The sequence below is a fragment of the Janthinobacterium sp. genome (genome assembly GCF_031995485.1).
Taxonomy (GTDB): domain Bacteria; phylum Pseudomonadota; class Gammaproteobacteria; order Burkholderiales; family Burkholderiaceae_D; genus Janthinobacterium.
Map to the genome: position 1 here is coordinate 1 of NZ_DAMAGB010000049.1, position 51,342 is coordinate 51,342.

Here is a 51,342-nt window from a genome sequence, read left to right on the forward strand (position 1 = left end):
CCCGCTTGCGGCACCCGCTTGCGGCGCCCGCTTGCGGCACCCGCTTGCGGCGCCGCCGGCACGGGCAATCAGCGGTTCTTCAATTCCTGTTGTACATAATCGAGCGACAGCAGCAGCTGCTTGACGCCCTCCACGTCGAGACGATGCGTATTGTGCGAGGTGTAATCCTGGGTCTGGTTGACTTCGACCTGGCCATCGAGAATGAATTTATCGTAATTCAGGTCGCGATTATCGGCCGGCACGCGGTAGTAATCGCCCATGTCTTCCGCCTTGGCGATTTCTTCGCGCGACACCAGCGATTCATATAATTTCTCACCATGGCGCGTACCGATGACCTTGATCGGCACATTGCTCGAGAAAATTTCCTGGATCGCTTGCGCCAGCACCTCGAGGGTGCTGGCCGGCGCCTTCTGCACGAAGATATCGCCCTGCTGTCCATGCTCAAAGGCATGGATCACCAGGTCGACCGAATCTTCCAGCGACATCAGGAAACGCGTCATCTCGGGATCGGTTACCGTCAGCGGCAGGTTCGCCTTGAGCTTTTCGATAAACAGCGGAATGACCGAACCACGCGACGCCATCACATTGCCATAGCGGGTGGCGCACATCACCGGGCCACCGGCGCGTACCATGCGCGATTTGGCGACCAGTACCTTTTCAGCCATCGCCTTGGAAATACCCATGGCGTTGATCGGATAGACTGCCTTGTCGGTACTGAGCAGAATGACTTTCTTGACCTGGTTGGCGATTGCCGCGTTGAGGACATTTTCGGTTCCCAGCACGTTCGTCCGCACCGCTTCCATCGGATAGAATTCGCACGAGGGTACTTGCTTCAGGGCCGCCGCATGGAACACATAATCGACGCCGGCCATGGCCTGGGCGATGCTTTGATAATCGCGCGTATCACCGATATGGAATTTCACCTTATCGTTATTGAGCGCAATGCGCATGTCTTCCTGCTTCTTTTCGTCGCGGCTGAAAACAATGATTTCTTTGACATTAGTGTTTAAGAACCTGTTCAGCACGGTGTTGCCAAAAGATCCGGTGCCGCCAGTAATCATTAAAACTTTATTATCAAACATGTTAGTCCAAATAAGGGTAAGGGTAAAATTAGCTCGTCTGCAGCGCGATAGCGGCAGCCTCGTGCAGCGCGCTTTCCACTGCGCCGATCAGGCGGCCGATATCCTGTGTGGACAGCCACCAGCCACATGGCAGGGCGATCACACTGCGTTGTAATACATCGGTATGCGGCAACTCGCGCACGCATGCCTGGAATCCGGTATAGATGTCGTTGCGTTGATGCAATATCGACGCCGCCACGCCGCGTGCCTTCAGGCCGGCAAGCACGGTATCGCGCTGCTCAACGGCGATCAATACCGCCCAATAGGAAGGCTCCGCGCCGGCCGCGCCCTCCAGCAGGGTCACGCCCGGCAGGCCGGCCAGCGCCTGCCGGATATGCTGCGCGTGGACGCGCGTCTGGCGCAGGCGTTCGGTCACACCGGACAATTGTGCCGCGCCCAGGGCCGCGCATAAATTGTTCATGGCCATCGACCAGCCGACCACGGGAATATCGGACTGCGGATTGATTTCGCCGCGCCCATCGCGAAAACTGCTGGCGTCGATACCGAAACGGCGCAACTTGCGCGCCGCGGCGGCGTCCCGCGGATCGCGACAGGCCAGCGCGCCGCCTTCGGTGGCATTGATCTGCCGGTTCGGGTAGAACGAAAAAACGGCAAAATCGCCAAAGGTGCCAACCTGGCCGCCATCGACCTGGGCCAGCAGCGCGTTATCGCAGTCTTCGATCAGTGCAATGCCGCGCTGGCGGCAGATAGCGGCAATCTCGCGTGCCGGCGCCGGATAGCCGGCCGCATGATACAGGATCACGGCGCGCGTGGCGGGCGTGATGGCACGTTCAAAATCGGCCACGTCCATGCAGGCCGTACCGGGCGCCACATCCACCCACACCGGTCGTGCCGCAGACACGGCGATGGCCGAATTGGTCGACATGCAGGCAAAGGCGGTGGTCAGGACGTCATCGCCGGCGCGCACGCCGGCCAGGTACAGGGCCAGTTGCATGGCATTGCTCATGTCGACCGTGGTTACCACATGCGCCTGGTCGAGCAAGGCAGCCAGGCCGCTTTCGAACGCGGCCACGTGCGGCCCGGAGGCGATGCGGCCGGAACGCAGCACTTCCAGCACCGCAGCTTCCATTTCGGGCGTATTGACCACGCCAAACAACGACAGCACGGACATCGCTCAGCCCTTTTTCAGTGCATCGACAATGCGTTCGCGGTCTTCCGCGCCCAGCCACCAGCCGCAGGGAATATGCACCATGCGGCGATAATAGGTATCAAGTTGCGGCAAAGGACCGGCAAACCCCTTGAAAATGGTGTGCAGGTGATTCGGACGATGCAGCTTGGACGCCATCACGCCGATGGCGGCCAGGCGCCGCTCGACATCGTCGGAGTCGTCGGACAGGACCGTGTACAGCCAGTAGCTCGGCTCGGCCAACTCGTCGAATGCGGCAACGGACAGGCCGCCAATGGCGCCGATTTCGCGGTCAAAATAGCGGCCATTTTCCTTGTGCGGATTCAGCACGCGGGCGTCGATGTCCTGCAGCTGCGCCAGGCCGATGGTGGCCGTCACATTGTTCATGTTGTACTTGTAGCCGATCGAGGTGATATCGACTTCGGTACGGGCCACGCCTTTCTCCAGGCCAAACCAGCGGAATTTCCGGGCCTCGCGTATCAGCGATGCATCGCGCATGGTCAGCATGCCGCCGTCGACCGACGTCATGTGCTTGATGGCCTGCAGTGAAAAAATCGCAAAGTCGCCGATGGTGCCAATTGCCGCGCCATCGTAACGCGCCCCCATGGCATGCGCGCAGTCCTCAATCAGCGCAATGCCGTGGCGCCGCGCGATCGCGGCAATTTCAGCCAGACGCACCGGCATGCCAGCATAATGCACGATCAGGATGGCCTTGGTCCTGGGGGTGATGCTCGCCTCGATGGCTGCGGGATCGAGATTGCCCGACGCGGCATCCACATCGGCAAACACGGGCACCGCGCCCATTTGCAGGATGACGACATTGGTAGGCTCGGCCGTCATGCTGGTAGAAATCACTTCATCGCCGGGCGCCACGCGCGCCAGGTGCAAGGCGGCATGCAGTGCCGCCGTGCCACTGCTCATGCCCAAAGCAAACGGCAGCCCGAAATGTTCGGCAAAGCGTCGTTCGAACTCGTAGACCGCCTCTCCTTCGCCCACCTGGCCACTGTAAAGAACCTGTTCGAGCGCAGGCATCAATACCTGCTTGTCGGGAAAACCAACTTTAACTAAAGGAATCATCTTCAACTTTCAATTGCCATAGGCATAAAAAATACAAGGTGTTGAACCCAAACAGGCTCATCACCTTGTTTCGCGGCCGCCTCGGGACGCCGCCACCTATGCTGAACAAAAAGCAGCCGCGATTGGCAGGCAATGCCAAGCTTTCCAGCGCCATCAGCCTTGCATGCACGTTCCACGCCATGCGCACATCATATAAATTGCATAATAAGGGAAACGCTGTTTTACTACCAAACTTTATTTGCCGCCCATATCACCACCGCCTTCAATCTCGCAGTGGCCATATCCGTGCTGACAGCGGGCATGATACGTGAGGTCGGCATTCACTCAATTAATCCTGAACAAATTTCTGACGATTTTGCTGCGCGCAGACGTGCAAGGCGCGAGTCGCTATCAGCACAGGGCAAACCGTTGAAAAATTAAAACATTGACAATCATTTACTCGCGCCAGGAGTTTTCCAGATGTTGATTCATGCATCATATATGGGCGGCGCGGGACAGGCAGCATATTTCAAACGATGTGCGACGGTTTTACACCTTGTCACAATTACGCCGAAATAAAAAAGAGGCTTTGAATTATAATTGAAAAACTATTGCATTATTATAATTGAAAACCATTTTTATTGCGCCGACGCCGCCCCTCTGTTTGCCGGGAGCCGTCGGCTTTTTATCGCGCATGGATTGCGCCGTCACTGCGAGATTAAAATGCTGCGGTGATTGACTTGCGGATCTGGCCGGCGCTGGTCGGCTGACAGCATAAAGCGTTGCCTGCCGCACGCCGGAGCATCACATGCACCCCGGCGCCAGCGGGACAAGCGGCATCGCATGGACGAGCGGGCATGGCCGCCCGCAAGCCGTCAAGCCTTGGGGCTGCCGCCGAGCAGCACGGCGATCTTCTGCTTTGACTTCACTGGCGGGACATTGGCAGCATTGACGACCGGTGCCGCCTTGCTGGGTTCATACGGCTTCAGAAACCATGGATCGACTTTCTCGCGGCGTGCGCCAGGACCGAAGGCAGGACGACCGCCACGTTCTGGCGGACGGCTCGACGAACGTATGTCGCTCTCGGGCGCATGACGCGGCGCACGCACTTCGCCTTCGGCGCGGCGCGGCGGACGGCGCTCGCTGTCGGCCGAACGTGCCGGCGCCGGCGAGAAGCCGCCCAGGTCGCCGCGCTTGACGGTCTGCTTGATCAGTTTTTCGATATCGGCCAGCAGGCGCTCGTCCTTGTCGGAATAGATCGAAATCGCATCGCCCGAAGCGCCGGCGCGGCCGGTACGGCCAATGCGGTGCACATAATCTTCGGCGTTGTACGGCAGGTCGAAATTGATCACGCAAGGCAGGTCGGAAATATCGAGTCCGCGCGCGGCCACGTCGGTGGCCACCAGCACATCGATCTCGCCCTTCTTGAACGATTCCAGTGCCGCCATGCGTTCCTGCTGGCTCTTGTCGCCGTGAATCGCGGTGGCGCTCATACCCTCCTGCTCCAGCACGCGCGCCAGGCGCGAGGCACCGATCTTGGTGTTCGAGAACACGATTACCTGCTTCAGGTCGCGCTGGCGCAGCAGATGCGCCACCAGGGCGTGCTTCTGGTCTTCCGGCACCTTGTAGACTACCTGCGTGACCTTGTCGGCCGTCTGGTTGCTGCGCGCCACTTCGATCGTCAGCGGATCGTTGAGGAAGGTGGCAGCGAGCTTCTTGATTTCCGGCGAGAACGTGGCCGAGAACATCAGGTTCTGCCGCTGTTTCGGCAGCAGATTGATAATGCGCTGCAAGTCCGGCAAAAAGCCCATGTCCAGCATGCGGTCGGCTTCATCCATGACCAGCATCTGTACCTGGCCCAGGCTGATGTTCTTCTGTTCGATATGGTCGAGCAGGCGGCCCGGCGTGGCGATGACGATTTCCACCCCGCCGCGCAGGATCACGGTCTGCGGTTTCATGTCCATGCCGCCAAACACGACGGTCGAGCGCAGCGGCGTATGCTTGGCATAGGCCTTGACATTTTCAGCCACCTGCACCGCCAGCTCGCGCGTTGGCGTCAGGATCAGCGCACGCACCGGATGGCGCGCCGGCGACATGCTGCTGCTGGCGTGGGCCAGCAGCAACTGGATGATCGGCAGCGAGAAGCCAGCCGTCTTGCCGGTACCGGTCTGCGCGGCACCCATCACATCGCGTCCTTGCAGCACCACCGGAATGGCTTGCTCCTGGATCGGGGTCGGATGGGTATAGCCCTGTTCGGTCAGCGCGCGCAGGATATCGGGTGCCAGGCCGAAATCGGCAAAGCTGACGGCAGGCGGCGGGACAGCGGGAGCGGCAGGGGCAGGAGTAGCAGTGGCGGGAACAGGTACAGCAGTAGCAGGAACAGCAGCGGCGACAGGCGCCGCGTCAGGGGCAATCGCCGGGTCGGGCGTAGGAGTCGTTTCGGTTTCGGACATAAATTTTGGTGTGCCTCCGCACTGCGGAAGCCATGCTTTCTCAATAAACAACATTTCAGGGCGCAGCAGCTACGTCTTGCAAGCCGGATGATTGTTCTTGCTGCACCTCTGTGCTCCGAGGCAGGCTGTGCGGCGAGTGCGGGAGCGTCGGGGAAGTGTGCTGCGATGGCGGCGGAGATCGCGCCGGCGGAACATCGCGCGCAGAAGATACAATATCAGTGCTGTAAACGATACCCTAATTCAGCGCAACTGTACACGGAAACCGTGATTTCCGGGCAAAACCAGCGCCCCGGCGGCCCCGCGCCATGCAGTATCATGTCAGCCATCGCCTTATTTTCCACCATCATGAGCAGCACCTCCCTCCCCCACGATCCAGCGCCGCAGCCGCCTGTCCGGCCAGGCGATAACGAGTGCTGCAACAGCGGCTGTACCTGGTGCATTCTCGATATGTATCAGGAAGAGCTGGCCGCCTACGCAGAGAAACTGCGCGCCTGGCAACAGCGCCAGCTTGCCCCCGCCACACCTGCCTTGCCCCCTGCCAAAAAATCGCGCATGCCGCGCGCCTGAATCGCCACCACTGACGCCTCCGTGTGACATCGCCGCTTTCCCTGACTATATACAAGGGAAAGCGGCCCTTGCCATGCTTGCAATTTGCTGACGTAGGAATGGGATGACACGGGGCAATGTTCCTAGCCTACATAAGCGCGTCGGCTCATCCGATGCCGCTGGCCGCGCCGACGTCCTATAGTGGAGTCATTGCAAAGCACGACGCAGCACCGAATACAAAACAGCAGTCATACGCCAATCAACAAGATCACAAGACGAGGTCACATCATGTACAAAGCTTACAGCAACCTGTCCCCAGCCGTTACCAGCACCCCAGCCGCACGCGACTGGAGCGCGGCCCCGGCCAAGGCATCAAGCTCGCCCATGATCAGCATCACCGGTGCCCAGCAGAACGAATTGCTGCGGGCCTTGTCGCGTACCGATCTGGAACGTCTGTTCTGCCAGCTGGAACTGGTTGCCTTGCCTGCTGGCAAGCACCTGTTCGACTTTGGCGACAAGATCGAATACACCTACTTCCCGACCAACGCCATCGTCTCTCTGCTGTACGTGATGGAAGACGGCGCCACCACCGAGATCGCCGTGGTTGGCCGTGAAGGCGTCGCTGGCGTGACGCTGTACGAAGCCGAACGCGCCACCTGCACCGCTGTCGTGCAAAGCGCCGGCTATGGCTACCGCCTGAAAACGGCCTTCCTGCGTGAAGTCTTCAATGAAGGCGGCGCCCTGGCCCAATTGCTGATGCGCTACACCAGCGCCATGTTTGCCCAGATGGCGCAGAACGTGGTCGGTGGCCGTCATTGCAGCATCGAACAGAAACTGTGCCGCTGGTTGCTCGACCGCCTGGATCGCTCGCTGTCGAACGAATTGAAAGTCACGCAGGACACCATGGCCAACATGCTTGGCGTGCGCCGCGAAAGCATTACCGTCACCGCCCGCAAGTTGCAGGACGAAGGCCTGATCCAGTACCGCCGCGGCACCGTCGAAGTACTGGACCGCGCCGGCCTGGAAGTGGCTGCCGGCAACTGCTACAAGGCTGCCCGCGCCGGTTTCGAACAATTCCGCAGCAGCATCACCGCGTATAACTGATTTGCGTACCCCACTCTCCTTTGAAAGCACGCTGCGGCGTGCTTTTTTTTCGCCTGTACAATCCATGCCTTATTTACGAAAGGCACCATGGACGACTTTGACTGCGAGGGCTTGCCCCATATCCGCGTACTGGCGGGCGAAAACGAAAACGGCCCCGTGTACGAATCGCTGCCGGCACGCCAGATCGACGACGATGTCTACGAACTGCTGGCCTCGCCCGGCCTGACGCTGAACCTGGCGCGCGGCGACATCGTCAGCATCAAGGACCCTTGCGCACCGGCCGAAGTGCTGACACGCGGCGGCAACTTCTGCATCCAGATCTATGCCGACCAGGTGCCCGACGAGGCGGTGGAAAAGCTCGAACGCGAGGTACAGGAACAGTTGGGCGGCACGCTCGACGGCCAGTACCAGGGCAACCTGACCTTCAGCGTGCCGGGCCGCCACGGCATCTACCATGTCAACGGACCGTTCGATGCATTTCGCGAGGCCACTGGCGTGGAATGGTATTTCGCCAATATCTATGCCAATCTCGATGACGACGATGACGAAACCCTGCTCGGCTGGTGGGTGACGGCCTGATCAGAAAAGCGGCGCATGCTAGGATGCAACATTGTTTTTTGAATGCACCGATATGAAGCACACACTTTTCCTGTTCGACCTCGACGACACCCTGCTCGACTTCAAGGCCTCCGAAAACCTCTCGTTTGTGCGCACCATGCAGCAACTGGGCGCGGGCGGCAGCACCGCATCCCTGTTCAGCCATTACCAGCCGATCAACGTGGCGCTGTGGCGCGCCTTCGAACATGGCACGGTGACCAAGGATTTCCTGAAGGTCGAGCGTTTCCGTCAGACCTTCCTGGCCGCCGGCCTGGTACTCGACCCGGAACTGGCCAGCCGGCTGTACCTGGAGTCGCTGTCCGACACGGTGGTGCTGATCGACGGCGCCATCGAGCTGTGCGCCACGCTGGCCGCGGTCGGCGAAGTGGGCATCATCACCAACGGCGTGGACGCGATCCAGAACCGCCGCATTGCCAGCTCCGGCTTGCAGCAGCATGTTTCGTTTGTCGCCACCTCGGAAGCGTGCGGTTACGCCAAGCCCGATGTGCGCTTTTTCGAATACGCCATGAACATGGCCGCTCGCCCGGCAAGCAAGGACCAGGCCATCATTATCGGCGACCGGCTCGACGCCGATATCCTCGGCGCGAACCGGTATGGCATCGACAGCTGCTGGTACAACCCGGAACAGCTGGCCAACACCTCGGCAGCAGTGCCCACGTTCGAGTTGACCAGCCTGCGCGAGATTGCTGCTGCATTGAAAAATATGGCCGTGGTGTGAATCCGGCAGGGAAACGGCAATGGACATGGCGTCCGGCTTGCTATAATGGCTACCATAGATTGCCTGCCTTTCAAACGCTCCACCGCCCAGTAGCCGCTGTGAGCGGGACCGCCACAGCCGGTCCGAAGTCCATGATGAGATTGACATGACCACCAGAAACAATTCGGTACCCCGCATCCCCCTGTTGCATACCGGCGTGGCCGGCATGGATCATATTCTGGGCGGCGGTTTCCCGGCACACAGCCTGTACCTGATCCAGGGCCTGGCCGGCAGCGGCAAGACCACGCTTGCCTGCCAGATCGGTTTCCATCATGCACACCAGGGCAAGAAGGTCCTGATCCTGACCCTGATCGCGGAAACCCACGACAAGATGCTCAATCACCTGAGCAGCTTTTCCTTCTTCGACGAAACCCTGGTGGGCGACCGCATCCTGTTTATCGGCGCCTACCCGGACCTGCTCAAGGGCGGCCTGCGCGAGCTGCTCAAGTCAATCGCCGCCACGCTAGCCGAACAGCGGCCCGACATCATGATCATCGATGGTTTCCGCACCGTGCGCGACGCCAGGCCGTCCGACCTGGCGCTGTCCGAATTCATGCTCTCGCTCAATTCGCTGGTCTCGACCATGCAGTGCACGACCTTTTTGCTGTCGCCCACCGAAGGCAATGTGGCCGACTCGGAAAACACGCTGGTCGACGGCCTGATCGAACTGAGCCAGTTCGAGCACGGACTGCAGCTGATCCGCGAAATCAAGGTCTTCAAGCTGCGCGGCAGCAAGCATTTGCTGGGCCGCCATGTCGTCGAAGTGGGCGAAGACGGGCTGGTCATGTATCCGCGCCTGGAAGCGATCAGTTCGACCTCGGGCGCCGCGCCCGGCATTTCGCGCCAGCGCCTGGGCTTCGGCATCCAGGGCATCGATGACCTGACGCAGGGCGGGATTGCGAAGGGCTCGACCACCGCGCTGCTGGGCAACCCCGGCGTGGGCAAGACACTGATGGGCCTGCACTTTATCCACGAAGGCCTGCAGCGCGGCGAAAACTGTCTGATCGCCGGCTTCTACGAATCGCCGTCGCGCCTGATGGAAAAGGCCGCCAGTATCGGCATCGAACTGCAGCCGTACCACGACAGCGGCGCACTGCAGATCATCTGGCATCCGCCGCTGGAAATACTGATCGACCGCCTGGCCCAGCAGGTACTGCGCAACATCAAGGAGCGCAAGGTCTCGCGCCTGATGGTCGACGGCATCGACGGCCTGCGCGACATCATCGTGCACGACGGCCGCTCGCGCTCGTTCCTGGCGGCCTTTGTCAACGAACTGCGCTGCAGCAACGTCACCACCTTTTTCACGCAGGAACTGCCCTACTTCGGCCAGGACCAGCTGCATGGCGACATGTCGGCCTCAATGCTGTTTGAGAACATCATCCTGCTGCGCTTTGTCGACGTGCACGGCATCAACCGGCGCCAGATCGGCGTGCTCAAGCTGCGCGAAAACAGCTACGACGCGGCCAATCATATCCTCGTCATCAATGACAGCGGCATGTCGGTCAAGGCTGCCGTCGCCGGTGCGGTCGTGCCGGACATCGCGCTATAGCGAGCGGCCATGAGCGACCATATTGCGCAACCGGACGCCAAGCCCGACGGCAAGCTTGTCCTGCTCGTCGACGACGAGTTCGATATCCTGTCGACCTATACCATGCTGTTCGAATACAGCGGCTATCGCGTGGCGACCGCCGCCAACGGCGGCCAGGCGCTGGCCGCCGCCGCGCTCGAACAGCCGGCAATTGTCGTTTCCGATTTCATGATGCCGGTGATGGACGGCGCCGACCTGTGCCGAGCCTGGCGCGCCGACGCCGGGCTGCGCCCCATCCCCTTTATCCTGTGCAGCGCCGGCATCGTGCGCGACCACGCCGAGATTGCGTATGACAGCTTTTTCCGCAAACCGGTGCCGATCGACAAGCTGCTCAAGGAAGTGCAGCGACTGCTGCTCAAAGGCCGCAGGGAAGAATGAAGAAGTGGTGCGTCGAGGATCAATCGCGCGTCAGCACTTCCAGCAATTCAATCTCGAATGTCAAACTGGAGTTGGGCGGTATCACCCCTACCTGCCGCTCGCCATACGCCAGATGCGCCGGCACCCACAGCTTGCGCCTGCCGCCCACCTGCATGCCGGTCAAACCGAGGATCCAGCCCTGTATCACCTTGTTATTGCTCAGCACACAGCGGAACGGCTCGCCGCGCTGGTGCGAGGAATCGAACTCGGTGCCGTCTTCCAGCCAGCCGCGATAGTGGGCCGTGACCAGTGCGCCACGGGCGGCGGCCTTGCCGGTGCCAACTACAATGTCTTCGGTTTTCAGTTCAATTGTCATGTTTGTTTTCATTGCGATTGGTATTTGTCCGACGTCCGGCCGGCGCTTGGAATATCAGGCATGTCGGCCATTGAAGCCCCTGCGGCAGCCAGTCGCCTGGCCCGTTGCCTCCGCATAAAAATCTTGAGCGCTTCGTGGAAGAGATCGGCCTTGTCCATTGCCGGATCGGCCAGTTCGAGTGCCTGTGGTAAAGATCGTCATCGATCGTCACGGTCGCGCTCGTGATCGCCCGTTTGAATTGTCTATTGAGGAGTGTCCACCAAATTCAGCATCAGCACAAACGATGTCACTGCGAAAAATTAACGATGTTGACTGTAGAAATGAGAAAGGGCTAGCCCGAGGCTAACCCTTTGTTTTTACAGCAAATTCTGGTGGGCCTCCCGTGAGTCGAACACGGCACCAACGGATTATGAGTCCGCTGCTCTAACCAAGCATGAGCTAGAGGCCCGGGGTGGTGCTGGCGTGGCAGGCGGTGCAGCCTGCCTCGCGTGGCCGTTGTGAAACGGACACGCGAGCATAGGGGGAACCGCCGCCTACGTCAAGCCCTGCGGGGGCTTTAATTACCTTCCAGGAAGCTTTTCAGCTTGTCGGAGCGCGATGGGTGGCGCAGCTTGCGCAGCGCCTTCGCTTCGATCTGGCGGATGCGCTCGCGCGTGACGTCGAACTGCTTGCCGACTTCTTCCAGCGTGTGGTCGGTGGACATTTCGATGCCGAAACGCATGCGCAGCACTTTCGCTTCGCGCGGCGTCAGCGAGTCCAGCACGTCCTTGACCACGCCGCGCATCGATGCGTGCAACGCTGCATCGGCAGGCGCCAGGGTGTTGTTGTCCTCGATGAAGTCGCCCAGGTGGGAATCGTCGTCGTCGCCGATCGGCGTTTCCATCGAGATCGGTTCCTTGGCGATTTTCATGATCTTGCGGATCTTGTCCTCCGGCATTTCCATCTTGATCGCCAGGGTGGCCGGATCGGGTTCGGCGCCGGTTTCCTGCAGGATCTGACGCGAGATGCGGTTCATCTTGTTGATCGTCTCGATCATATGCACGGGAATACGGATGGTGCGCGCCTGGTCGGCGATCGAGCGGGTGATCGCCTGGCGGATCCACCAGGTGGCATAGGTCGAGAACTTGTAGCCGCGGCGGTATTCGAACTTGTCGACCGCCTTCATCAGGCCGATGTTGCCTTCCTGGATCAGGTCGAGGAATTGCAGGCCGCGGTTCGTGTATTTCTTGGCGATCGAGATCACCAGGCGCAAGTTGGCCTCGGTCATTTCGCGCTTGGCCTTGCGCGCCTTCATTTCACCGGCCGCCATCTGGCGGTTGATGTTGCGCAGGTCCGGCAGCGGCAGCACCACGCGCGCCTGCAGGTCGATCAGGCGCTGCTGCAGTTCCTTGACGGTCGGAATGTTGCGGCCCAGGATGGCGCTGTAGGCGTGTCCTGCGTTGACCTCGCCATCGACCCAGTCGAGATTGGTTTCATTGCCAGGGAAGACCTTGATGAAGTGGGCGCGCGGCATGCCGCAGCGGTTGACGGCCACGTCGAGGATCTGTTTCTCGATATGGCGCACTTCGTCGACCTGGCCACGCAGGGTGTCGCACAGCTTTTCCACCACCTTGGCGGTAAAGCGGATGCCCAGCAGCTCCTGCGAGATCGCTTCCTGCGCCTTGGCGTACGGTTTCGAGTTGTAGCCTTCTTTTTCAAAGGCGCGGCGCATCTTGTCGAACTGCTGGGAAATCACGGCGAATTTTTCCAGCGCCGTGCGTTTCAGCGTTTCCAGCTGTTCGGCCGAGAAACCGGCGGCGCCAGACGCGCTCGCTTCTTCCTCTTCCCCTTCTTCCTCTTCTTCGGCTTCGCCGTCGTCCTCGTCTTCCTCGACCGGCGCGGTCACGACCGGCGCGACAACGGGCTCGTTGTCATCGACCAGGCCGTCGACGATTTCATCGATCTTGGTCTCGTCGTTGGCAATGCGGTCGGCGGCGGCGATGATCTCGGCGATCGTCACGGGGCAGGCGGAAATGGCCTGTATCATGTCTTTCAGGCCGTCTTCGATGCGCTTGGCAATCTCGATCTCGCCTTCGCGCGTCAGCAGTTCGACCGAACCCATTTCGCGCATGTACATGCGCACCGGGTCGGTGGTGCGGCCGAAGTCGGAGTCGACCGTCGACAGCGCCGCTTCGGCCGCCGCTTCCGCTTCGTCATCGCTGGTGACTACGGCAACGTTGTCGGACAGCAGCAACGTTTCCGCGTCCGGCGCGTGTTCGTAGACGGCGATGCCCATGTCGTTGAAGGTGCCGATAATGCCTTCGATGGCTTCCGGATCGACAATATTTTCGGGCAGGTGATCGTTGATCTCGGCGTAGGTCAGGAAACCGCGCTCCTTGCCGAACTTGATCAGGGTCTTGAGTTTCTGGCGCCGGCGCTCGAGTTCTTCCTCGCTCGCTTCCGTATCGGACGAAAACGCGTCTTTCAGCAGCGCGCGCTCTTTCGCCTTGCGGTCCTTGGCCTTGGCCTTGTCGACGGCTTTCAGTTCGGCCCGCTCTACGGCGTTCAGCGCGGCAACTTCGTCATTTTCTGGCTGGAATTCTTTTGGCTTGCGGCCGCGGCGGCCTGGCACTTTTACCGACGGCAAGACATAGCCTGACGTATCGATCGCCGCCAGGGTGGCGGCATCGGTCGTCTGGCTGACCACGGGCGCGCTGATCACGCGCGTTTCGGGCCGGTCCAGCGCCTTTTCGGCTTTCGTGGTAACTTTAGTGGGCTTCACAGCCGCTTTGGATTCGGGTTTCTTGATTGGCACAGGCGCTTTCGATTACACAACGACTTGCTTTACGGTGGATTAGGATAAAGTTTGCTGCCAGCCCCCGCGTCTCTCCACGGAAGCCACCATCTTCGAACCTGCCGACTATGCAGGTCCGACACTGTTACGTTACTTACACCTCATCGGCCACGATCCGCATCAAGCGCAGCACTTCCTGTCCGGCGGCTGTCGCCAGCCGTTTTCGGCAGAAAATACTGCATCCGACCGCATGGGGAGCGAGAGCCTGGCGCGTTATTACCGCCGGTTGGCCCTGGCTGCCGACGCGATCCCTGCGCCGATCAAGAGCCTAACTTACTGAAAACAAATACTATTTACGAACAGAACTAGCTTGCCAAAGCACACAATACTTAGCATTTAATTATAGCACGCGAAAAATGTTTTTCCAGTCCGTACAATATCCTACAGGCAACGTTACCGATTTACCAATTCCGCATCACGCTGGCGCTCCAGTTCGCCCTGCTCCTGCATGATTTCGCGGTAGCGTACACCAATTTTCTCCGATGGCAAACCCGACGCAAACAATTGCTGCAATTCCGCTTTCAGGGCGTTCAGTTTGATCTCGCGGATGGTACTCACCAGCCACGATAGTTCGCTGTCGTAATCGGACTCGGTGCCGGCCGCGATCTCGCCGATGATCTCGTCGTATTCGCTGCCCAGCTCCTTCAATTGCTGCGCCAGCGCGGCAAAACTGCCGTGCTCGCCCAGCGCCTGCCCCACGGCCACCAGTTGCCCCAGGCTGTGCGCCGCATCGGGCCCCAGGTGCTGGAAGGCAACCAGCGCCGCTTCGTCGATCTGCAGCGTCAAAGGTGGATGCGCCACCAGCATGCGCATGATCTTCAGTTCCAGCCCGACCGGCACCGGACGGCCCGACTTCGGCGGCGCGCGGCGCGCCACGGCGACCGGCTTGGCCAGCTCGAACAGCGCCTCGATCTCGGCCGGGGTCGACTGTGTCAGCTGCGCCAGGCCGCGCACGATCTGCAGGCGCAGCGACGACGGCGCCATCAATTGCAGCAGCGGCTTGGCATCGAACTGCACCCGCGCCCGCCCTTCCGGTTCCGACAGGTCGTGCTCGCCCGACACTTCCTTGAGCAGGAATTGCGACAGCGGCATCGCTTCATGCACCTGCCGCTCGAAGCCTTCGGCGCCGAATTCACGGATATAGCTGTCCGGATCGTGCTCGGACGGCAGGAACAGGAACTTGATGGTCTTATTGTCCGACACGTGCGGCAAACTGGCTTCGAGCGCGCGGCGCGCGGCGCGGCGGCCGGCCTTGTCGCCGTCGAAACTGAAAATCACGTTGTCGGTCTGGCGCAGCAGTTTTTGCACGTGGGTCGGCGTACACGCCGTGCCCAGGGTAGCCACCGCTTGCGGAAAGCCCATCTGCGCCAGTGCCACCACGTCCATATAGCCTTCCGTCACCAGCACATAGCCGGCGTCGCGGATCGCCTGGCGCGCCTCGAACAGCCCATATAGTTCGAATCCCTTGGAAAACAAGGGGGTCTCCGGCGAATTCAGGTATTTCGGTTCGCCATGGTCGAGCACGCGGCCGCCGAACGCGATTACCTGACCCTTGGTATTACGGATCGGGAACATGATGCGTTCGCGGAAACGGTCATAACGCTTGCGGTTATTGCCTTCTTCATCGACCTTGTCGATCACCAGCCCCGCTTCCACCAGCGCCAGCACTTCGTAATCGGCAAACACGGAGCGCAGATTGTCCCAGCCGCCCGGTGCGTAGCCCATGCCGAAGCGGGCCGCCACTTCGCCGGTCAGGCCGCGGTTTTTCAGGTAGGCGATGGCGTCGGGCGCGTGGCGCAGCTGGCCACGATAATAATCGCAGGCCTGCGTCATGGCGTCGGACAGCGCCAGGCTTTGCGCCTGGATCTGCGCGCGCTGGGCCGGCGGAATCTTGTCGTCCGCTTCGGGCACCACCATGCCGACGTTCTGCGCCAGGTCCTTGACGGCATCGACAAAGCCCATGCCCGAATACTCGATCAGGAAGCCGATCGAGGTGCCATGCGCGCCGCAGCCGAAGCAGTGATAGAACTGCTTGGTGGGACTGACGGTAAAGCTGGGCGACTTTTCACTGTGGAACGGGCACAAGCCCATGAAATTGGCGCCGCCTTTTTTCAGCTGCACATAGCGCCCGACGACATCGACGATGTCGACGCGGTTGAGCAAATCGGAAATGAAAGATTGTGGTATCACTGGCGAGGGCGGTCTTGTTATAGGTCAGACTATACTACCGCACGCGGCCGGATGTTGATCCAGGTCAACGTGTGGCGCTGCGGCTGCCGGCGGGTCCACCGGCAGCCGTTATGGCTTGCAGATCAGGCTCAGGCAGCTGGGGCCAGGGCTTTTTTCACCAAGGCCGACACCACGGTCATGTCGGCGCGGCCAGCCAGCTTCGGCTTGACGATGGCCATCACTTTGCCCATGTCCTGCGGACCGGCGGCGCCCGAGGCAGCCACGGCGGCAGCCACTTCCGCCGCCACTTCGTCGTCCGACAGGCCGGCAGGCATGTAGCCGGTCAGGTGCACCAGCTCGGCTTTTTCGATGTCAGCCAGGTCGGCGCGGCCGCCGGCTTCGAACTGCGTGATCGAATCCTTGCGCTGCTTGATCATTTTTTCAACGATGGCCGTCACGTGCGCGTCCGTCAGCTCGATGCGCTCGTCGACTTCCTTGCGCTTGATTTCGGCGAGCAGCAGGCGAACCGTGCCCAGCTTGCCGGTGTCCTTGGCGCGCATGGCATTTTTCATGTCTTCGGTAATTTGGTCTTTCAGGCTCATGGCTATCCTCGTTATTGGTGTTATTGGCGACTCGTACGTGCAGGCCACAAAAGCGAAAACCCGCTGCGGCGAACCGGAGCGGGTATGCGACTCATCTGAAGCAGTACCTCAGGCGAATCAAAACAAAACCCGTGGCGAACAATGCGCCGTGCTACCCGGGTTGGTTCTGACTGAACAGTCTTAGAATAATTTTTTCGGCAGTTGTTGGCTGCGGATGCGTTTGTAATGACGCTTGACAGCAGCTGCCAGCTTGCGCTTGCGCTCAGCTGTTGGCTTTTCGTAGAATTCGCGTGCGCGCAATTCGGTCAGCAGACCCGTTTTTTCGATGGTGCGTTTGAAGCGACGCATTGCGACTTCGAACGGCTCGTTTTCTTTAAGGCGAATAGTGGTCATGTAAAATTCAAACCGTTGAGGTGGTGTATAGGAAGAGGTAGATAGTAGCAGCTTTTATCAGGAAAGGGAAGCCCTTCCCTGCTTGCGCCTGGTTTACAGCCCGGGAGGGCCGTGCGGCTGTGGCGTAAACCACGCAAATAAATGGACGCGCTGTGGCGTCCCCTTATTCTACCGCAACATCGTTATTGCAGTGCCACCCCGGCTGCCGCGCCCGAGGCCCAGGCCCACTGGAAGTTATAGCCGCCCAGCCAGCCCGTCACGTCGACCGACTCGCCGATAAAGTACAGGCCCGGCACCTTGTTGGCCATCATGGTCTGCTGCGACAGCTCGCGCGTATCGATGCCGCCGCGCGTCACTTCCGCCTTGCGGTAGCCTTCCGAGCCGTTCGGCACGATGGACCAGGCATTGATGGCCTGCCCCAGCTTGCGCAGCTGCGCGTCCGGCATGTCGGCGATGCGGGCGTCGGCCGCCAGGCCATTGACGGCCAGCAGGCAATCGGCCAGGCGCTCCGGCAGCCACTGCGAGACGATATTGCCCAGCTGCTTTTTCAGGCTGCCTTTGCCTTCGATCAGCACTTGCGCCACGTCCACTTCCGGCAGCAGGTTGATGACGATGGGCGTGCCGGGCTGCCAGAAACTGGAAATTTGCAAAATCGCCGGACCGGACAGGCCGCGATGGGTAAACAGCAAGTCTTCGCGGAAGCGCGCACCGGTGGGCTTGCGCCCTTTCAGGCTGCCCGTCTCCACATCGACTTCCAGTGCGATGCCGGACAGTTCGGCAAACGGCGCCCAGCTGGCAGGGTCGAACGTCAGCGGCACCAGCGCCGGACGCGGCTCGACCATCTTCAGGTCAAATTGTTTGGCGATGCGGTAGGCAAAGTCGGTCGCGCCGATCTTCGGAATCGACAGCCCGCCGGTGGCGATCACGACACTGGCCGCCTCGATCTCGCCGCTGTCGGTGTGCAGCAGAAAGCCGCCGTCATCCTGCTGCGCCACGCTGTCGATCTTGCACGGCATGCGCCAGTGCACGCCGCCGCCGGCGCACTCGTCCTTGAGCATCTCGATGATCTGCTCGGCCGATTCGTTGCAGAACTGCTGGCCCTTGTGCTTCTCGTGGTAGCCGATGCGGTGTTTTTTCACCAGCGCCAGGAAATCCTGCGGCGTGTAGCGCGACAGCGCACTCTTGCAGAAGTGCGGGTTCTCCGACAGGAAGTGCTGCGGACCGGCGTGGATATTCGTGAAATTGCAGCGCCCGCCGCCCGAGATGCGGATCTTTTCGGCCAGCTTGGCGGCATGATCGATGATCACCACGCGCTTGCCCTGCTGGGCGGCCACTGCCGCACACATCATGCCGGCCGCGCCCGCGCCGATCACTGCCACATCAAATTGTTTTGCCATATAAATTATTCCGGTCGCTGCTGATTACAAAGACGGCATTGTAAACGGTGGCGGGGTGGTTGTCGGATTACGGCCTGCGCCCTGATCCGACCTACGCGACGCGCGATGCTGCGATCCTGCCTGATGCCATCAGACATTGTTCGACCTGCTCGGCGATCGAGGGCGGCACGGGAACCTCGCCGGCCAGCACCTGTCTGATCCAGGCGGCGGTGGTGGCGGCGTCGCGCTCCAGCGGCAGGTCGGGCAATTGCTCGACCTGCAACTGCTTTTCCACCAGCACCGTGCGCTCGGTATCATGGAACCAGTCGATCTGCTGCGCCTTGTTGGCGTTGGCGACCGTCTCGCCTTCCGTGCCGCGCATCAGGAAGGCGTCACCGCGCCCGGCGGGAGCGGCCGTGATGAAATATTCACCGAGCATTTCCAGGTATTCCGGATGCGTGTACGACACCAGGCGCAGCGCCGGGCCGGCGAACGGCTGCATGATTTTGACCAGGGTATGGGTGGAATTGCGCACACCCAGCACTTTTCGCAGCGACAGCATGTAGGCCAGCTTGGGTGCCAGCGCGGCGATCGGCATGAAGGAAACCTCGCCGCGCGCCATGGCCGCCTGCGCTTCGGCGTGCGTGGCGCAGGCGGGCACGCCCAGCGCGGCCAGTACCTCGGCGGTGGTGACGCGGCCCGGATCGAGCGTTACGCCATGCACCAGCACCGGGGCGCCGGCGCGCGCCAGCAGCAGCGCCAGCAGGGCGGTCAAATTGGCCATCTTGCGCGCGCCGTTATAACTGGGAATCACGATCGGCGCGTAGTGCCCGCTTGGCGCCTGCAGGGGTGCGAACGACGCTTCGGCCGCCTGCAGGAAGCCGGCAATCTCGTCCACCGATTCGCCCTTGATACGCATCGACAATAAAATGCCGCCCAGTTCCAGGTCGGACACACGGCCGTCCAGCATGGCGCGGTACAGCGCAGCGGCGTCATCGCGCGTCATGCTGCGCGCGCCGTTCTTGCCGCGGCCGATTTCCTTGATGAAGCGGGCGGCTGGAAATGGCTCACCGGCCACGTCGGTATGGGGGATGGATACAGTAGTCATGGCGCCAGCTTACACGGATTTGCCGTCCCGTTCGCAGCCCATCCGGGCCAGATGGCGTTGTAAATCAACAACATCACGCCGCAAGCTGAATCCACCGCCGGTGCTGCTGCGTACAAGGAGACAAGGGAGAGATCATCATGGGATACGCAACAGGCAATGAACCGGCCGCGGTCGGCATTGAAACGAGCAAGCTGCAATTGAAGGTAGTGCTGCTGCGCAACAACGAACTGCTGTGCAAGGTGCTGGAAAACGACCTGGCCGGCTACCGTTTCCTGCGCAGCTGGCTGCACAGGAACGAGGTGGAAGTGGCCGGCCTGCGCGTGTGCATGCGCCTGGACGCGCCGCATACCGAAACGGCCGCGCGCAGCCTGGCCCTGATGGGCATGCAGGTATGCGATGCGTCCCCCGATGCGCTGGCGCGGTTCGCGCACGCGCAGCGCTTCGATGCCCATGCGGAAGGCGCCGTCCTGCTGGCGCACTATGCCGCCAGCGTGCAGCCGCCGCGCTGGACGCCGCCCTCGCCCGCCTATATGGAATTGCGGCTGTGGCTGGCGCGCCTGCACGCGATCCGGGAAGTGCGCCACCAGGAGGCCGCCCGCCTGGACAGCCACCGCCAGGCGGGCCAGCAGGCGCTGCATGCCTTGCTGCTGCGCCAGCTCGCTTGCCTCGACCAGCAGATCGCCCAGCATGAGGAAGTGATCCTGGCGCATGTGCGGCGCCATCCGAAGCTGGGCCTGGCACCCGAGCTGCGCGAACAACCCCGGCGCATCGCCCGGGTGGCATTCAGCGAGGGCGCGCCCGCGCATTAAGGCAGCCTGGAAAGCAACTGAACCATGCGGGTTTTGCCCCGCAGCCCGCCGCCAGGGCGCATTTCCGCTACACTATTGGGTCTTAAAGAATGCCATAGTGAAAGCCCAGCCCGAATCATGAATACGCCAGACATCGAAAATATCAACGTTACTTCCTTCGCGCCGATGCCCACGCCGGCCGAACTGCACGCCAGACTGCCGCTGTCGGCCAGCGCCTTCGACACCGTCAACCGCGGCCGCGAAGCGCTGCGCGACATCATCGACCGCAAGGACCAGCGCCTGTTCGTGGTGGTCGGCCCGTGCTCGATCCACGACCCGGTGGCCGGCCTCGATTACGCGCGCCGCCTGAAAGCGCTGCAGGAGGAAGTCAAGGACACGATGCTGCTGGTGATGCGCGTGTATTTCGAAAAACCGCGTACCACCACGGGCTGGAAAGGCTATATCAACGATCCGTACATGGACGATTCGTTCAAGGTCAACGAAGGCATGGAAAAGGCGCGCCAGTTCCTGCTCGACGTGTGCGAACTGGGCCTGCCGACCGCCACCGAAGCGCTGGACCCGATCTCGCCGCAGTACCTGGGCGACCTGATCGCCTGGACCGCGATTGGCGCGCGCACCACCGAATCGCAGACGCACCGCGAAATGTCGTCGGGCCTGTCGACGCCGGTCGGCTTCAAGAACGGCACCGATGGCGACATCAGCATCGCCGTCAACGCCATCCTGTCGTCGGCGCACCCGCACTCCTTCCTCGGCATTAACGGCGAAGGCAATGTCTCCATCGTGCGCACGCGCGGCAACGCCTATGGCCACGTGGTGCTGCGCGGCGGCGACGGCCGTCCGAACTACGATTCGGTGTCGATCGCAATCGCCGAACAGGCACTGGCCAAGGCCAAACTGCCGGCCAACCTGGTGGTCGACTGCTCGCACGCCAACAGCTACAAGAAACCGGAACTGCAGCCGCTGGTGATGGCCGACGTCATCCACCAGATCGTGCAGGGCAACCGCTCGCTGGTGGGCGTGATGATCGAATCGAATATCGTCAGCGGCAACCAGAAGATTCCGCAGGACCTGTCGCAGCTAACCTATGGCTGCTCGGTCACCGACGGCTGCATCGACTGGGATACCACCGCCACCATGCTGCGCGATGCGCATGCGCATTTGCTGAATCGTCCGGCGTAATACGAGCCAGGCCAACAATGTTGTCGGCTGACGGCCCGGCGGGCCCGATCCGACCTGCGAATGCACGCGCGCAGGTCGGGCAGGTCGGGTTAGCGCACAGCGCGTAACCCGACACCACCGGGGACACAAGCAACCATAAGCAACATCAAGGCCAACTCACGCCATCTGCACATGCGGCAGCAGCGCATACGAGCCGGCCAGCGCCTGCTCGGCCTTGCTGGCCGGGACGTTCAACTCCTTCAGATCCAGGTAGATGCGCCCGTCCATGATGCGTACCGTGTACAGGCGCGCCATGCCCTGCACGGGCGCGACCAGGCGGCCCGAATCGAGCTCGATGATCCAGCTGTTCTTCGGTCCCATCAGGTTCTTGTCCATCAACACGCCATGCGCCAGCGGGCCGCCCAGGCAAGGGACGGTGTCGAGCAGCGCGTAGACGGTATCGTCGGCCGCGCGAAACAGCGCCACGCCCGGCAGGTCCTGCCAGGCCAGGCCGCGCTGGACCATGCGCGCGCCCGCCAGGGGCATGTCCTTGAGGCGGCAAATCATTTTCCATTGTTCTGGCATCACAAGCTCCCGTGAGAAATGCATCTGTTTCCATAAGCAAGAGCGGTGCCAGTCCTGAAACGCCGCCGGCGCGGGGAAATCACGCGCGGGCAGCCTTGCCGGCGCACTGCGCAAGTGCACACTGCCGCCGAAATGGTGCGCCGGCCGCCAGACCGGAGTGCCGGCTTTCCTTTACAATGGCGGATTACTCCCCCTACTTTGCACCCTTCATGATTGTTCTTGGCGTCGAATCCTCCTGTGACGAAACCGGCCTGGCCCTGTACGACACCGACCGCGGCCTGCTGTCGCATGCCCTCTATTCGCAAGTGGCCATGCACGAACAATATGGCGGCGTGGTGCCCGAACTGGCCTCGCGCGACCATATCCGGCGCGCCATTCCGCTGCTCGACGAAGCGCTGGCCAAGGCCGGCATCACGCTGCCGCAGATCGATGCCATCGCCTACACGCAGGGTCCCGGCCTGGCCGGCGCGCTGCTGGTCGGCTCCTCGGTGGCCTGCAGCCTGGGGCTGGCGATCGACAAGCCGGTGCTGGGCATCCACCACCTGGAAGGCCATCTGCTGTCGCCATTGCTGGCCTCCGAGCCGCCCGAGTTTCCGTTTATCGCGCTGCTGGTATCGGGCGGCCATACGCAGCTGATGCGCGTCGACGGCGTGGGCCAGTACACGCTGCTGGGCGAAACGCTCGACGATGCGGCCGGCGAAGCGTTCGACAAGTCGGCCAAGCTGCTGGGCCTGGGCTATCCCGGCGGTCCGGCCATTTCGCGTCTGGCCGAATTCGGCGACCCGCTGGCCTACAAGCTGCCGCGCCCGATGATGCACTCGAAAGACTTCAATTTCAGCTTTTCGGGCCTGAAAACGGCCGTGCTGACGGTGGTGAAGAACCATGAAGAAAAGGTGATTGCCAATATCTGCGAACAGGACAAGGCGAATATCGCGCGCGGCTTTGTCGACGCCATCGTCGAGGTGCTGACGGCCAAATGCGTGTCGGCCCTCAAGCACACGGGCCTGAAACGGCTGGTGATCGCCGGCGGCGTGGGCGCCAACGCCCAGCTGCGCGCCGCGCTCAACGCGGCGGCAGCAAAAAAACGCTTCAAGGTGTACTACCCGGAGCTGGAATTCTGTACCGATAACGGCGCCATGATCGCCTTTGCCGGCGCCATGCGGCTGCAGATCAACCCCAATGCGGCCAAGCGCGATTATGCGTTCAATGTCAGGCCGCGCTGGGCGCTGGATGAAATTCGGGAAATCTGATTTAACCCGAAACCCAAAGCGAAAGGCTGGGGTCGGACCCTGAGGGACTCGGCGTCCCCGTCCGACCCCAGTCCTTGCCGTTGGGTTACTCCAGCAAAAAATTCCGCCCCGGCCCCCCGCCTTCCTGCTCCACCGTCTCATCCTTCAACCCCACCCCCGACAGCTGCCTGGCAAACGCCTGCGACAGCAGGTAGTGCAGCCGGTACGCCGCCTGCGCGTACGGCATGCCTTCGGGGCGCACGTTGGAGATGCAGTTGCGGCTGTCGTCGAGCAGGCCCACTTTCGGCGCCCATGTCAGGTACAGGCCCAGACTGTCTGGCGAACTCAGGCCCGGGCGCTCGCCGATCAGCACCAGCACGGCGCGCGCTTTCAATAATTCCCCCACTTCGTCGCCGGCCGCCACCCGCCCCTGCACCACGATGACAAGGGGCGAGACCGTCCACGCTTCCAGCGCCAGCCGCTCGCGCAGCGCCGCCAGGAACGGCGCCACATGGCGCTCGATGGCCAGCGCCGACAGGCCGTCACAGGCCACCAGCGCCAGGTCGGCTCCTTGCGGACCGCCTGCCAGGCGCTCTCGCGAGGCGTCATCGAGCCGCCGTCCCAGGTCGGGCCGCTGCAAATAGATGGCGCGCGTGGCGGCGGCGCTGTGCAGGGCGAGGCTGCCCGGCTCCCGGCTGGCCAGCGCCCGCGCATCGAGTTCCAGGTGTACCGCGTCGCGCGCCTGCGCGTGCGCCAGCTGGAAGGCCAGCTGCCTGGAAGTGGGCATGCTGACGCCAGTGCGCCCCAGCGCGATGCGCGCCTGCGTGTGGCGGCGCAAGGCTTGCCAGGGATTGTCGGTGACGAGGGTGTCGCTGCTGGCCATGGCTTGCTCCCGTGGTGATGGAATCTTGCTACACTGCGCATCAGCATATCACCAAGGAACGCCATGATCGTTGCCGCCGACGCCGTGCTGTGGGACCAGTCATACGATTTGCCGCTGCTCGAGCGCCTCGGTCCCGCGCAGGATGAAATCATCCATCACGTCACGCAGGTCAATCTTGCCATGGACGTGCCCGAGCGCCCGTCCTCGGCCGCAGTGGACGCCGCCTTTGAAGCCGACGTGCGCGCGGCGATCGCCGGCATGCCGCAATCCGTGCAGGCGCTGCTCGACGGCGTGCTGCTGGGCGTGCGCTTTGCGCGCCAGCTGGGGTCGTCGGCCATCAGCGATATCGTCGTCACTGGCGAAGGCGTGATCCTGGGCGTGGTGGTGGCGCTCGACGTCGATGCGTTCGAATCGCGCACGGCCAATGCGTGGGCCAGCTGGAAGGAAAATACGCCATTCGCACCCGAAGCGGGTTTGACCCTGACCGCGCAGATCGCGCTGCCCGACGACGACACGCGCCAGGGCGCGCTGCAATACCTGCTGCTGCATGAATTCGGTCATGTGCTGTCCGCCGGGCGCAGCCTCCTGCACGACTGGTGGCTCGATGCGCAGTCGCTGCGCGATGCCGGCGACTATCACTATCTGCCGCTGGCCTGGCAGATTCTTGATGAAAAAAGCGTCGTGCCGCTGGCGGAGAATGACTTCCCGCTGCGCCCGGACATCGTCTACTACCATGGCGCGCGGCTGGCCGCCAGCCAGATGACCGATGCCTACCGCCAGCTGCAGGGCGCAAATTTTGCCACGCTGTATGCGGCCACCAGCGCGCATGAAGACTTTGCCGAATCGTTTGCCAGCTATGTACACGCCGTCCTGCTGGGCAAGCCGCAGGCGATCCGCATCGAGCGCAATGGCGAGCTGCTGCTGCAGTTCGGCGGCTACTGGGAGTCGCCGCGCAGCGCCGGCAAGCGCGCGCTGCTGGAGCGGCTGCTGGGACAGTAAATCAGGCGCCGCTAGCCGCCCTTGCCAGCATGGCGCGAAACGCCGCAAACACTTTCTGCATGGCCGGGCGCTTGTACGGATACATCTCTTCGGCGTCCATCGCATGCACGATCATCGCGTTGTCCGCTTCGAATACCAGCAGCTCGCCGTCGCGCGTTTCGGCGCAGTCGATGCCCAGATACGGCATCAGCATGCGCGCATCGATGGCAGCAAAAGCCTGCGCATGGCGGCGCGCGAACTGCTCGTCGAAGTGCGCCATGATCCGCGCCTCTTCCTCGCGCTTGACCGCGCTTTCGTCCATGCCCGCGTTCAGGTAATGGATCATCCAGTGCGACGACACGGCAAAGTGGCAGATATATGGCCGGCCGTCGATCAGCGCAATGCGGTATTTGCGGTACTGGCCGTCGTCATTGCGGTAGTCGACAAAGCGCGCGATATAAAAGCGTTCGGCACCGACTTTTTCCAGGTAGGCGTGCAGCTCGCCGGCGCTGGCCATGCGCTCGAGGTCATGGCCCGCGTGGGAGCCGAGCGGGCGCACGATCAGCGGAAAATCGTCGCCGGGCAGCAGCGCGTCGACCTGCAGCTCGCCGGTGGCCAACGCCTGCAGCTGCGCGCGGCTCAATCGCGCCGTGCGCGGCATGGCCACGCCAGGCACGTCCTGCAGGCGGTTGCACAGGCCGTCGCGCGAAGTATGCACGATCTGCTCGGGCCGGTTGACCACGGGCCGCGGCCAGTCAAGCAGGAACGGCACCAGGCGCGCCAGCAGGGGCTGGTTCGCATCCGACTCGGCCACCGCCACCAGCAGCACGTCGTGCTCGGGCACTTCTTCTGGAAACGGGCCGTCGGCCGTCAGGTACAGCAGGTCGAGTGCCACGTCGGACTGCTCGACCAGGAATTCGATCGGCGTATTCGACATCAGGTCGCCCGGTCCCATTACCACCAGCACGCGCATGCCGGGGCCGGACTCCGGCGCCTGCGCCGGCAGGGAATACCACTGCTGCAGCTCGATCGCCTGCGCCTGCACCGCCAGCGCCAGCTCGCGCTGGCCTTTGAGCTGCAGCACGGTGGAAAAATCGAGGTACGCGTGCGCATCGTCGGGATGGGCCTGGGCGCGCGCCAGCAGCGCTTCGCCGAGTGGCGCCAGGTCCTGCTGCAGAAAGGCGACGCGCATCAGGGGCGCGAGGCCGATCAGCGGTGCGTACGGTGTGGCGGCATGGTGCATCAGATCGTGCATGGGCATCTTCAGTGTCTGGACAGGCGCGCGGCGCCGAAACGCAGCACGGCGTCGATCAATGCGTCGATATCGGCGGCGCGCGTGCGGTGGTTGACGATGGCGGCGCGGATCGCCAGCTGGCCATCGATGGTGGTGGAGGATGGCGCGGCGATGCCCGATTCATGCAGGTCCGCCACGATCTCGCCATTGAAGGCGTCGCTGTCGCCCTGCGGCAGGCCGCGGTGGCGGAAGCAGACGATATTGAGGCTTACAGGCGCCAGCAGTTCGAGTTCCGGCGTGGCCTGCACGCGCTCGGCCAGGTAGCGCGCCAGCGCGCAGGTATGGGCGATAGCCGCCCCCATGCGTTCGGCGCCATGCACCTTGAAGGTGAACCAGGTTTTCAGCGCGCGAAAGCCGCGCGACAGGTCGGGGCCGAAGTCGCACGGCCACGGCGAGCCGCCGGCCAGCCCGCGCGCTTCGCGGCGAAGGTAGGCGGCCGGCGCGGCAAACGCCGCCATATGGCGCGCGCCGTCGCGCACCAGCAGATAGCCCGCGTCATACGGCACCTGGCCCCATTTGTGAAAATCAAAGGCGAGCGAATCGGCCAGCTCGATCCCGGCCAGCAGCGGCGCGACCTCCGGCGACAGCATGCCCAGCGCGCCATACGCGCCATCGACATGGAACCACAGCTTTTCGCGCGCCGCCAGCACGGCCAGCGCGGCCAGATCATCGATGGCGCCCGTGTCGACAGTGCCGGCCGTGCCGACGATAAAGAACGGTTTCAGGCCGGCCGCCCGGTCCTGCGCAATCGCCTGTGCCAGCGCGCTCATATCCATCTGCTGCTGCGCATTGACAGCGATGCGGCGCAAGGACGCGGTACCAAGGCCCGACAGATCCATCGCCTGCGCGATGCAGCCGTGGGCGCCGGCCGAGGCATAGGCCACCAGCGGCGCGTTTTTCAGCCCATCCTGGCGCGCCACCACGCCCAGCGCCTGCGTGCGCGCCACCAGCACGCCCATCAGGTTGGCCATCGAAGTGCCGGTGACGAACACGCCGCTGGCCGTATCGGGAAAGCCGAACAGCTCGCGCATCCAGCGGCAGATCTGGCGCTCCACCTCCACCGGCATCTGGCTGCGTCCGCCCACATTGGCGTTCAGGCCTGCCGCCAGCATCTCGGCCAGCATGCCGACCGGCGTGCCGCCGCCATGCACCCAGCCCATGAAGCCGGGATGGACATTGCCGACCGCATACGGCAGCACGTCCTGCATGAAGGTGGCATGGGCCTCGGCCAGCTCGCCCGGTGCGCGTGGCAGCGGCCCGGCAAAGCTGGCGCGCGCCGCAGCGGGCGCCGGCTGCCAGACGGGCCGCTGGCGGATCTGCTGCGCGTAGTCGAGCATGTCGTCGAGCATGCGGTGGCTTTGCGCGCGAAAGGCGTCCCATTCTTCGGGAGTCTGCGGGTCGAGCGAATCCGGGACAGAGGCGGGATCGGGTGGCAGCATGATGGCATCGCTAGAAAAGTGAGAAATGATTATCGCACCGGCATGACCAGCCAGGGCGCCATTTACATCTGTTACCTGGCCAGCCGCTTGAGCGCGGCCTGGAAGGCGGGCGCCAGTTGAGCGGACAAGTGGCCACCAGCGTCGGTGATGCGCATGCGCGCCAGCCACGCCTCGAACTCGGGCGCCGCGCCCAGGCCCAGCACGCGGCGCGCATACAGCGCGTCGTGGAACGAGGTGCTCTGGTAACCGAGCATGATGTCGTCCGCGCCGGGCACGCCCATCACGAAATTGCAGCCGGCCGCGCCCAGCATGGTAAGCAGCACGTCCATGTCATCCTGGTCCGCTTCCGCATGGTTGGTATAGCAGACGTCGCAGCCCATGGGCAGGCCCAGGAGCTTGGCGCAGAAATGGTCTTCCAGGCCGGCGCGGATGATCTGCTTGCCGTCGTACAGGTATTCGGGGCCGATAAAGCCCACCACCGAATTGACCAGCAGCGGCGCATATGCTCGCGCCACTGCATACGCGCGCGCTTCGCAGGTCTGCTGATCCATGCCGTGGTGCGCGCCGGCCGACAGCGCGCTGCCCTGCCCCGTCTCGAAATACATCACGTTGTTGCCCACCGTGCCGCGCCGCAGCGACAGCGCCGCCGCCCGGCCTTCAGCCAGCAACGCCAGGTCGATGCCAAAGCTGCGGTTGGCCGCCTCGGTGCCAGCCACCGACTGGAACACCAGGTCGACCGGCGCGCCGCGCCGTATCGCCTCGATGGTATTGGTGACATGCGTCAGCACGCAGGACTGGGTGGGAATATCGTACTGGCCGATCACGCCATCGAGCAGGTGCAGCAGCGAGACGACTTGCGCCAGATTGTCGGTGGCCGGATTGATGCCGATCACGGCGTCGCCGCTGCCATACATCAGGCCATCGACGATCGAGGCGGCAATGCCGGTGGCGTCATCGCTCGGGTGGTTCGGCTGCAGGCGCGTGGCCAGCCGTCCTTCCAGCCCCAGCGTATTGCGAAAGGCGGTGACGACGCGGCATTTGCGCGCCACCAGCACCAGGTCCTGCAGGCGCATGAGTTTTGACACCGCCGCCGCCATTTCCGGCGTAATGCCGCGCGCCACCGACGCCAGCGCCGCGCTGTCGGCCGCATCGCCGAGCAGCCAGTCGCGCAGCTCGCCCACGCACAGATGGGCGATGGGTGCAAACGCGGCGCGGTCATGCGTGTCGATGATCAGGCGCGTGACTTCGTCGCGCTCGTACGGCACCAGCGCCTCGTTCAGGAACACGCTCAGGGGCAGGTCCGCCAGCGCCATCTGCGCGGCCACCCGCTCCTGCGCGCTGGCCGCCGCCACGCCGGCCAGCACATCGCCCGAGCGCAGCGGCGTGGCCTTGGCCAGCAAGTCCTTCAGGTCGCGGAAGCGGTAGACCATGCTTCCCAGCGTATGCGCATATTCCGTCATCAGGCTATCCTCCCGTGACCATCATTCTACGCCTGCACGGCCTTACTCCAGGCTGCGCAGCGCACCCTCGACCTCGGGATGGCGAAACACGAAGCCGTCGGCCAGCAGCCGGCGCGGCGCCACGCGCTGGCCTTCGACCAGCAGGTCGGCCTGTTCGCCCAGCAGCGCGCGCATGACGAAGGCCGGCGTCGGCATGAACGATGGACGGTGCAGCACCCTGCCCGCCACCCTGGCAAATGCACCCTGGCGCATAGCCTGCGGTGCACAGAAGTTGTACGCGCCATCGACGCCGCCATTTTCGCTGCGGCGCGCCAGGTGCGCGATGCCGCGAATGACATCCTGCACATGCACCCACGACAGCCACTGGCGGCCGCTGCCCAGCGGGCCGCCCACGCCCAGGCGGATCGGCAGCAGCATCTGCGGCAGCGAACCCTGGTGGCCGAACACCAGGCCGAAACGCATGCAGCCAACCTGCACGCCGTATTGCTGCGCCGTGCGCGCCGCCGCTTCCCATTCGCTGCACAGCTGCGACATGAAAATCGCCTGTGGCGGACTGTCCTCGCCGAGCTCCGTATCGTCGCCCTGCGGCTGCACGCCGTAGTAGCCGATGGCCGACGCCGACAGCAGCACGCGCGGCTTGTGCGCGGCGCGGGCGATCCAGGCGATCACCTCCTGCGTCAGCGCCACGCGGCTGCGGCGCAGCGCCGCCTTGCGCGCTTCCGTCCAGCGATGCCCGACGATGCGCGCGCCGGCCAGGTTGACCACCATATCGATATGCTCATCGTCACGCAGATCGGCCATGCTGGTCATGCAGCGTACCTTGCCGTCAAAAGTCCACGCCGCCTGTTTGGCCTGGCGCGTCAGCACCGTCACCTGGTGGCCGTCGGCCAGCAAGGCCTGCACCAGCTGCTGGCCGATAAAGCCGGTGGCGCCCGTCACCAGCACCTGCTGCGGCGTCGTGGCAAAGGACGGTTGTTCCGTTTGCCTTTCGTCCTGCGCCACGCGCCGGCCCAGCTGCCAGGCCGCATAGCCGTCGCGCAGGCCGGACAGGCCCACGCCAATGCCGCACAGCGCCAGGAACACGCTGAGCCAGCCATACGGCTGCCAGACCAATGCCGTCGGCAGGCCGGCCCAGTCGGCGCTGTTCAGGGCCAGCAGCGCAATAAACGCGCCCGCATTGATCGCCAGTACCGTATGCGTGACACGCTCGGTGGCCGGCAGCAGGCGCGTGCGGTCTTCGACCACGAAGTCCCACAAGGTCAGCACGATCTCCACGCTGAAGACGATCACCAGCACCCAGGCCCAGGCACCGTGCCATTCCCAGGACGACAGGCCGGCAAACAGCACGCTGTAGATCAGCGCGCGGATCGAGTGGATCGTCAGTTCGAGCCGTGCCGATTTTTTTTGCGGCAGCGCTTCGGTGATTTCATGGTGGTAGATGGTGTCAAAGGCGCCCAGGCAGCCTTGCGCCGCCATCAGTTGCAGGGCCAGCAGATGGGTATTCATGGTGTGTCCTTGTGGTTGTCGGGGGCCGTCGTTTCGCGAAACACACCGACCTGGGTAAAGGTGGTGCCGAACAGCGCGTGGCGGATCTCGATGCGGATATTGAACTGCTGCGCATTGTCGTTGCGGTGGCACAGATAGGTCTTGCCGGGCGTGAGCAGGCCGGGCAGCGGCAGGCGCCAGCCGAACAGATCCCAAAAATAGCCGTCGCTGGTGAAGTACAGATTCCCTTCGCGCACATCGAGCACCAGCTTCATGCCCAGCCCCATGCCCACATATTCGAGCACCTCGCCCTTCTCGCTTTCGGCCATGTACGAGGTAAACCGGATCGGTTCCCTGCCATGCAGGCGGTAGGTGCGCTGCTTGAAGATGAACGGGCAGCCGGGACGCGAGTAGACCTCGATATCGACCGGGAAATCCGTGTCGTTATGGGGGATCAGCGCGCCGTTGATAAACGGCCGCGTGATCCAGCCCAGCAGCTTGCCCAGGCGCGAACAACTGAGTTCACTGAGCTCGCCCCGGTAGTACAGCGGCTGGCCCGGCGCGGGATTTTTCTCGAAGCGGCGGCGGATATCGGGATGCAGGGTTTGCCATTCGGCACCCATCACCTTCTTGAACAGCTCTCCTTCGGATGGGCTGTTCATGGCCTGGCCTTTTTCGCCTTGGCCGGCTTGTCGTCGGGACTGAGGAATTTGGCCACCTTGCCGCCCATCGACAGCATGCGCTGCAGGGTCGCCGGCGGCAGGTTCTTGTAGTCGCTGTAGGTACTGCTGAGCATTTCCAGGAAGGCCAGCACTTCGCCCATGCGCGCCAACGTGGCAGGGGGAATCGCCGCATCATGTTCGCCTTCGATCGCGCATTCGCGCAGCACGGTGAGGGTGGGATCGATCTCGCGCCGCTTGCGCTCTTCCATGATGACGCGGAAGATTTCCCACACATCCTGCAGCGCCACGAAGTGGTCGCGCCGGTCTCCCATCACGTGCGCGACACGCACCAGGCCCCAGCTTTGCAGTTCCTTCAGGCTGTTGCTGACATTCGAGCGCGCCACGTTCAGGCTGGCCGCGATATCTTCCGCCGTCAGCGGCTCATTGGCCAGGAACAGCAGCGCATGGATCTGCGCCACGGTGCGGTTGACGCCCCAGCGGGTGCCCATCTCGCCCCAATGGAGGATGTACTTTTGCGTAGTTGGACTCAGTTCCATGCGCTCTATTCCTTGCTTTCTCTTATTTCTGTCGTTACAGAAATGTAAGACAGTAAGAAAACCGAGTCAAGCGCGATTCGTTACAACGATGCCGGCGGCTGGCCCATGGCTTTCAGGAACTGCTGCTGCGAGGCGTGCAGCTGCAGGTAGCCGATCTCGCGGTAGGTCAGCCCGTGGCGCGGCGCCAGTTCGGCAATGATGCGCGCCAGCGCCGGGTAGTGGCGGTGGTTCCAGGTCGGGAACAGATGATGCGTCAGGTGCAGGTTCAGGCCTCCGAGCCAGTACCCGAGCCAGCGCAAGGCGCGCGGCTTCGGCGTCCAGTCGCAGGCCGTATAAAAGGTGTGCTGGTACCAGTCGTGCGGCATGGTGCCGTCTTCGCCGGGCTGGAAGAAATCGACTTCGGCCCAGTGCGTGCCCAGGATCAGCGCCACCAGCACGCACGAGGCGATCATCTGGCCCAGCAGGTACGCGCCCAGCACCACTCCCCAGCCGATGCCATGGCCGTGCACCACCCAGATCGGGACGGCCAGCACCAGCGCCAGGTGCGCCAGCTTCCAGCCGAGGAAGACCATCCAGCCGCGCCAGCCCTGCAGTTTGCTGTGCACCGCCACCGGCGTCTTGCCGAAGCGGTCCAGCCAGTCGCCGTACCAGTTCAGGTAAGGCAGCGACAGGGCGGCGATCACGGGCCAGTACAGGTATTGATAGCGGTATTGCGGCGACCAGTTCTGGTATGGCGTCTGGCGCAGGAACGGATTCGGTTCCGTGTCGAGGTCATAGCCTTCGACATTGGCGTAGGTATGATGGAAGTGCACATGGCGGATGGTCCAGAAATCCATGTCCACGCCCACCGGCACGCTGACCAGCCGGGTCAGCAGGCGGTTCAGCGCGCCGCGCCGGAACATGGCGCTGTGCGCGCCGTCGTGCAGGCTGTTCATGGCCAGCACCATGGCCGTGACCACGCTGGCGACATAGCAGGCCACAAAACCGGGGGACGTGGCGGCGTTCAGGGCCAGCAGGTACAGCAGCGCAGCGAGCGCCGTCAAGGCCGCAGCCTTGGCATGCATGCGCCAGTCGGCAAAGCGGTGCGTGGCCGATGCGGCCAGATAGGCGTCGGCCCGCTCGCGCAGCTCGCGCCGGAAGGCGGAATCGCGTGCAGGCTGAAAACGCAGCGGTGGCAAGGACTTCGGTGCCGTCATGCGCGCGTGCCCTCCTGGTGTGCCGGCCACCACAGCCGGCGCGCGCCATCGAGGCCATGCACCAGCAACAGTCCCATGCACACCACGCCCCAGGCGTCGCGCGCGCCGTACCAGAACAGGAACAGCAGCGGCAGCACCAGGCAGATCGCGACCCAGGCCAGCGCGCCCCAGCGGCGCGCGTCCGACAGGCCACCCAGCGCCAGCGTGCCGGCAAAGATCAGCGCAAACAGCGTGGCCTGCTGCGCGGCGGTCCATGCCGCTTCATGGTTGACGTAATAGATCACCAGGCCAAACAGGATCACGCCGCCGATGCCGATATACAGCTCGGGCACATTGAATATGCCGCGCGACTGCCAGTCGGGAAAGCGCGCGCGCAGCCACTTGAACAATTTGCCGTTGCTGGCCAACAGCGGATTATGGGTCGGCGTCGTGCCTTTCACGCCATAGCGCATTTCCACGCCGTCCAGCTCCGGCTGGAAGCTGCCGAACAGCTTGTCCCACAACAGCAGGGTGCCGCCGAAATTGCGGTTGATATAGCGCTTGTCGGTGCCGTGATGGACGCGGTGATGCGACGGCGTGACCATGATCTTGTCCAGGATGCCGGACTTGTTGACCAGCGCATTGTGGTTGTAGAACTGCACCGAGTAATGCAGCGACGAGATGACGACAAAGATCTCCAGCGGCAGGCCCAGCACGGCAAGGATGGCGATAAACGGAAAATTGGTCAGCGACGAGTACCAGGAATTGCGCACGCCCAGCGACAGGTTGAAGTGTTCGCCCTGGTGGTGCACCACGTGCACGGCCCACAGCAGCGGAATCTTGTGGTGCAAGCGGTGCATCCAGTAAAAGCACAGGTCCCAGGCGACAAACGCGAACAGCCATTGGGCGGCGACCGGCCACTGGTCGACGATATGCAGGTTGGCGTGGCGCAGCAGCAGCGCAAAGGCGGCCACTTCCACGCCGCGAAATACCCACATCAGGATATGGCCGGAATTGAGGTTGAAGATCACGTCCTTCCATGGCACCGGCGTCTTGCGTACCCATTTGAGTATCAAGAGTTCGGCCAGCACAAAGGCGAGCATGATGACGAAAGTCAGGGCAAAAGGATTGAGAGTCATGGGGCAATTTCCGCAGAAATGTCGCGACGATCTGCGCAGGATACGCGCATTTTCGCCAGCGCGCCGCCCGCCATGCCGACCAGCAGGCCGGCAGCCAGGTCGATGCTGACATGCCGGCGCAGCGCGATAATCGCATAGCAGATGCCCAGCCCCAGCACCACGGCCAGCACCGAGCGCACCGGAAAGGCGCGCTCACACAGCGCCCATACGCACAGCAGGGTCAAGGCGCCATGCAGCGACGGCAGGCAGTTTTGCGTGGAATCGGCTGCCTGCAGCATGCGCAGCATCTGCGTGCTCCAGCCCATGCCGTCGCCGACCGGCGGATACGCGAGCGTGGTCGGGTACAGCAGGAAGACGACGCCGCACATCAGTGCCGAGATGGCCATGGCGCGCGCCAGCCAGCGTACACGCTGCGGCGTGGCCACCAGGTAGGTGTAGGGAATCAGGATAAAGAAGGACAGATACAGCCAGATGGCCGCGTCACTGTAGGCAATCGCGCGGTCGACAAAGGTCTCGGGCAGCAGCACACCCTTCCCCTGCAGCAGATCGCTGGAAAAATACACCAGGCCGACGCTGCCCCAGCCGGCCAGCAAATGCAGCAAACGTACAAAAATGGTCATGATCAGGCGAGGCGCCGGATGCGGCGCCGTTTCATGGTGGGATCAAAGGCCGGCAGTTCGCCGCCGACGGTCCAGTCCAGCCGTTCGACGGCCACGCCCAGGCCGCGCAGCACGCCTTCCAGGTGCAGGCGCAAGGCGGCCAGGCCGGCCGCATCCTGCGCCGCATGCAGCTGCAAGGTGGCCCCGCCCTGCTGCACCAGCCGGTAGTCGCAATCGGGCGGCAGGGCTTGCGCAAATGCGCGCGTCAGCACATCGGCAAATACAGATACGCTTTTGCCATCATCGGATGGCAGCACCAGCATATCGTCGCAGCGTCCTTCGATGCCGTCGATGGCGCGCGTGACGCGCCCGCACGGGCACGGCGTGGCGCGCGCCAGCAGGATATCGTCGAGCCGGTAGCGCACGATGGGCTGGGTGATGCGGGTAAAGTCGGTAATCACGGGCACGAAGCGGCGCTGTTCGTCGTCGAGCCACTGCGGCTCGATATGCACGTATTCCTCGTTCAGGTGCAGCACGCCGTGCTCGCAAGTGCTGGCGAGAAAACCCTCGGTAGCCTGGTAGATTTCATGCACGGCGCCGAATGCCTGCACGATCAGCGCGCGGTCCTGCGCTTCCAGCACTTCGGCCACGGAAATGACTTTTTTCGGCGCCAGCGCCAATCGCCCTTCGATCACGCCCAGTGCCAGCTGGCGCAGCACCTGGGCCGGCGCCACGATCACGGAGGGACGGTAGGCGACCAGTTCCGCGCACAGCGCATCGAACGGCTGGAACAGGTCGTAGAAGGCAAACGTCAGCCACGGCGAGCGCACGGCCGTGTACAGATTGCTGTTCGCGCGCAGGAACAGCGCCACCCTTTCGCCCGAGAATAACCCCTCGGGCAGCGCCTTGGCCAGCATCACGCCGGCCCACTGCGCTTTTTCGCGGGGGCTGACGGTAAATACGGCGCGCTGCGACGAGGTACCCGACGACAGCCCCACCGTGATCTCGCCCACGGCCGGCGTAAAGTCGCGGCTGCGCTCGGCCGCCATGGCCGCCTCCATCGCTGGCGCCAGTTCGATGCCTGCCGTGTTCATGGCGTCGAAGTGTGCCAGCATCAGCGCCTTGTTCATGCTTGGCCATTGCGCCAGCGGCAGATCGCGGAACGGCGCGAAGTACGGGCTGCGCGCACACAGTGTGTCGATAAAGCTGGCCAGCTGGCGCTGCTGGTACGCGTCCAGCTGCACGCGGCTGGCAAAGCGCAGGCGGCGCGTGCGCCAGTACGACAGCAGCAGCCAGGCAATGCGCTTCAAGGCCGGCCCGCCACAGGTGCGTAGTCATCGGTGTCTTCATGCGTAATGCGGATCTGCGCATTGCCGCCCCGGTGCAGCTGGTGCAGGCGGTTCAGCGTCTCGTAATACGGCGCGCGCTTGTGCTGGATAATGAACGACAGCTCGGACGGCCCGCGCAGCTGCTGGAAGCTTTCCGGCACCCAGGCCGCGTCCGACGCCAGCAGGGTCCAGCCGCTGTCCTGCAGGACAAACGCGCCCAGGTGGCCGATGGCGTGGCCGGGCAGTTCGACGATATAGATTTCGCCGGTGCCGCTGACGTCGCGCCCCCTGGCAAACGGCAGCAAGGCGGCAGGCAAGTCGGTTTCCGGCAGGCTTTCCACGAAACACAAACGATCTGAGATATCGGCCGGCAGCAGCTCCGGCACGAAAGCCTGGCGCACGGCGGCGATGCCGGTCAGGCCGCGCACCGCATCCCAGCCCGTTTTCGAGGCCATCAGCCGCGCCTGCGGAAAGTCGCGCATGCCGGCGATATGATCGGCGTGGAAGTGCGACAGCAGCAGGGTATGAATATCGCCGGGCGAGACGCCATGCGCGCGCAGCTGGCCCTGCAGCGACTCGTGCGCGTCGAATACCACCGGCGTGACCCACGCATACATGCGGTACACGCCTTTGGAGGTGGCAGTACGAAAATGGTCGGCATAGCCGGTATCCCACAGGTACAGGCCCGCGCGCGTCTCGATCAGGTAGGCGCGCGACGGGAAACAGCGGCTGGCAAAGCCGCTGCCCTTCAACACCATGCAGGACGGGTGGGTGCAGTGGCCGACGCGAAAGGCGGTAATGCTAGCCATTGCGCTCCTTTGCCACCTGGTGCGCGGCCGCTTCCTGGCGCAGCCACCGGGCCGTGCGATTGACGCCCTCCTGCAGGCTGACGATGGGCCGGTAGCCGAGCACCTTGCGCGCCTTGGCGTTATCGAGCGTCATGTCGAAGCTCAGTGCGCCAATGCTGTAGGGGGTGAGCGCCGGTTCGCGCCGCGTAAAGCGCGAGGCGAACTGCATCAGGCGCGCCACCACCGCCAGCACGCGGTACGACACGCTGACGATCTCGAATGGCTGCTGCAGCTGGTCGCGGAACAGGCTGCGCAAAATGTCGCACAGGCGCGCCGGTTCGCAGTTGGTGATATTGAAGGCCGTGCCCGAGGCCAGCATTTTATGCAGGGTGGCCAGCCACATCGCATGCACCACATTGTCGACATAGGTGATGTCGATGGTGGCCGCGCCGCCGTTGGGCAGCGGCAGCTTGCCGTGGCGCTCGCGCAGCACGCGCGCCAGGCGCGGGATCAGCACCTGGTCGTGCGGACCGAAGATGGCGCGCGGGCGCAGGATCACGCACAGCATCTGGCGGTGCTTGTCGGCCGCTTCCTGCACCAGCTTTTCCGCCATCGCCTTGGTGCGCGCATAGGCGTTGACATAGGCGTCGGGCCGGAAGGTTTCCGGCACTTCGTAGCGGTTGCGATAGTCGAAATACATGGCCGGGGTGGAGATATGCACGAAGCGCGTCACGTGCGCGGCAGCGGCGGCGCGCAGCAGCTGGCCGGTGGCGGTGACATTGGCGGCGATAAAGTCGCGCTCCGCGCCCCACGGCGAGGACAGCGCGGCGCAGTGCCAGACGCAGTCCATGCCGCGCACCAGCTGATCCATCTGCTGCGCCGAAGCCTGCGCCAGGTCGAGCGGCACGAACTGGGCGCCCATGCGCTCGAGTTCGCGACCGGCGGCCAGGTTGCGGCCGGTGGCGCGCACCTCCACGCCCTGCGCCAGCAGGAAGCCGACGGCATTGCGCCCCAGGCCGCCCGTTGCCCCCGTGACCAGTATCCGCTTCATCGCGTTGTCCTCATGGGTCGAAACTCACAGATCCAGAATCATGCCGCCGATGGTCAGCCCGGCGGCCGTGCCCATCATCAGCAGGCGCTGGCCCGGCTTCGCTTTGCCGGAGCGCACCGCTTCGTGCAGCGCGGTCGGCAGCGAAGCCGCCACCTGGTTGCCGTGGGTCTCGAAGATCTTGATGATTTTATCATCGGGCACATCGAGCACGCGCGCCGCATGGGCCAGGCCCAGCGGGCTGGCCTGGTGCGGCACCACGACGTCGATGCGCTCCAGGCCCGCACCCGATTCCGCCATCAGCTGGTCGAGAAACGCCGGCATCACTTTCAGGGCCAGGCGGAACACGGCCTTGCCATCCATATGGAACAGATAGTCTTCGGGCGCGCTGCCATTGCGCGGATTGCGCTCGGTACCGCCGCCGCGAATTTCGCAGTAGCGCCGCCCTTCGGGATAAGTGCCCATCTTGTAGGCGACGATGCCGGCCGTGCCGTCGCCGCGCTCGACGATGACGGCGGCGGCGCCGTCGCCGAAGATCATCGACGATTCCGGCTCGCTCCAGTCGACCCCGCGCGAGGCCAGGTCCGACGAGACGATGGCGATGCGCCGGTAGCCGCCGTCGGCCAGCAGCGAGGCCGCCACGCGCAGCGCCGCCATGAAACTGAGGCAGCTGGCATTGATGTCGAACGCGGGCGTGCCCGGCGGCAGGCCCGCATGTTCGGCGATAAAGCAGGCGGTGTTCGGCAAGGCCTGTTCGGGCACGCCGCAGGCGCCGATCAGGAGGTCGATATCGGCCGGCTGCAGGTTTGCATGCGCGAGCGCGTCGAGCAGGGCCGCCGCGCCCAGCTGGCTTTGCGACTCGTCGGGCGCGGCCACGAAGCGCGACACCACCCCGCTTTTTTGCAGCGTGTAGCCGGGCGGGTGGCCCAGCTTGCGATCGAGGCTGTCGGACGTCACGCTATGCGACGGCACGGCCTTGCCCGTCGCGATCAGGCGTACTGGAATCATAAAAGCCTTTGTTGTCATGTTGGGCCAGCGTCGTTCATGGCGTCGGCAGGGAGTCGCCGCAATGCTTGCAGTAGTTGGCGTCGTCGTCGATATCGCGCTCGCCGCAGCCTGGGCAGCGGCGCCCGGCCTGCTGGCGGCCACCGCGCTGCACCGTCATTTCCGCGCTGATGATGCCGGTCGGGACGGCCAGGATGCCCCAGCCGAGCAGCATCATCAGCGAGGCGATGGTGCGTCCGATATCGGTCTTCGGCGTGATATCGCCAAAGCCCACCGTGGTCATGGTGCTGATGGCCCAGTAAATCGAGGTGGGGATGCTGCTGAAACCGTTTTGCGGCCCTTCCACCACGTACATCACGGTGCCCAGCAAAAACACGATCATCATCACGACCGACAGGAAAATCAGGATCTTGCGCCGGCTGGCCAGCAGCGCCCGGCCCAGCATCGTGTATTCATGCACATACGACGTCAGTTTCAGGATGCGGAACATGCGCAGCAGGCGCAAAATGCGCACATCGATCAGCACATGGGCGCCCGGCAGCAGCAGGCCGACATAGGTCGGCACGATGGCCAGCAGGTCGATGATGCCAAAGAAACTGCGCGCGTAGCGCACGGGATGCTGCAGGCACGACAGCCTGGCCAGGTATTCGGCGGTAAACAGGAACGTGAAAAACCATTCCAGTCCCAGCAACAGTGCGCCATGGCGGGCCGCCACCGAGGCGACGCTGCTCAGCACCACCACCGTCACGCTGATCAGGATGGCGACGATCAATACCAGGTCGAACGCGCGCCCGGCCCGCGTTTCCGACTCGAAGATCACGTTGTACATGTGCGCTCGCCAGCCCGCCTCGGGCTTGCCGTATCGTTGTTGCGCTTCCTGCGCGGAACGCTGCTGTGGCGTCAGGGGTGCGGCTTTCATGCTGTTCGTGTGTCCATGTTGCTGGTGATTGTAGCGATAATTTGACAACTATGGCGACACGCTAAGACAGCTGCTTCGACAGCAGCACGGCGTTGCGCCGGTCGCGTTCGGCCTGCACGATATCGAAGGCGCGCGCCTCCGTCAGGCCCGCCGTATGCAGCACGGTGGCCGCCAGCTGCAGCGCCGCTTCCAGCGCCTCGGGCACCACCAGCGTGGCGCCGGCATGCACCAGCGCCACGGCATGGGCTTCGTCGCGGGCGCGCGCATACACGGGCAGGTGCGGATACTCGCGCCGGATCGAGCGCACGGCGTGCAGCACCGAGGCCGGATGGTCCATCGTCAGCACCACGGCACAGGCACGGTCGGCATGCAGTTTCTGCAGCAGTTCGGCGCGCGAGGCGTCGCCGAAATACACGGGAAAGCCGCGCGGATGCAGGGTGGTCACCAGGCGCGCATCGTTTTCGACCGCCACATAGCTGATGTCCTGTTCCGTCAGCACCTTGGCCAGCAGCTGGCCCACGCGGCCGAAGCCGGCGATGATGACGGTGCCGGCCGGCGGCGCGGCGCCAGTGGCCAGGTCGGCCAGCTGATGGTGATGGCGCCGGTCCCACCAGCTGCCAAAACCACGCGCGGCCCTGGCCAGCGCCGGCGTGGCAAACAGGCTCAGGCCCACCACCAGCATCACGAACTGCGCCACTTCCGGCGCGATCAGCTTCTTGCCCAGCGCATAGGCGGCCACGATAAAGGCGAACTCGCCGCCCTGCCCCAGCAGCACGCCCGACTCCACCGCGCGGCCCCAGTGAAAGCCGCCGAAGCGGAAAATCACGCCGGTGACCAGCGTCTTGACGGCAAACAGCGACAGCACCGCCAGCGGGATCCAGACGGGCGACCGGATGATTTCGCGCACATCGATCTGCATGCCGACCGACATGAAAAACAGGCCCATCAGCAAGCCCTTGAACGGCTCGATCGTCACTTCCACTTCGTGGCGAAATTCCGTCTCCGCCAGCAGCAGCCCGGCCAGCAAGGCGCCCAGCGCCATCGACAGGCCAGCCAGGTAAGTCAGTCCGGCGATGCCCAGGGTGCTGAGCAGGGTCAATGCCATGAACACATCGGGCTGGTGCTTCTTGACGAAGAACTGGAACAGCGGACGGATCACGCGGCGGCCCAGCAGATAGATCAGCAAAATGGCGCCGGCCGATTTGACGGCGGCAAAGCTGAGCAGGTAGGCCAGCTCTTCGCTATGGCCGCTGGCAAACACGTCGATCAAAATGAACAACGGCACTACCATCAGATCCTGGAACATCAATATGGAAAACCCGGCCTGGCCAGCAGGCGTTTGCAGCGTGCGCTGGTCGGTCAGCAACTGCATCACCACGGCGGTGGACGACAGCGACAGCACCAGGCCCAGCACGATGGCCGCTTCCAGCGACAGGCCAAAGTAATACGCCACCGCGCCGATCAGGCAGGCGCTCACGCCCACCTGCCCCACGCCAGCGCCAAACACCCAGCGCCGCAGCGCCCACAGCCGCTCGGTCGACAGCTCCAGCCCGATCATGAACATCAAGAACATCACGCCCAGCTCGGCCAGGCCGCTGACCTGTTCGGCGCGGACAAACGAAAAATACGTCAGCCAGGTGACCTCGCCAGCCCACAGGCCGAAGCCATACGGGCCGAACAGCGCGCCGACGGCCAGAAAGCCCAGCACCTGGTTGACGCGCAGGCGCTGCAAGAGCGGAATGAAGATACCGGCCAGGGCAAGAAACAGCAGGGTTTCTCGCAAATACGGTAAGGCGTGCTGCTCTTCCAAGATGGTTCCATGTCTAGCCAGGCATTCATGCCGAATTGGCAATTATCTCATGCACAGGACCCCTTGAGTAGAAAGGCACGACGTATTTTTGCCGCAAGGCAACTAAAAGGCTATTTCGATAGCCCCAGCATGTCTGCACGGGGACGGTCCCAGCCCGGCACATAATCCGGACACGGCCGGCCGCTGAACTGCTGCAGCTGGACGGTGGTGAAATTGTCCTGCAGGTCCGGGTTGAAGCGCACGTCGGTCAGCTTGCCATCGCCGATTTTCGGCATGCGTGCAAAGCGCAGCCAGGCGTCGACATAGCAGTTGCTCGATTGCAGCGCACGCAGGGCGTCCAGGCTGCCCGAGGCCTGCGCCGTAACCAGGATGCCGGGCGCCAGCCGGCCGCCGCCATCGCCGGACTCGGCCAGGCCGGCCGGACACGCGGCTGGCGCCAAACTGGCCGGCAACAGGCTCAGCATGCCGCGTCGCAGGGTATAGGCGTCCGTCTTGCTGTCGAGCGAGACATAAATCCAGCACAGCGGATGGCTGGGGAATGCCGTCATCGACACGTCCCACACGCGCGTGCCGGGGTCGATTTTCTGCAGCGCCGCCTCGATGCGGGCGCGCCCCAGGTTCGACGCCGTACCCTGCACGCCGATAAAGGTGGCGGCCAGCGCAAAGCCCAGCAGCAAGGCATGGCGTCCGTATGGCCCTGCGCGCTGTTGCAGCACGGCCAGGCCCACGCCCAGCGCCAGCAACACGCCCAGCGCCACCGGCGACAGATACTGTTTATAGGTGAAGTAGCACAGGGCCGCCGCCAGCCCGGCCAGCAGCACGCTTTTGAGCAGCCTGGTGCGCAGCGCCATTATCACGGGCACGCCCAGCAGCACCCAGAACATGGGTTCGACAATAAAGACCATGTCGCCGAACAGCCAGCGGTTGTCGAACGGATAGAACGGATGCCGGCCGTAGGAATTCAAAAAATCCATGCCCATGTGCAGGCAGAAGCCCAGCAGCAGGCAGGCGGCCAGGCCGATGCGCGCCGGCTGGCTGCCCCCCAGCAGGCGGCGCGCGCCGGGCCACAGCAGCCACAGCAGGGCCAGCAACAGCAGCGCCTGCGGTATCGCCAGCAGCAAGGTGTGCGTATGGCCGCGATGGTGCAGCATATAGCCGAACGGGCGCGGCAGCAGCCGCGTCAGGAACAGGTCGAGGTCGGGCGCATTGCTGGCAAACCAGGCCGTAAACAGGAACAGGGCGCGCCGCGTGCGCTGGGGAGCTTCCTGCGGCTCGGGCGGCAGGCTGCGGTGCAGCAGCTCGCCCACGCCAAGGCCGATCACCGAATGTGTAATATTATCCATTCGGAAATTTTACAGGACAGCCCGGCAATACCGCGCGCTTTTCGCTACAGCCGCTCCAGGTTTTCGCCGCGCATGCCCACCAGCAAGGCACGCCCATCCGGCATCACGCGGAACTCGCCAAAGCGGGCTTTTTCCCAGCGCTCGGCCTCGCCTTCCCTGAAGAACCAGGCGTCCGTGACCAGCACCCAGCGGCCGTCTTTCGGCGTCAGCTCCATGCGCAAGGCGCCGGGCGCCAGCGGCTTGCCATCGTCGCGCCCCTGCACCGTGGCCACGCCGCGCGCGTCGCGCAGCAGCACCACATGGGGCCGCGCCGTGCGGCGGTCCAGGCTGTCGAGATCCTCGAAAGCCGTGAAGCCGAGAAAGTTCAGGCGCATGAAGTCGCCCTGCATCAGCGAGCGCGGGTCGGCCGGCGCCAGCGGAATGAAGACAGGTTCACCTTTGGCGATCAGTTGCTCCTTCTGCCAGATGGCGCCATTGGCCACCACCAGCACCAGCAGCAGTCCCGCCAGCAGGCCGGCCCTGGCCGCGCGTGGATGGCTGGCCAGCGCACCGGCGGGCTGGTCGGCCAGCTTCAGCAAGGCGCCGCGCGTGGCCAGCCACGACAGCACGCCCAGCACCAGGCCGGCGGCGGCCAGCACCAGCGCCTTGGTCGCCAAGGGCCAGGCCAGCAGATAATAAAAGCTGCCGATTACCCAAGCCGCCGCCACGCCGGCCGCCACCGCCACGCGCAGGCGCGCGCTGGTGACGCAGAACGCCAGCACCAGCAGCACGGGACCGAGCGCGGGCAGAAACCAGGCCAGCGCCGCCAGCACCAGCGCCACGCCGGCGGCCGGCAGCTGGCGCAGGGACGGCCAGCGGCGCTGCATCCAGAAGGCGGCCGCGACGACCATCGCCACCGACAGCACCGGCAGCCATTGCGCATACCAGCTGCCGCCATGGCGGGTGGCCAGTTCGTTGGCGAGGTCGCTCATCAGGCCGTCACCGACGGTGGCGCTCATCATGAAAGTCTTGCCGGACCAGCTGATCAGGCCCAGCAGGATGGCCAGCACCCAGCCGGTCGAGACCGATTCGATATACGCCGCCACTGGCGCGCCGCGGCCATCGCCATACACATTTTTTTGCAGCCAGTGCGCGCCGAGCCAGATGCCCAGCGCCAGCATCCAGGCCAGGTACAGGGTGGCCGAATCGTTGCCGTACGACCAGCTGTAGTGCGAGCCGACGCTGCCCAGCGCCAGCAGGCCGCAGGCCACCACGCCCAGCAACACGCGCAGCCAGTCGCGCGGCAGGATGGCGGCCAAGGCCAGGCTGACGGCGCTGAGCGCCAGCGCGGCCAGCTGGTCGTCCATGTCGCGAAACAGCGCGTAGCCGAGCAGGCCGCCGCCGACCAGCACGCAGGGCACGCCCAGCTGCTCGACAAACAGCGATACGCCGCGCGGCCGGATCAGCAGTACGGCCACGCCCAGGGCGAGGATCGCCACGATATACGTGCCGCCGCCTTTTTCCAGGAAACTGCCCAGCATGAAACCGAGCGCCAGCACCAGCGGCAGCGCCGCCAGCCAGGCGCCCAAAGCGCTCATCAGGACAATCGGCCAAGGCCGCACATCCTGCTCGGGCCGTGTGACCTTGGCAGGGATCACGCCGGCAGCGGCGGCGTCCTGGATCAGCGCGTCCAGCGCATCGGCTTTTGCAATCATTATGGTGCCTCCCGGCGCGTACGCCACAAGATGCCCTGCACCGTCAGCGCCAGCAAAATGGCGGCGGACAGGCCCAGCAGCAGCATGGCGCCGACCGCATCGTTGCCATTGTCAAACAGGCGTGACGCCAGGCCACACACCAGCAGGATATCGATGCCGAGCGCCACCGCGGACAGGCCGAACACATCAAACACCTGGCGCGTCAGCAGCAGGCCGGCGGCCAGCACCAGCACACCCAGGGCGGCCCAGTACGGCGACGCGATATCGCTGCCGAACAGCGCGCTCAGGCCCGAGCCGGCAATCATGATCACGGCCAGCACCAGGCCCAGGCGCAGCGGCCACGGTCCGGTGCCCGTCCAGCGCGCCAGCAGCGGCGACACCAGTGCGCAGGCGGCCAGCAGCGCCACCCAGCCCGTCAGCAGGATATCGATATCGTCGGCGCGTATCAGCCAGCTGTGGCGGGCATGGGCCTGCATCCACAAGGTGATGCCGGTGGCCAGCACCAGCATCCATGGCGTCCACAGCACATCGCTGCGCGCGACCAGGCACAGCGGCAGCGCCAGCACGGCCCAGACGGCAAACAGCTGCCACGGATCGGCGCCGGTCTGGTAGGTTTGGCCAAAATACGCAAACAGGCCGCCGATGGCCAGCATGGCGATCAGCAGCAGCGGCGCGCGCGCGGCGGAAAAGACCAACGCGCCCAGGCAGGCGAGGACGAACACGGCCTGGATCAGCGCGAAACGGCCGGTGCGGCCCAGGTCTTCCCAGTTGGCGGCGACCCAGAAAATCAGGCCCATTCCCAGCAGCGCTGCCGCCAGCACGGCCACGCCGCGCGGCAGCCAGTATGCGAGGCTGCGCGGCTCGCGCTGAAAGCCGGCCAGGTCCTGCAATTGCCGGGTTTGCGCGGCGTCCAGCTGATTGCTGGCGGCGAGTTGATACACGGCGAGGCGTAGATCCATCGTCTGCTTTCGAAGTGACAGGAAGGTAATACAGGACGGGCTTAGCGGTCGACCACCACGCCGCGCCAGAAGGCGACATGGCCGGCGATCTGCCGCGCTTCTTCCTTGGGCTGCGGGTAATACCAGGCGGCGTTTTCGTTGACCTTGCCATCGACCACCAGGTCGTAATAGCTGGCGATGCCCTTCCAGGGACAGGTCGTCTGGTGGCCGCTGGCGCGCAGGTATTCGGGCGCTACGGCAGAGAGAGGGAAATACACATTGTTTTCAACGATCTGTACCTGATCGCTGATCGCTTGCGCAATAACGGCGCCATTCCAGGTTGCTGTAGGCATTCGGCTATCCTCCTGTGAAAGGGGAGTGTAGCTTAATTATCAAGGAATGGCGCGCGCCATTGGTGCACAGGAGAAACTTAGCCTTGCGCGATGATCTGGCGCAAAGCCTGCTCGAACACTTCCGGTGGCTGGCCACCCGAAATCAGGTGGCGCTCGTTGATGATAATGGCCGGCACCGAACTGATGCCGTTCTGCTGGTAGAACTGCTCGCGCGCGCGCACCTCGTCGGCAAACTGGCCAGACGACAGCACCTCGGCGGCCGTATCGGCATCGAGGCCGGCGTCGGCCACCGCTTTCAACAGCACCTCGTGCGAGGACGGGTCCTGGCCCTGCGTGAAATACGCGTCGAACAGCGCCATTTTCAGTTCGCGCTGGCGTCCCGCCAGTTCGGCCCAGTGCAGCAGGCGATGCGCGTCAAAGGTGTTGTAGATGCGGCCGCGCTTGTCCATCGAGAAGGTAAAGCCCAGCGCTTCGCCACGCGCGCGGATCGCTTCGCGCGATTGCGCCATCTGTTCCGGGGTGGAACCGTATTTTTCGGCGATATGTTCGCCGATGTCCTGGCCTTCGGGCGCCATGTTGGCGTTCAGCTCGAACGGCTGGAAGTGAATGTCGGCGGCGACCGTGTCCTGCAGTTTGTCGAGCGCCTGCTCCAGCGATTTCAGGCCGATCACGCACCAGGGGCAGGAAACGTCGGAAACGAAATCGATACGGACGGGAGTGGGGGTAGCGGGAGTGGAGACGGAAGTGGTCATGAGGCAGCCTTTGCGCGAGTCGGTGGCGGCCGCACCGCGCGGCGCCGCAAGCAAAGCATATGCGTGCGGGCCGGCCAATATCAAGGCATTACTTTTTCTTTGCGGCCGCCTTGGCCGCCTCCTTTTTAGCGCCGATCTTGCTTTCCTTGCCCGACAGCAAATTGGCGATATTCTGGCTGTGGCGATACGCCAGCAGCACGCTCATCACCACCACCGACAGCAAAATCGCATCGACGCCGAACAGCAGGCCGTAGTAGAACGGTGCGAACAGGGCCGCCACCAGCGCCGCCAGCGACGAATAGCGGAACGCGTAGGCGATGATCAGCCAGGTGGCCAGCGTGGCCAGGCCCAGCCACGGGTTGATGCCGAGCAGCACGCCCAGCGCCGTGGCCACGCCCTTGCCGCCGATAAAGCGGAAGAACACGGGCCACAGGTGGCCGAGGAACACGGCGATGGCGACCAGCGCCACGGCGGTCTCGTCCACGCCCAGGTCGAACGCAAAGTGCTGGGCCAGGAACACCGCCAGCCAGCCCTTGGCGCCGTCGCCCAGCAGGGTCATGATGGCGGCGCCCTTGTTGCCGCTGCGCAGCACGTTGGTGGCGCCCGGATTTTTCGAGCCATAGGTCCGCGGATCGGCAATGCCGTACACCTTGCTCATCACCACGGCAAACGAGATCGAGCCGAGCAAGTAAGCGGCCACTGTCATTGCCAAGGTTGTGACTACTGGATTCATTTCTTCCCTTAATTATGTTTATGCTACCGGCGTCAAGGCCGGCGCAGCAGAATATACACCAGCGCCCGTGGCAAAGACAGGGCGCTGGCGCATTTCCTTAATCCTGCAAGGCGCAGTGCACGGGCCTGGCGTTGAGCACATCAAGCAGCACCTGTGGCGCCAGCGCCACGAGAAAGCCGCGCCGCCCGCCATTGATATAGATGCGCGGCAAGGCCAGAATGCTTTCCTCGACATACACCGGCATCGCCTTTTTGGTGCCGAACGGCGAGGTGCCGCCGATCATGTAGCCGGAATGGCGCTGCGCCACCTCGGGCTTGCACGGCTCGACCGACTTGCAGCCGATGGCGCGCGCCAGGTTCTTGGTCGACACCTTGCAGTCGCCATGCATCAGCACGATCAGCGGCTTGGCCGCCTCGTCCTGCATCACCAGCGTCTTGATGACCTCGTGTTCGGGCACGCCCAGTTCGCGCGCCGAGACGCTGGTGCCGCCGTGTTCTTCGTACGGATACGGCTTTTCTTCGAAGGCAACCTGGTGCTTGCGCAGCAGCTGCGTCGCCTGCGTTTCTGAAATATGCTCTTTTTTAGCCATGCGTGATACGCTGATCGTTCAGTGAGGAGTGCTAATTATGCAGGAAGAAATACGCTTTGCCACCTTCAATGTCTGTAATCTTGCCCCGCCGGGGGCCAAACTGTATGACAACCTGGAGCCATTAAGCCCGGAACAATACGATGCCAAGGCGGATTGGACGGCGCGCCAGATCGATCTGCTGGGTGCCGACGTGATCGGTTTCCAAGAAGTATTTTCGCAGGCGGCGCTGCGCGACGTGCTGTCGCGCACGCGCCATTACCGCGAGGCGGTGCAGGCCGGCTACGATGCGCCCGACGGCCCGGAACGGCTGTTGCCCACCGTGGCGCTGGTGTCGCGCCTGCCGCTGGCCGGCCCCAGCATGGCGTATGCCGACTTTCCGGCCGGCGTGGCGATGCCGGCCGACGGCGATGCCCACGACGCCACCCTGTCGCGCTTTGCGCGGCCGCCGCTGCATGCGCAGGTGATTCTGCCGGGCGGCCAGGTCACCGATGTGCTGGTGGTGCACCTGAAATCGCGCCGGCCCGACTACCGCCATGGCGATGGCGGCGACGCGCGCAGCTATGCGCTGGCCAACCTGCGCTCGCTGCAGCGGCGCGGCGCCGAAGCGGTGGCGCTGCGCGTGCTGGTCAGCGACCTGGGCCGCAGCGGCCGCCCCTGCATCGTGCTGGGCGACTTCAACGATATCGCCAGCGCCGTCACCACCTCGATCGTGATGGGCGCCGGCGCCCCGTGCGCGCCAGGGGTTGACCTGCCGGAAATGCGTGAGCGCCTGTACGACTGCAACGCGATCCAGCTGCGCCAGGATTACCTGCGCCACGTGGGCTACACGAACGTGCACGACAGTACCTACATGACGATCGACCATATCCTTGTTTCCGAGCACTTCCACCCCGCCTCGCCGCGCGCGATTGGCGCGGTGCAGGACGTGCTGTATGTGAACGACCACTTGCTGCAGGCGCTGCCGCAGGCGTCCGATCATGGGCAGGTGGTGGCGCGCATCAAGCTGCTGGGTAATATCCGCTAGGCCAGCAAGGCCGCCAGCGCGCTGCCCTCGACCTGCGCGCTGGCCAGGCGGCCCTGGTACTGGTCGCAGCCCTGCGCCTGCAGGTAGCTCAGCTGCTGCGCCGTTTCCACGCCTTCGGCAATCACCCTGACCTGCAGCTGGCGGCCCATGGCGATGATGGTGGCGGCCACCGAGGTGTCGTCGCCCTGCAGGAACGAGGGGTCGATCTTGAGTTTGTCGACCGGATACTGGCGCAGGGTGGCCAGGCGCGAGTAGCCGGTGCCGAAGTCGTCGATGCTGACGCTGACACCCAGCGCGCGCAGTTGCGCCAGCATGCCGGCCAGGTGCGCGCCGCCCTTCATCAGAATGGTTTCCGTCACTTCCAGCTCCAGGCAAGCGGGTGGCAAGCCCGATGCCTGCAGCGCGTCCTGCACGCTGTGCAGCAGGCTGTTCTGCATGCATTGCGCGGCGGACAGGTTGACCGACACCGACAGCAACTGGCCGGCGTCGTGCCAGGCGCGGGCGCGCCGGCAGGCCTGGCGCAGCACCCAGTTGCCGATCTGCATCATCAGGCCGCACTCTTCGGCGACAGCCATGAAGCGCTCGGGCAACAGCCGGCCCAGCTGCGGGTGGCGCCAGCGCAGCAGCGCTTCGCAGGCGATTACCGCGCCGCTGGCGATGTCGATCACGGGCTGGAATTCCAGCATGAACTGATCCTGGCCCAGCGCGGCGCGCAAGTCGCTTTCCAGGCGCGAGCGTTCCAGTATCTGCGCATTCATGTCGGCGTTAAAAAACTGGAAGTTGTCGCGGCCCCGGCTCTTGGCGTGGTACATGGCGATATCGGCGTTATGTATCAGGTTGTCGATGGTGTCGCCATCGCCGGGAAACACGGCCACGCCGATCGAGGCCGAGACATGCAGCTCGTATTCGCCCAGCTGGTAGACCTGGGTGACGGCCTGCAGCACGCTGGCCGCCACGTGGGCCGCCTGGTCGGCGCCGCCCACCTCGGCCAGCAGGATGACGAATTCGTCGCCGCCATGGCGGCTGACCGTATCGACGCCGCGCACGCAGCGCACCAGGCGCCGCGCCACTTCCTTGAGCAGCAGGTCGCCCACATGGTGGCCCATGCTGTCGTTGATATGCTTGAAATGGTCGAGGTCGAGGTACAGCACGGCCAGCATGTGCAGCTTGCGCCGCGCCGCCGCCAGCGCCAGCGACAGCCGGTCCAGCAGCAGCACGCGGTTCGGCAGGTCGGTCAGGAAATCGTGCTCGGCCAGGTGGCGCGTCTGCTCCTCGCTTTTCTTGCGCTCGCTGATATCCATCAGGATGGCCAGGTAGTTGCCGCTCTGGCCCAGGTAGTCGCGGATGGCGGTCAGCGACAGCCAGGCCGGATACGGTGCCCCCGCCTTGCGCGGCGCCTGGATCTCGCCCTGCCAGTGGCCGTCGCGCTGCACCGCGTCCCATGCCTGCTCCGGCACGGTTTGCAGGCCGAAGGGCCGGCCGCGCAGGTCTTCCAGGCGAAAACCGCTGCTCTCGCTGTAGGCCGGATTCATGCTGATCACGTTTTGCTGCTGGTCCATGACGACGATGGCTTCGCGCGCATGCTCGACCACCTGCGCCGCCAAGTGCAGCGAACGCTCGGCCAGCTTGCGCGCGGAAATATCGCGCACCACGGCATAAAACACATAGCTGTGATCGAGCGTGACGGAGGTCAGCAGCACCTCGCCCCAGAACAAGTCGCCCAGGCAGGTCAGGTAGCGCCATTCGTAGCGCCGGTTGCCGTCCTGGTGTGCCTGCGCCGCCATCTGCGTATCGAGCACGGCCGACAACTCGCCGTCCGGCTGGCGCAGCGGTGAAAAGTCGCTCAGGCGGCGCCCCAGCAGGCGCTGCCGGTCTTCGCACTGGAACAGGGCCACGGCGGCCGGGTTGGCTTCGGCGATATGCTCGTCGCGCAGCAGCAAAATGGCGTCGGCCGATTTGTCA

Annotated in this window: 48 protein-coding genes and 1 tRNA gene; 11 read left to right on the forward strand and 38 right to left on the reverse strand. The window is 63.8% G+C overall.

What is annotated here, in order from left to right; translation table 11 throughout:
• Positions 1–68: 68 nt before the first annotated feature.
• The 5 genes from RTQ46_RS22255 to RTQ46_RS22275 form a co-directional block, all read right to left on the reverse strand.
• Positions 69–1,082, reverse strand: coding sequence for a polysaccharide biosynthesis protein (locus RTQ46_RS22255; protein ID WP_312439771.1), 1,014 nt, complete (start codon positions 1,080–1,082; stop codon positions 69–71).
• 28 nt (positions 1,083–1,110) lie between these two features.
• Entirely contained in the window at positions 1,111–2,253 is a 1,143-nt protein-coding gene (locus RTQ46_RS22260) for a DegT/DnrJ/EryC1/StrS family aminotransferase (protein WP_312439772.1), read from the reverse strand.
• Positions 2,254–2,256: 3 nt separating this feature from the next.
• Positions 2,257–3,345, reverse strand: coding sequence for a DegT/DnrJ/EryC1/StrS family aminotransferase (locus RTQ46_RS22265; protein ID WP_312439773.1), 1,089 nt, complete (start codon positions 3,343–3,345; stop codon positions 2,257–2,259).
• Positions 3,329–3,526: a hypothetical protein gene (locus RTQ46_RS22270; RefSeq protein WP_312439774.1), complete on the reverse strand. Its 198-nt coding sequence runs from the start codon at positions 3,524–3,526 to the stop codon at positions 3,329–3,331. Before RTQ46_RS22270 ends, RTQ46_RS22265 begins: the two co-directional genes overlap by 17 nt.
• A gap of 673 nt (positions 3,527–4,199) precedes the next feature.
• Positions 4,200–5,777, reverse strand: coding sequence for a DEAD/DEAH box helicase (locus tag RTQ46_RS22275; RefSeq protein WP_312439775.1), 1,578 nt, complete (start codon positions 5,775–5,777; stop codon positions 4,200–4,202).
• Between the two features lie 165 nt (positions 5,778–5,942).
• On the opposite strand from RTQ46_RS22275, the gene RTQ46_RS22280 reads away from it, so the two are divergent.
• From RTQ46_RS22280 to RTQ46_RS22305, 6 genes are all read left to right on the forward strand, one after another.
• Positions 5,943–6,344, forward strand: coding sequence for an oxidoreductase-like domain-containing protein (locus RTQ46_RS22280; RefSeq protein ID WP_312439776.1), 402 nt, complete (start codon positions 5,943–5,945; stop codon positions 6,342–6,344).
• 363 nt (positions 6,345–6,707) lie between these two features.
• On the forward strand, positions 6,708–7,427 hold the full coding sequence (locus RTQ46_RS22285; RefSeq protein WP_312439817.1) for a Crp/Fnr family transcriptional regulator: 720 nt from the start codon (positions 6,708–6,710) through the stop codon (positions 7,425–7,427).
• Positions 7,428–7,514: 87 nt separating this feature from the next.
• Complete coding sequence (locus RTQ46_RS22290) at positions 7,515–8,006, forward strand: DUF4265 domain-containing protein (protein WP_312439777.1); 492 nt, start codon at positions 7,515–7,517, stop codon at positions 8,004–8,006.
• Between the two features lie 52 nt (positions 8,007–8,058).
• Positions 8,059–8,763 carry a YjjG family noncanonical pyrimidine nucleotidase gene (locus RTQ46_RS22295; RefSeq protein ID WP_312439778.1) on the forward strand — a complete coding sequence of 235 codons (705 nt, stop codon included), beginning with the start codon at positions 8,059–8,061 and terminating at the stop codon, positions 8,761–8,763.
• A 145-nt stretch (positions 8,764–8,908) separates the two neighbouring features.
• Complete coding sequence (locus RTQ46_RS22300) at positions 8,909–10,351, forward strand: ATPase domain-containing protein (protein ID WP_312439779.1); 1,443 nt, start codon at positions 8,909–8,911, stop codon at positions 10,349–10,351.
• A gap of 9 nt (positions 10,352–10,360) precedes the next feature.
• Complete coding sequence (locus RTQ46_RS22305) at positions 10,361–10,768, forward strand: response regulator (RefSeq protein WP_312439780.1); 408 nt, start codon at positions 10,361–10,363, stop codon at positions 10,766–10,768.
• 19 nt (positions 10,769–10,787) lie between these two features.
• Here the strand turns inward: RTQ46_RS22305 and RTQ46_RS22310 are convergent, their stop codons facing one another.
• From RTQ46_RS22310 to ybiB, 8 genes are all read right to left on the reverse strand, one after another.
• Positions 10,788–11,123, reverse strand: coding sequence for an FKBP-type peptidyl-prolyl cis-trans isomerase (locus RTQ46_RS22310; RefSeq protein ID WP_312439781.1), 336 nt, complete (start codon positions 11,121–11,123; stop codon positions 10,788–10,790).
• A gap of 369 nt (positions 11,124–11,492) precedes the next feature.
• Positions 11,493–11,571: transfer RNA gene (locus RTQ46_RS22320), tRNA-Ile, on the reverse strand.
• Between the two features lie 108 nt (positions 11,572–11,679).
• Positions 11,680–13,884 carry an RNA polymerase sigma factor RpoD gene (gene rpoD / locus RTQ46_RS22325; RefSeq protein WP_409518364.1) on the reverse strand — a complete coding sequence of 735 codons (2,205 nt, stop codon included), beginning with the start codon at positions 13,882–13,884 and terminating at the stop codon, positions 11,680–11,682.
• Between the two features lie 465 nt (positions 13,885–14,349).
• Positions 14,350–16,146, reverse strand: coding sequence for a DNA primase (gene dnaG / locus RTQ46_RS22330; protein WP_312439783.1), 1,797 nt, complete (start codon positions 16,144–16,146; stop codon positions 14,350–14,352).
• A 128-nt stretch (positions 16,147–16,274) separates the two neighbouring features.
• The gene (locus RTQ46_RS22335; protein ID WP_312439784.1) at positions 16,275–16,727 is read right to left on the reverse strand and encodes a GatB/YqeY domain-containing protein; all 453 of its coding nucleotides are present in this window, start codon (positions 16,725–16,727) and stop codon (positions 16,275–16,277) included.
• A gap of 180 nt (positions 16,728–16,907) precedes the next feature.
• Positions 16,908–17,120: a 30S ribosomal protein S21 gene (gene rpsU, locus RTQ46_RS22340; RefSeq protein WP_008451879.1), complete on the reverse strand. Its 213-nt coding sequence runs from the start codon at positions 17,118–17,120 to the stop codon at positions 16,908–16,910.
• Between the two features lie 182 nt (positions 17,121–17,302).
• Complete coding sequence (locus RTQ46_RS22345; RefSeq protein WP_312439785.1) at positions 17,303–18,517, reverse strand: NAD(P)/FAD-dependent oxidoreductase; 1,215 nt, start codon at positions 18,515–18,517, stop codon at positions 17,303–17,305.
• 91 nt (positions 18,518–18,608) lie between these two features.
• Complete coding sequence (ybiB, locus tag RTQ46_RS22350) at positions 18,609–19,604, reverse strand: DNA-binding protein YbiB (protein WP_312439786.1); 996 nt, start codon at positions 19,602–19,604, stop codon at positions 18,609–18,611.
• 137 nt (positions 19,605–19,741) lie between these two features.
• On the opposite strand from ybiB, the gene RTQ46_RS22355 reads away from it, so the two are divergent.
• On the forward strand, positions 19,742–20,413 hold the full coding sequence (locus tag RTQ46_RS22355) for a hypothetical protein (protein ID WP_312439787.1): 672 nt from the start codon (positions 19,742–19,744) through the stop codon (positions 20,411–20,413).
• Between the two features lie 117 nt (positions 20,414–20,530).
• Positions 20,531–21,592, forward strand: coding sequence for a 3-deoxy-7-phosphoheptulonate synthase (locus tag RTQ46_RS22360; RefSeq protein ID WP_312439788.1), 1,062 nt, complete (start codon positions 20,531–20,533; stop codon positions 21,590–21,592).
• A 156-nt stretch (positions 21,593–21,748) separates the two neighbouring features.
• Here RTQ46_RS22360 and RTQ46_RS22365 read toward each other — a convergent pair whose 3' ends face one another.
• Positions 21,749–22,156 (reverse strand): nitrite reductase (NAD(P)H) small subunit, encoded by a 408-nt coding sequence (locus tag RTQ46_RS22365; protein ID WP_312439789.1) that lies wholly within the window; start codon positions 22,154–22,156, stop codon positions 21,749–21,751.
• A 209-nt stretch (positions 22,157–22,365) separates the two neighbouring features.
• Here RTQ46_RS22365 and tsaD point away from each other — a divergent pair, with 209 nt between their 5' ends.
• Complete coding sequence (tsaD, locus tag RTQ46_RS22370) at positions 22,366–23,406, forward strand: tRNA (adenosine(37)-N6)-threonylcarbamoyltransferase complex transferase subunit TsaD (RefSeq protein ID WP_312439790.1); 1,041 nt, start codon at positions 22,366–22,368, stop codon at positions 23,404–23,406.
• An 85-nt stretch (positions 23,407–23,491) separates the two neighbouring features.
• Here tsaD and eutC read toward each other — a convergent pair whose 3' ends face one another.
• Complete coding sequence (eutC, locus tag RTQ46_RS22375; RefSeq protein ID WP_312439791.1) at positions 23,492–24,268, reverse strand: ethanolamine ammonia-lyase subunit EutC; 777 nt, start codon at positions 24,266–24,268, stop codon at positions 23,492–23,494.
• A 63-nt stretch (positions 24,269–24,331) separates the two neighbouring features.
• On the opposite strand from eutC, the gene RTQ46_RS22380 reads away from it, so the two are divergent.
• Positions 24,332–25,267, forward strand: a complete 936-nt coding sequence (locus tag RTQ46_RS22380; RefSeq protein ID WP_312439792.1) for a hypothetical protein — start codon at positions 24,332–24,334, stop codon at positions 25,265–25,267.
• Position 25,268: 1 nt separating this feature from the next.
• Here RTQ46_RS22380 and RTQ46_RS22385 read toward each other — a convergent pair whose 3' ends face one another.
• The 22 genes from RTQ46_RS22385 to ybaK all read right to left on the reverse strand — a co-directional run bounded on the left by RTQ46_RS22385 (position 25,269) and on the right by ybaK (position 48,356).
• Positions 25,269–26,501 carry a RimK family alpha-L-glutamate ligase gene (locus RTQ46_RS22385; protein WP_312439793.1) on the reverse strand — a complete coding sequence of 411 codons (1,233 nt, stop codon included), beginning with the start codon at positions 26,499–26,501 and terminating at the stop codon, positions 25,269–25,271.
• 8 nt (positions 26,502–26,509) lie between these two features.
• Positions 26,510–27,979: a pyridoxal-dependent decarboxylase gene (locus RTQ46_RS22390; RefSeq protein WP_312439794.1), complete on the reverse strand. Its 1,470-nt coding sequence runs from the start codon at positions 27,977–27,979 to the stop codon at positions 26,510–26,512.
• 71 nt (positions 27,980–28,050) lie between these two features.
• Positions 28,051–29,439, reverse strand: coding sequence for an ethanolamine ammonia-lyase subunit EutB (locus RTQ46_RS22395; RefSeq protein WP_312439795.1), 1,389 nt, complete (start codon positions 29,437–29,439; stop codon positions 28,051–28,053).
• 42 nt (positions 29,440–29,481) lie between these two features.
• Positions 29,482–30,945, reverse strand: coding sequence for a TIGR01777 family oxidoreductase (locus RTQ46_RS22400; RefSeq protein ID WP_312439796.1), 1,464 nt, complete (start codon positions 30,943–30,945; stop codon positions 29,482–29,484).
• Positions 30,942–31,586: a DUF4166 domain-containing protein gene (locus RTQ46_RS22405; protein ID WP_312439797.1), complete on the reverse strand. Its 645-nt coding sequence runs from the start codon at positions 31,584–31,586 to the stop codon at positions 30,942–30,944. Before RTQ46_RS22405 ends, RTQ46_RS22400 begins: the two co-directional genes overlap by 4 nt.
• A complete protein-coding gene (locus tag RTQ46_RS22410) occupies positions 31,583–32,143 on the reverse strand; it encodes a GbsR/MarR family transcriptional regulator (protein ID WP_312439798.1) in 561 nt (186 codons plus the stop codon). Before RTQ46_RS22410 ends, RTQ46_RS22405 begins: the two co-directional genes overlap by 4 nt.
• A gap of 80 nt (positions 32,144–32,223) precedes the next feature.
• Complete coding sequence (locus tag RTQ46_RS22415) at positions 32,224–33,339, reverse strand: acyl-CoA desaturase (RefSeq protein WP_312439799.1); 1,116 nt, start codon at positions 33,337–33,339, stop codon at positions 32,224–32,226.
• Positions 33,336–34,457 carry a sterol desaturase family protein gene (locus RTQ46_RS22420; RefSeq protein WP_312439800.1) on the reverse strand — a complete coding sequence of 374 codons (1,122 nt, stop codon included), beginning with the start codon at positions 34,455–34,457 and terminating at the stop codon, positions 33,336–33,338. The genes RTQ46_RS22415 and RTQ46_RS22420 overlap by 4 nt, the downstream gene beginning before the upstream one ends.
• Positions 34,454–35,077 carry a phosphatase PAP2 family protein gene (locus tag RTQ46_RS22425; protein WP_312439801.1) on the reverse strand — a complete coding sequence of 208 codons (624 nt, stop codon included), beginning with the start codon at positions 35,075–35,077 and terminating at the stop codon, positions 34,454–34,456. The genes RTQ46_RS22420 and RTQ46_RS22425 overlap by 4 nt, the downstream gene beginning before the upstream one ends.
• A 2-nt stretch (positions 35,078–35,079) precedes the next feature.
• On the reverse strand, positions 35,080–36,366 hold the full coding sequence (locus RTQ46_RS22430; protein WP_312439802.1) for a F390 synthetase-related protein: 1,287 nt from the start codon (positions 36,364–36,366) through the stop codon (positions 35,080–35,082).
• A complete protein-coding gene (locus RTQ46_RS22435) occupies positions 36,363–37,193 on the reverse strand; it encodes an MBL fold metallo-hydrolase (protein WP_312439803.1) in 831 nt (276 codons plus the stop codon). The genes RTQ46_RS22430 and RTQ46_RS22435 overlap by 4 nt, the downstream gene beginning before the upstream one ends.
• Positions 37,186–38,223: an NAD(P)-dependent oxidoreductase gene (locus tag RTQ46_RS22440; protein ID WP_312439804.1), complete on the reverse strand. Its 1,038-nt coding sequence runs from the start codon at positions 38,221–38,223 to the stop codon at positions 37,186–37,188. The genes RTQ46_RS22435 and RTQ46_RS22440 overlap by 8 nt, the downstream gene beginning before the upstream one ends.
• 24 nt (positions 38,224–38,247) lie before the next feature.
• Entirely contained in the window at positions 38,248–39,228 is a 981-nt protein-coding gene (locus RTQ46_RS22445; protein ID WP_312439805.1) for a 3-oxoacyl-[acyl-carrier-protein] synthase III C-terminal domain-containing protein, read from the reverse strand.
• 34 nt (positions 39,229–39,262) lie between these two features.
• Positions 39,263–40,144, reverse strand: coding sequence for an ion transporter (locus RTQ46_RS22450; protein ID WP_312439806.1), 882 nt, complete (start codon positions 40,142–40,144; stop codon positions 39,263–39,265).
• 61 nt (positions 40,145–40,205) lie between these two features.
• A complete protein-coding gene (locus RTQ46_RS22455) occupies positions 40,206–41,954 on the reverse strand; it encodes a cation:proton antiporter (protein ID WP_312439807.1) in 1,749 nt (582 codons plus the stop codon).
• 110 nt (positions 41,955–42,064) lie between these two features.
• Positions 42,065–43,297, reverse strand: coding sequence for a metal-dependent hydrolase (locus tag RTQ46_RS22460; protein ID WP_312439808.1), 1,233 nt, complete (start codon positions 43,295–43,297; stop codon positions 42,065–42,067).
• A gap of 44 nt (positions 43,298–43,341) precedes the next feature.
• Complete coding sequence (locus tag RTQ46_RS22465) at positions 43,342–44,991, reverse strand: GDYXXLXY domain-containing protein (protein ID WP_312439809.1); 1,650 nt, start codon at positions 44,989–44,991, stop codon at positions 43,342–43,344.
• Entirely contained in the window at positions 44,991–45,950 is a 960-nt protein-coding gene (locus RTQ46_RS22470) for a DUF2157 domain-containing protein (RefSeq protein ID WP_312439810.1), read from the reverse strand. Before RTQ46_RS22470 ends, RTQ46_RS22465 begins: the two co-directional genes overlap by 1 nt.
• Before the next feature lie 41 nt (positions 45,951–45,991).
• Complete coding sequence (locus tag RTQ46_RS22475) at positions 45,992–46,282, reverse strand: DUF427 domain-containing protein (RefSeq protein ID WP_312439811.1); 291 nt, start codon at positions 46,280–46,282, stop codon at positions 45,992–45,994.
• A 77-nt stretch (positions 46,283–46,359) separates the two neighbouring features.
• Positions 46,360–47,034, reverse strand: coding sequence for a DsbA family oxidoreductase (locus RTQ46_RS22480; RefSeq protein ID WP_312439812.1), 675 nt, complete (start codon positions 47,032–47,034; stop codon positions 46,360–46,362).
• Between the two features lie 88 nt (positions 47,035–47,122).
• On the reverse strand, positions 47,123–47,767 hold the full coding sequence (gene plsY / locus RTQ46_RS22485; RefSeq protein WP_312439813.1) for a glycerol-3-phosphate 1-O-acyltransferase PlsY: 645 nt from the start codon (positions 47,765–47,767) through the stop codon (positions 47,123–47,125).
• 97 nt (positions 47,768–47,864) lie between these two features.
• On the reverse strand, positions 47,865–48,356 hold the full coding sequence (gene ybaK, locus RTQ46_RS22490) for a Cys-tRNA(Pro) deacylase (RefSeq protein WP_312439814.1): 492 nt from the start codon (positions 48,354–48,356) through the stop codon (positions 47,865–47,867).
• A 37-nt stretch (positions 48,357–48,393) separates the two neighbouring features.
• Here ybaK and RTQ46_RS22495 point away from each other — a divergent pair, with 37 nt between their 5' ends.
• The gene (locus RTQ46_RS22495) at positions 48,394–49,380 is read left to right on the forward strand and encodes an endonuclease/exonuclease/phosphatase family protein (protein WP_312439815.1); all 987 of its coding nucleotides are present in this window, start codon (positions 48,394–48,396) and stop codon (positions 49,378–49,380) included.
• Here the strand turns inward: RTQ46_RS22495 and RTQ46_RS22500 are convergent.
• Positions 49,377–51,342, reverse strand: a 1,966-nt coding sequence (locus RTQ46_RS22500) for an EAL domain-containing protein (RefSeq protein WP_312439816.1), incomplete at its 5' end; no start/stop codon positions are given. The two genes, RTQ46_RS22495 and RTQ46_RS22500, sit on opposite strands and share 4 nt — an antisense overlap.

What these genes read in the sequence shown, in the direction of transcription:
- RTQ46_RS22255 (WP_312439771.1), bottom strand. Translation starts at nt 1,082, where the DNA reads ATGTTTGATAATAAAGTTTTAATGATTACTGGCGGCACCGGATCTTTT.
- RTQ46_RS22260 (WP_312439772.1), bottom strand. Translation starts at nt 2,253, where the DNA reads ATGTCCGTGCTGTCGTTGTTTGGCGTGGTCAATACGCCCGAAATGGAA.
- RTQ46_RS22265 (WP_312439773.1), bottom strand. Translation starts at nt 3,345, where the DNA reads ATGATTCCTTTAGTTAAAGTTGGTTTTCCCGACAAGCAGGTATTGATG.
- RTQ46_RS22270 (WP_312439774.1), bottom strand. Translation starts at nt 3,526, where the DNA reads ATGGCGTGGAACGTGCATGCAAGGCTGATGGCGCTGGAAAGCTTGGCA.
- RTQ46_RS22275 (WP_312439775.1), bottom strand. Translation starts at nt 5,777, where the DNA reads ATGTCCGAAACCGAAACGACTCCTACGCCCGACCCGGCGATTGCCCCT.
- RTQ46_RS22280 (WP_312439776.1), top strand. Translation starts at nt 5,943, where the DNA reads ATGGCGGCGGAGATCGCGCCGGCGGAACATCGCGCGCAGAAGATACAA.
- RTQ46_RS22285 (WP_312439817.1), top strand. Translation starts at nt 6,708, where the DNA reads ATGATCAGCATCACCGGTGCCCAGCAGAACGAATTGCTGCGGGCCTTG.
- RTQ46_RS22290 (WP_312439777.1), top strand. Translation starts at nt 7,515, where the DNA reads ATGGACGACTTTGACTGCGAGGGCTTGCCCCATATCCGCGTACTGGCG.
- RTQ46_RS22295 (WP_312439778.1), top strand. Translation starts at nt 8,059, where the DNA reads ATGAAGCACACACTTTTCCTGTTCGACCTCGACGACACCCTGCTCGAC.
- RTQ46_RS22300 (WP_312439779.1), top strand. Translation starts at nt 8,909, where the DNA reads ATGACCACCAGAAACAATTCGGTACCCCGCATCCCCCTGTTGCATACC.
- RTQ46_RS22305 (WP_312439780.1), top strand. Translation starts at nt 10,361, where the DNA reads ATGAGCGACCATATTGCGCAACCGGACGCCAAGCCCGACGGCAAGCTT.
- RTQ46_RS22310 (WP_312439781.1), bottom strand. Translation starts at nt 11,123, where the DNA reads ATGACAATTGAACTGAAAACCGAAGACATTGTAGTTGGCACCGGCAAG.
- RTQ46_RS22335 (WP_312439784.1), bottom strand. Translation starts at nt 16,727, where the DNA reads ATGAGCCTGAAAGACCAAATTACCGAAGACATGAAAAATGCCATGCGC.
- rpsU (WP_008451879.1), bottom strand. Translation starts at nt 17,120, where the DNA reads ATGACCACTATTCGCCTTAAAGAAAACGAGCCGTTCGAAGTCGCAATG.
- RTQ46_RS22345 (WP_312439785.1), bottom strand. Translation starts at nt 18,517, where the DNA reads ATGGCAAAACAATTTGATGTGGCAGTGATCGGCGCGGGCGCGGCCGGC.
- ybiB (WP_312439786.1), bottom strand. Translation starts at nt 19,604, where the DNA reads ATGACTACTGTATCCATCCCCCATACCGACGTGGCCGGTGAGCCATTT.
- RTQ46_RS22355 (WP_312439787.1), top strand. Translation starts at nt 19,742, where the DNA reads ATGGGATACGCAACAGGCAATGAACCGGCCGCGGTCGGCATTGAAACG.
- RTQ46_RS22360 (WP_312439788.1), top strand. Translation starts at nt 20,531, where the DNA reads ATGAATACGCCAGACATCGAAAATATCAACGTTACTTCCTTCGCGCCG.
- RTQ46_RS22365 (WP_312439789.1), bottom strand. Translation starts at nt 22,156, where the DNA reads ATGCCAGAACAATGGAAAATGATTTGCCGCCTCAAGGACATGCCCCTG.
- tsaD (WP_312439790.1), top strand. Translation starts at nt 22,366, where the DNA reads ATGATTGTTCTTGGCGTCGAATCCTCCTGTGACGAAACCGGCCTGGCC.
- eutC (WP_312439791.1), bottom strand. Translation starts at nt 24,268, where the DNA reads ATGGCCAGCAGCGACACCCTCGTCACCGACAATCCCTGGCAAGCCTTG.
- RTQ46_RS22380 (WP_312439792.1), top strand. Translation starts at nt 24,332, where the DNA reads ATGATCGTTGCCGCCGACGCCGTGCTGTGGGACCAGTCATACGATTTG.
- RTQ46_RS22385 (WP_312439793.1), bottom strand. Translation starts at nt 26,501, where the DNA reads ATGCACGATCTGATGCACCATGCCGCCACACCGTACGCACCGCTGATC.
- RTQ46_RS22390 (WP_312439794.1), bottom strand. Translation starts at nt 27,979, where the DNA reads ATGCTGCCACCCGATCCCGCCTCTGTCCCGGATTCGCTCGACCCGCAG.
- RTQ46_RS22395 (WP_312439795.1), bottom strand. Translation starts at nt 29,439, where the DNA reads ATGACGGAATATGCGCATACGCTGGGAAGCATGGTCTACCGCTTCCGC.
- RTQ46_RS22400 (WP_312439796.1), bottom strand. Translation starts at nt 30,945, where the DNA reads ATGAATACCCATCTGCTGGCCCTGCAACTGATGGCGGCGCAAGGCTGC.
- RTQ46_RS22405 (WP_312439797.1), bottom strand. Translation starts at nt 31,586, where the DNA reads ATGAACAGCCCATCCGAAGGAGAGCTGTTCAAGAAGGTGATGGGTGCC.
- RTQ46_RS22410 (WP_312439798.1), bottom strand. Translation starts at nt 32,143, where the DNA reads ATGGAACTGAGTCCAACTACGCAAAAGTACATCCTCCATTGGGGCGAG.
- RTQ46_RS22415 (WP_312439799.1), bottom strand. Translation starts at nt 33,339, where the DNA reads ATGACGGCACCGAAGTCCTTGCCACCGCTGCGTTTTCAGCCTGCACGC.
- RTQ46_RS22420 (WP_312439800.1), bottom strand. Translation starts at nt 34,457, where the DNA reads ATGACTCTCAATCCTTTTGCCCTGACTTTCGTCATCATGCTCGCCTTT.
- RTQ46_RS22425 (WP_312439801.1), bottom strand. Translation starts at nt 35,077, where the DNA reads ATGACCATTTTTGTACGTTTGCTGCATTTGCTGGCCGGCTGGGGCAGC.
- RTQ46_RS22435 (WP_312439803.1), bottom strand. Translation starts at nt 37,193, where the DNA reads ATGGCTAGCATTACCGCCTTTCGCGTCGGCCACTGCACCCACCCGTCC.
- RTQ46_RS22440 (WP_312439804.1), bottom strand. Translation starts at nt 38,223, where the DNA reads ATGAAGCGGATACTGGTCACGGGGGCAACGGGCGGCCTGGGGCGCAAT.
- RTQ46_RS22445 (WP_312439805.1), bottom strand. Translation starts at nt 39,228, where the DNA reads ATGATTCCAGTACGCCTGATCGCGACGGGCAAGGCCGTGCCGTCGCAT.
- RTQ46_RS22450 (WP_312439806.1), bottom strand. Translation starts at nt 40,144, where the DNA reads ATGAAAGCCGCACCCCTGACGCCACAGCAGCGTTCCGCGCAGGAAGCG.
- RTQ46_RS22460 (WP_312439808.1), bottom strand. Translation starts at nt 43,297, where the DNA reads ATGGATAATATTACACATTCGGTGATCGGCCTTGGCGTGGGCGAGCTG.
- RTQ46_RS22465 (WP_312439809.1), bottom strand. Translation starts at nt 44,991, where the DNA reads ATGATTGCAAAAGCCGATGCGCTGGACGCGCTGATCCAGGACGCCGCC.
- RTQ46_RS22470 (WP_312439810.1), bottom strand. Translation starts at nt 45,950, where the DNA reads ATGGATCTACGCCTCGCCGTGTATCAACTCGCCGCCAGCAATCAGCTG.
- RTQ46_RS22475 (WP_312439811.1), bottom strand. Translation starts at nt 46,282, where the DNA reads ATGCCTACAGCAACCTGGAATGGCGCCGTTATTGCGCAAGCGATCAGC.
- RTQ46_RS22480 (WP_312439812.1), bottom strand. Translation starts at nt 47,034, where the DNA reads ATGACCACTTCCGTCTCCACTCCCGCTACCCCCACTCCCGTCCGTATC.
- plsY (WP_312439813.1), bottom strand. Translation starts at nt 47,767, where the DNA reads ATGAATCCAGTAGTCACAACCTTGGCAATGACAGTGGCCGCTTACTTG.
- ybaK (WP_312439814.1), bottom strand. Translation starts at nt 48,356, where the DNA reads ATGGCTAAAAAAGAGCATATTTCAGAAACGCAGGCGACGCAGCTGCTG.
- RTQ46_RS22495 (WP_312439815.1), top strand. Translation starts at nt 48,394, where the DNA reads ATGCAGGAAGAAATACGCTTTGCCACCTTCAATGTCTGTAATCTTGCC.